The organism is Rhodopirellula islandica (assembly GCF_001027925.1).
Classification (GTDB): Bacteria; Planctomycetota; Planctomycetia; order Pirellulales; family Pirellulaceae; genus Rhodopirellula; species Rhodopirellula islandica.
Window position 1 is genome coordinate 1 of the sequence record NZ_LECT01000024.1, and the last position, 57,671, is coordinate 57,671.

Genomic DNA, 57,671 nt, shown 5'->3' on the forward strand with positions numbered 1-57,671 from the left:
TAGCTCGGGGCGGAAGCCCCGGGACCGTTGGTGCCCCCTCACGATGTCGCCCCGGACGGGGCCGTCGTGGATGATGTGGCTCGGTATCGGCTCGAAATGGCAGGCACGATCTGCCGCTCCGTGACGATTGCGCGGACGTGTTGCCCAATCGAACGATGGGGCGTTGATATGCCGGCGACCTTGCGACCGGTGCTGCCTGTGTCCAAGCGGCCGAACCGCGGAGCGGTGACAGAGGAATCCAAACTGCATGTTGCTGCTTGGTTTGTTTTCTGCCGGCTGTCGTCGCTCCGCGACTGTTTGATTGGGTGCGGCGTCTCGGGACCTTGGGTTGAAACCCAAGGCTGGTCGGCTGCCGTCACTCCGTGACTATTGCGCGAACGAAAGGCCGGATGGCCGGATGGTGCCATCCACCCAGCATGCAGGGAAATTCGCCCCGGAGGGGCCGACATCGGTAGCTCGGGGCGGAAGCCCCGAGACCGTTGGTGCCCCCTCGCCATGTCGCCCCGGACGGGGCCGTCGTGGATGATGTGGCTCGGTATCGGCACGAAATGGCTGGCACGATCTGCCGTCACTCTGTGACGATTGCGCGGACGTGTTGCCCAATCGAACGTTGGGGCGGTGATATGCCGGTGACCTTGCGACCGGTGCTGCCTGTGTCCAAGCGGCCGAACCGCGGAGCGGTGAAATCTGTCAGCCTTGGGTTTCAACCCAAGGTCTGGAGGATGAGAAAGACAAAGCAACAGCCGCGGAGCGGCGGCATCTGTCTTCATGCGATGCGCCAAACCGGCCGGCACTACACCCAAAGGTCGGCGTCGAGGTTTCGGTCGCCGATGGCTTCGGCGAGGTGTTCTTCGCTGATGGTATGGTGAAGGCTACGAATCGAGGCGGCTCATGAGACGTTCGGCGGCTGGTCGATCAACGAAACTCTGCGGGCTAGCCAAGGTCGCTTTCAAGACCGTCCGAGAAAGGTCCTGCTTGCCAACAGCCGCAAAGATCTCCGCCGCAAAGTATCCAATTTCCGCTGACAGGACTCGCGTTTTGACCACCGAGGTCATCACGGCTTCGGCATTTGCGAGGTCATTGTTCTTCAGCAGCGCCCATGCGTAGGAGGAAGCAGCAACTCGGCCGCGACCAGTCTTCACGTTGGTGTTGGACTGGTAGAGCACCTCCGCATGTTTGAGTGCAAGTGGATGCTGGTCGGACTCTTCGCTCGAAAGCAGCGACAGGATCAAACCGTTGGAGGCCTCGAAGTTCGACGGATCCTCACGATGGAGTTGCGAAAAAATGTCGACTGCTGAAACGGAGTCCCTGTCAAATCTGGCTGCCATTCCCTGCAGGTACCGAACGGCAGGCTGGTCTCCGTCGAGTGACACTGCCTGATCGATGGCACGACGCATCAAGTCCTGTTCACCCGCATCCATTGCATAACGCGCGATTTCGACTTGAGCGATGAGGTTCTCGCGGTCGGTTTCCAGTGCTGTTTGCATGGCGTCGGTGGCATCTTGGCGTCGTCCAACGGATTGGTAAAGTTTTCCCATCGCGACATCGACCGGGTCGGCATTCGGCGAGAAAGACCGCAGATTTTGAAGGGTCTCTCGTGCCGTGGATTCCTGACCTAGTTTGAAGAATGCAACTGCTAGTCGTGGCCAAGGCTTGGTATCGCGTGGATCCAGACTGATCCAGTCACGAAGGTTTTCCTTCGCGGAATTCCATTGCGATCGTTTTTCGTAAACCGTTGCCAAACCAGCGTGTGCCTGGATCGCTTGAGCCGTCTTCCGTTGGTCATTGGCGGTGTACTGTTCCGCTGCGGTCAACCCGCGTTGAAACAGCATTTCCGTTTCAGCCAAGCGTCCATCGGCCAGTGCCAATGCGGCTAGCATGTTCCAAGTCTCCGGGTCGTCTGCTTGCGTGACAGCAGCTTTCTCCAACGCAACTTTCGCGACTCCAACCTGCTTGGCTTGGAAAGCAATCTGAGCAAATAGCAATTCTCCAGGAGACAGGTCTGGATGCCTGTTATGAATCTCGATGAACTGTTGCAGGGCCTCTTCATGTTTCCCCTGGGCGAATGCAGCGGCCGCTTTCTGAACATCAGCAGTCGCCGGATGTGCTTGGCGAGCGACGTTGTCCGGCACGAGAGCATCGTCGTTGGCAGCAACGCGAGGCACACTTCCAAGAGCGAGTGAAAGAGCAAGGGTGAGAAGAATCGAGCGATGCATAGCCGGGAACCGGAGGATGATGTTTGGAAGGATCGTCGTGTCAGCTTCCAGCGTGTGAATCACGATTGCAACGTGAATGCCAGGCTAGGAGCCGACCTGACGTTTGGGATGCTGCCGATCACACCGCAAGTGACCGGTCGCTTGGTCTCAGCGCGGTCGAATGGTGATCGGCAGATAGACGTCATTCTCACCACTCGCTTGGTCCGAGAGATCGTTTGGGGAATCGTCACTGGGGGTGCCGGAGCCACTGCGTTCCCTGTCCGGGAACGCACCGCTGAAATCAATGGTGCCAACGTTGCCGGGAATCAGTGCGTCGATCGTTTCTGCAAAATCGCGGTAACGACCGAATTGGTCATAGACCAGTTGTTCTGTCAAAAGCAAACGGTCGGGGACGACGGCTTCTTCTCGGACAATGAAGTCACCCGTCAGGATCTGAAGGATGTAATTATCGGCGTCAAAGTTACCGATCGGATTGCTGAGCAGAATCGGTGAAGCTCCCAACGGAGCGTCACCAGAAGTACCTTCGCTCATCAGCGACGCGCTCGCGATCGTGTCGTCGTTCTTCAATCCCGTGGCAAGGAACTCGTTGCCAGCGAAAACGAAGGTGTCGCCAACGAGCTTGGATTGATCAAACGGGCGAATCTGAAGCGACGCCGGGGTCACCAACAAGCCATCGTCGAGTGAGCCAAACTGAAGGACGTAGTTGCCCGGATCAAATCCGTTGCCCGAACCCGTCACCATCTCCGCCCTGAGGTCGTAGTTCCCGACATCAGCCGTTGCGGCGATTCCGGGTGACGCAAATGAGACCCGACGGATGGTCTCGCCGTTCTTCAAACCAACGGCATTGAACAGCGACTGATCCAACGCTGAGTCGCCGTAAACCTTGGATTGGGCCAGCGGATTGATCGAAAGAGATGCCGGGTTCACCGTCAAGCCACCACTCGCCACCTTGATGACGTAGTTGCTTGGATTGAAGTTTTCACCAGCACCGGCCACCGCGTTGATAACGTAAGGGCTACCGCTCACCGACGCGTTTGCGGCAGCACCGTCACTCGATAGAGCGAGAGAGCCGACGAGGTCACCATTCCTGAGCCCACCGATGACGACAGGATGATCGGCAAATGAGAAGGTGTCCCCGTAGGTCTTGGTGGCTGCTTCAGTTCGGATCAGCAAGTCAGCCGGCAGGATGGTGAATGTACCACTTGCTGTTCCCAGCAATCGATACTTCGGATCCAAGTCGGATGCCATGACGTTGATCGTGTATTCCCCTGCGTCGGAGAGCTGCGTCAGGTTGAAGTCCGTTTCAACACCGATCGTTTGAAGCGTATCGCCTTGCTGAAGGACACCTCGCGTGATGGACAGGCCCGGGTCGACGGGAGTCTGACCATACGTTGAGCTGCCATCATTGGCGGTGAAGAACAAACCAGGGGTCAAATCGATGGAGGCTAGGTAAAAGGCGAAGTTTGCCTGCGGCGTTCCCAAGTATTCAAAGCTCAAGGGATTGCCGTCGGAGCCAGCGATTCCCAAGCTGTTGATCAGGTTTCCATCGGTATCAAAAAGATCGTTTCCAGAGACTCCATTGAGGCTGGATGACGCGTCGACTGCGACGCCAGACTGAAACGGGAGGGCGATTCGCAGCTCTCCATCGACAGCCGTGTTGATCTGTGATTGATTGGTGAGGCGGAATGTCGAAGTGCCAGAATCCGTGTCAAAGTTAAACAGGTTCAACGCGATCAACACGTTCTGACCGCTGATGGTCGATTCAGAGAGTGTGAATTGATAGGCATCGCTACCCGCCTGCCCCATGAGTATTGAGCCTGAGCCACCAGCGACAAGTTCACTGTTGATCAATGTGACAGAGTTTCGTTCCCGGATGGAACGAACGGGATCGATCCCGCCATCATCAAACAAATCCTCTGCACTAATGCCTTCAAATCCAATCTGACCGTTTTCCGTTCGAACCGAAGCATTCTCGACAACGAGTGAGTCTCCCACCGCAATGAAATCATCGAAAAACGGATCACTGGGGAATTGAAACCCACCAAGACCAATGATACCCTCGCCAACGCCGCGGAGCGTTGCGCCGTCCGCGATGCGGTTGCCACCAAACCCACCGAATTGCAATTCCTCGGTTGCAATGAGCTGAGTCCCGGCACCCAGGATTTCAACTCCCAAACCAACCGTATTGCCTGTGCCCCGAACTGTCACACGGTCACCTGAAAGGACCGAGTCGCCATCAATGAGGATTCGATGGCCTTCGAAGAACGCGCTTGGCCTGCTGACCTCAATCCCACTCGATGAGATGAATGATCCTGTGATGTGAATCAGTGGGTCCTTTTCAAAACTTTCTGACTCCTCTAACTCATCGCCAAACAACTCGACGAGTGAATCGTCCCCCGTGGCGACAATGGAAACACCATTCAGTCGCAGCAGTGGGGAACCGGGGTCGGTCTGACTGGACAATGCCGATTGGGAATTGAATTCGAGCGTCAGCGAACCATCGCCGATGTTGATATCGGTTCCTGGCAACACGTTGATGCTGCGGCCGGTTTGAACGGTCAGCTTTCCGACACCCGTTGCGGCGGTCATGATGTCCGAGCGAATCTCAAGGTCGTTGCTGAACTGCAGCGTCAGGTCATTGCCCGCGTTCAAGATCGCGGCGATGTCATCCGGATCGATGAAGGTGGTTTCCGCAGGGAAGTCAGCGAATGCCAAGTCGCCGCTCAAACCTGCAATGGATGGACCGCCGAAAGAGATCAGCGAGACTTTGCCGATCCCTGGTTTTGCATTCTCGCCAAAACTTGCTCCGGGGGAACCAATCGCAAGAAGATTTCCGTCGCTGGTCAATGCCACTGAGCTGCCCAACGCATCGCCCGACTGCACCGCGATGAAACCGCCGGCGATCGCAGTCCCGTTTCCGATGATCGTATTGATCGTGGGGCTCGCATTGATATTGGCCGGATTCAAGTCAAATAGAAAGACTCGTCCACCGGTATTTGGAAGGTCATCGCGATCACCAGTCAAACTGGGGGCGCCAACAGCCAGGCTGCTGCCATCCGCATTGAACCCAACTGATTCGCCAAAGCGATCGAAGTCGAGCAGTGACAGGGTTTCAGATCCGCCTAGTGATGAGCCATCCTGTATTTCCTGCGCCAATGTCGGCGAAGCACTCAGGTCCGATGGGTTCAGGCCAAAGATGAACACGGACCCACTTTGGCTTTCGGAATCGCCTGCCGCTGGGTCTCCAACCGCCAAACGGTTCGACGCTCGGTTGATCGCAACAGCGGTCCCGAATGACGACTTTGCGTCGTTGGAAAAGTCCTCCGGAATGTTTAGGTCCAGTGACAAAGTCCCGCCACCGGCTAATGGAGAGCCATCTTCAATCGTTTGAAGTCGTGTCGGATTCTCATCGAGGCGATTGACGTCCAAGGAAATCAGATGCACTTTTCCCTGGGCTCCAACCACCAATACGTCTCCTGCTGCGTTCAAGGAAACGCTTTGTCCAAAGGAATCACGCGACTGAAAATCGAATCCCTCAATCCCGACAAATCCGCTACTCGAATTCACGCCCCTTGTGAGTGTGTTCTCCAAATTGGGCGCGTTGCTCAATTCATTGGGATCGATTCCGAATAGGAAGACGGCCCCGTCACCAAAGTTGAAATCGTCGTGGCCAATCGCAAGAATGTCTCCGGCGGAATTCAGCGCGAGACCACTTCCGAAACCACGCCGATTCAGCTCTAGAATCCGGCCGTCGCTCAAATCGGTGCCGTCCCTGATCACGCTTGCAAGCAGCGGCGTGGTGCTCAAACTCGAGTCCACTTCAAACAAGTGGACACGGTCCTGGGCCTCGATGGCGATCAGATCACCGGCACCGTTGAAGGCCAATGCTTGGCCAAAACCGTCTTCCGCACTGAGGGCGAAATCTTCGTAGCTCAGCGTGCTTCCTTCACCGATGGTTTGCGACAATTCTACCGGACCGCCCAGGCCGCTATCAAAGCTGAACACATTGATGCGACTTTCATCCGGGTCACCCACGACCAGCCGATCACCTGTTCCGTTGAGAGCTACGGTTGCCCCAAACTCGCTAAAACCGACCGTAAGGTCATCACCGTTGGTGAGCGAGGTTCCGTTTCCGATGATTTGTTTCAGACCTGCGGGTGACGATAAATCGAGGTCGTCCAGTTCGAAGAGGAAAACCCTGTTCTCGGAGCCATTGTCTGTTTGCCCGACAGCCAACCGTGTGCCGGAATCATCCATCGCAGTTGCGGCACCGAAATCCGAAAAATTTTCGAGGACGAGTAGACTTCCATCTTCGAGAATCGAATCACGCCTGAGTTGCTGCGGCTGACTAGGGGCCGCACCCCAATCATTCGGGTTGAGTTCGAACAGACGAACTGCTCCACCACTGTTATTGATTTCACCAACCGCCAAGCGATCACCGACTGAATTCAACGCCACCGAATTTCCTAGCCCAAAGACGGAGGACGCCAAGTTCAATGTCCCACCTTCGGCGAGCGGGGATCCGTGTTGCAACGTACTCGCAAGCGTTGTCATGCCGGTGAAGTTTGCGCCACCGAATTCAAACAGGAACACCATCTCTTCAGCACTCGCCCCCGCCGCCAAACGCATTCCATCGCCGGTCAGCGCGACCGACTGGCCAAAGCCGCTGTTGTCGCCAAGTGTCAACTCAGTACCACCTGCGAGCGACACCTCATTGCGAAGCACCTTGGACAAGCTTGGTATCCGGGAAAGTTCAGCGTTGGTGAGATCAAACAGGTAGATCGCACCCGAATTGCTATCAGCATTGGAGACGCCATCGTCGCCGCGAGCCCCGACGGCCAGCAGATCTCCCGCGTCGTTGAGCGCCAGCGACGAACCGAAGCGGTCTTCGGCATCGAGCATCAGCATCTCGTCACCAGCGGGAGTCGCGACCACGATCCGATCTTCGATCACTCCGACTAGTGTCGGAGCGGCTACTGCATCGTCGATCTCAAACAGGAACACCTCTTGTGAGTATTCGCCCACGTTGCCCACCACCAAACGGCTCCCGTCAGAGTTCATCGCGACTGAACGACCAAATGCCTCCATGAAACCCGGTAAAGTCTTCACCTGACCGTCGGCCGCGATCAAATTGGACAGAATCGGGCCTGCGGGGTCTTCATTCAGGTCGAACAGGAACACACTGCCAGAGGAGTCCCGGTTGCCGAGCGGGCCGTCGAAGTTCGGCGAGCCGACCGCCAGCCAGCCGCCATCTCCTGTCAGCGCAACATCACTGCCGAAGTCGTTGAAGCCGAATTGCAAAGTGTCGCCGTCACCGAGAACGGTACCGCTCTCGAGAACCTGTTGCAGTCCCGGAGCGGCAGCCAAGTTCGTCGCATCGAGTTCAAAGATAAAAGCAGACGGCGAAAACGTCGACGAATCACCGACTGCCAACAAAGTTCCGGACTGATTGAAATCAACACCACTGCCGAAGTTCGATCCGAAATCTTCGCCCACGTCGAGGGAAGATCCATCGGCGAGCGTGATTCCAGTTTCGATCGTCTGTGCCAGCACTGCGGGCGAAGCCAAAGACGTTGAGCCGAGATTGTACAGCAGGACGCGTCCATCGTTGCTCGTATCACCCGCCCCACCAACACCAACCGCCAACCGATTGCCAATCCCATTGAGCGACACTCCTGATCCGAAGCTGGGGGCACCTTCGAACGAGTTGGCCGCAACCGGATCGTTCAATGTTTGGGCCAAGTCCGCCGGACTTGCCAAATCCGAAGGATCGATATCAAACAGATAAACCAGGGGAGCCAACGAGCTCGGTGCGCCCACGACAAGCCGATCGCCTGCGTCATTCAAATCGACACTGCTACCGAATGCGTCACGCCCCAAACGAAGAGCGTCGTCAAAATCAGTGAAAATGATCTCATCGAGCAAGTTGGGGTTGTTCGACTCGACCAAGTCAAGGATTCCGCCGCCGGCGAGTGGAGAATCGTCTTGAATGACCTGTCTGAGTGTGGGTGTGGAGGAAGGATTGTCAGCATCCAGTTGAAACAGGAATACCGCGCCGGAGTTATCCGTAATCATGAGTGGACTCGCGTTGAACGCATCGACTCCTGAGGCTCCGACTGCCAAGACGTTTCCATTGCCGTCCAGAGCAACTCCACTGCCAAACTTGTCGCCCGCATCGAGCGTCAAAATCGTTCCCCCGCCGACGCTCGATCCGTCGCGAATGATTTGTTGTAGCACCGGCGGTATTCGTAAGCTGTTCGTATCAAGTTCGAACAAGTAAACGGCACCGGAAGATTCTTTGGCAACGTTGCCTCCGGCGTCGCCGGTCGCTCCGACAGCCAAAAGCGATCCGCTGTTAATGAAGTCGATGGAACTTCCTAAACGGTCGAAGGAATCAATCAACTGAGCATCATTCGACAACGAAAATTCGATGAGATTCAAACCCGAGGGAGCCGAATCAACGATCACACCGTTTTTGGGGTCCAGCAGAACGCTGCCGCCGCCTGTCTGAATCTCATCCGTCGTTTGATAAACCAGGTTCCCGGCTGAAGACAATTCGACGAATCCGCCAGCGGAATTTCCCGCGACATCGACGCCACCATGGAACTGAGTGCGGTCGTTGCTCCACACGATCGCGGTGCCACCTTCGCCATTTTCGCCGCGTGCGATGAGTTGCGTTCCAGGACTGACCAGAGTCTCTGACGAATTCGCGAGCTCATCAACCACCAGATCTTTGCCACCCTGGAATTCACCGCCCACGCGAATTTGACCGCCATCGGTTTGCCCCGATGCGTCCAAGGTTGCTCCCAGCAATGACGTCTTGAAATCGCTAGCGACATCAATGTTTCCCCCGTCGCCGCTGGTACCTACGGCGCTGATCGTTGCCGATGAAACGATTCGCCCTGGACCATCGATCGTGACTTCGCCTCCGCTAGCCCCAGCGACGTTGATGTTGCCTGCTGTCGTGGCCGTGTACCCAGACTCCGTCGTGATCGTGACGCTGCCTCCAACACCTGACGTCGCTGACGCATCGATCGTGGCATATTGATCGACGACACCGGAATCAATCTGGACGCTGCCGCCCGACGTCGTTCCTGATGCATCAATGGTTCCCTGAATCAACGCGTCACTGGACTGAACGATGACATCGCCGCCCACGTCACCCGAAGCGTCGATCGTGCCGATCGTGTTGAATTGTCCGGTGTTCACCGCCACATTGTGACCGCCAATCAGACCGCTGTTGATCACGCGACCGCCTGGATTGGTCAGGTACACGTCGCCGCCGCTCATCACGGCGCCGGTTGCCCGCAACGTGCCGCTGTTCTTGATCAACCCAGCTGTTTCGCTGTACCCGTTTTGCAGCGTCGCCATGTCGGCTTCGACATGGGTGACCCCGTTGGCGTAGGTCACAGTTTGTCCACTGCCGACAGTGATCGAGCCACCCGCGCTGGTAATGGTGCCGTTGTTGTTGAACTGATTGCCAATGAAGTGCGCACCGCCCGCACCCGTGTTGATCGTTCCGTTGTTGACGATGCTCGCGGTGGATGACCCGCGAAATGACATCGGTCCGCCATCCATGAATTGGCGGTTGGTCGTGTCAAAGGTCGACGCTGTGAATCCATTCGTGTTGATCACGCCCGTGTTGCCGACGACAACCCCACTCGGGTTCACCAGGAACACATTGCCATTGCTGTTCAGCTGTCCCGCAATCACCGAGGGGATTCCAGGAGTGGTCACCCGGTTCAGGATCGCTGAGCTGGCGCTGGGCAGATTGAAATTGGCCGTGTTGCCCTGGCCAACGGAAAATGAATTCCAATTCACGACGGCGCGATCCGTCGATGCGTTGACGTTCAGCGTATTCCCAACGCTGTTGATTGTCGCAGCACCCGCCACGACATTTCCGCCGGTCGGATTTTGAGCAATCGCGATTCCGGTCGAGGAGGTCGCCCATCCCAACAGAGCCAGGATTTGAAGGCGTTTCAGGTGTCGGCGGCGTCTTCGGCGAATCACAGACGACGTTGAACGGCGGTTTATGTTCACAGCAATCAAACTCATTGGAGCAAAGCGTGCGAGTCTTCGTTTCTGGTGATCGTCGCGACGAGTGGGCGAACTTGCGCCATCGGATGATTCCGAACCCCCTCACCTGGATAGGGGGATGATCGTTGCCTCTTTGTCGCCTGTCAAACGAAAACTGCTCCGGTGATGTTGATTTTTCCGGTGAGTCTGCTTGTGTCGCTCCTGCGGAATTTGGTGGGAAAGCTTGCAATGCGGAAAATTTGTTTCGTCATGCTGCCAGTTTTCAAAGATTCAATTTGCATCTTTAAAAAAACGTGTGCGGGCGGCGGGATGCCGATTCCCCCCACTGGTGAAGCACTGCGACTTCACTTTGGTCGAAAGGCTTGGACACTCACTGTCAAGGATTGGCGAACATGCCCATTAGCACCTCCACCAGTTGGCCACTCGCCTTCTTGGTCTCGCTTTGTTTCGTCGGCCTTGCCCAGGCGCAAAATTACGAACGCTACCAACCGCTCGCAATCTCACCACGGCCACTTCCGACCGACGCAGTTCAATCGGAACCGCTTCAACCGGTGGAGGGCAGTGACAAGGTTCTGGTGGATTCGCTCAACGGGATCATCTTCCTCGATGGCAACGACAAACTGGAACCAGAGGACGCTCATGCTGGCCAACTTGGCATTCAATTTCGTTTTGATGACCCAACATCGTTGGTGCACGGAAATGCAGTGCAGTCCATCGTCAATCGCTATCTGGGCGGACCGGTCACGCTGCGAAACTTGAATCAGTTGTCCCGCGACATCATTCTGCATTACCGTCGCTGCGGCCAACCCGTTGTGGACGTTGCGATCCCCGAGCAGAAGATCACTGCGGGCGTGGTCCAAATCGTCGTCATCGAGCCTCGGATCGGCAAAGTGACGGTCGAGGATGGCTGCTATTTCGAAGCCGAGGACTTGTGCCAGTGGGTCAACTGCACGCGTCGTGGCGACAAAATCTACGAGCACAAGCTCAACAACGATCTGTTCTGGTTGAATCAAAACCCTTTCTACCGCGTTTCAGTCGACATGGAGCCTGGTAAGACCGAGGAGACGACCGACGTCATCTTTCGTGTTGATGACGTGTTGCCAATTCGCGCCTACCTTGGCTACGAGGACACGGGTGTCCGCTCGCTGGGACTCGAACGACTCTACGCTGGCTTCATTTACGGCAATGCGTTTGGCCGCGGAGGCATCCTCAGCTACCAATACACCGCTGATTCCGATTTCAATCGCCTGCACGCACACAGCGTCTCTTATAGCGAGGCGATCAATCGCTGTTACAGTTGGAACACCTACGGCAGTTGGGCCGGTGTCGAACCGTCGATCGCTCCTTTTAACCAAGACGGCGAATCGTGGCAGTTGGGCCTCGGGCTGACTCGGCACCTCGTCCGCAACGCACGACAGGACACAAGCTTGACGCTGGGGGCTGATTTCAAACAAACAAACAACAACCTGGAATTCGGCGGCCAACAGGTTCAAGACAGCGGGGCGGACTTGCTGGAGCTGCGAGGTACCTTTCGTCATTTTTGGCGAGGATGCTGTGAACAATATGGCTTGATCGTCAGCGATACGTTTGTCGGTCCCGGAGGTGGATTCACCAGCGATAACAATCAGGCCGCCTTCAATTCCATTCGTGCCGGCACATCACCCGACTACATCTACACGCGTTTGAGAGCCGAACGGTACGACAACGTCGGCAAAAAGTGGGCCTTGTTGTCACGTTTCACAGGGCAATTGACGAGCGAGCGACTGCTGTTCAGTGAGACACTGGGTTACGGTGGATTCGATTCAATCCGCGGTTACGACATGCGGACTTTCAATGCCGATTCGGGCTGGTTCACCAACTTTGAATTTGGTCCGCGAACTCATCACTGGGGTTGCAAGCAGTCTCCCAATCGCATTCGCATGTTTGGATTCTGTGATATCGGGGAAGGCTTCACACGCAATGCTGTTGCCGGTGAGGTCTCCGACCAATTCCTTGCCAGTGTGGGGCTCGGAACTCGCGTCAGCCTGGGCTACGACACATCGCTACGATTCTCTTATGGTCATGGGCTGGAAAAAGTTCCCGGTGCAGCCACTCGAGATCGTCTGCATATCGGATTCGTACAACAGTTCGGTCCGCGGCCATGAAATCCCTCGGGCACGCGGCCGGACGCAAGCTCGCTCTGCCGTCGGGTATACGCCGCCTCCAAGGAGAATTGCCGGCGGCTCATCTGGGCGCTGTAACGAATCGGGCTGCCTTCAAATCGTTCGGCTTGCACATCCCGAGCACGCATGACGGACTCACGCATCATCGCGCTGGTCCCGCTCGACGCGTCATGCGATGACAACTCTTCAAACGGTACCGCGGGAACCTCGATGTGAATGTCCACCCGGTCCAACAGTGGCCCGGAGATCTTCCCCATGGGCGTGGGATGGTGCCATCCACCCACCATGCAGGGAACTTCGCCCCGGAGGGGCCGACATCGGTAGCTCGGGGCGGAAGCCCCGGGACCGTTGGTGCCCCCTCACGATGTCGCCCCGGACGGGGCCGTCGTGGATGATGTGGCTCGGTATCGGCAGGAAATGGCTGGCACGATCTGCCGCTCCGTGACGATTGCGCGGACGTGTTGCCCAACCGAACGACGGGGCGGTGAAATGCCGGTGACCTTGCGGCCGGTGCTGCCTGTGTCCAAGCGGCCGAACCGCGAAGCGGTGACAGAGGAATGCAAACTGGATGTTGTTGCTTGGTTTGTTTTCTGCCGTCTGTCGTCGCTCCGCGACTGGTTGATTGGGTGCGGCGTCTCGGGACCTTGGGTTGAAACCCAAGGCTGGTCGGCTGCCGTCACTCTGTGACTTTTGCGCGGACGTGTTGCCCAACCGAACGATAGGGCGGTGATATGCCGGTGACCTTGCGGCCGGTGCTATCTGTGTCCATGCGGCCGAACCGCGGAGCGGTGAAATCTGTCAGCCTTGGGTTTCAACCCAAGGTCTGGACGACGGAAAAGACAAAGCAACAGCCGCGGAGCGGCGGCATCTGTCTTCACGTGAATCGCCATACCGGTCCGGCGCTACACCCAGAGGTCGGCGTCAAGGTTTCGGTAGCCGATGGCTTCGGCGAGGTGTTCTTCGCTGATCGCGGGTTCGCCAGCCAAGTCGGCGATCGTTCTGGCAACTCGCAAGATTTTGTCGTGGGCTCGGGCGGACAGACCCAGTGATTCCACGCCGGCTTTGAGCAACGTTTTGCTGGCGGCGCTCAGCTCACAATGCTGCCGTGTTTGCCGGCTGCTCATTTGGGCGTTGTATCGAATCGGGCTGCCTTCGAATCGTTCAGCTTGCACATCCCGAGCACGCATGACGGATTCACGCATCATCGCGCTGGTCTCGCTCGACGCATCGCGAGCCGTCAATTCCTCAAAGGGAACCGCCGGAACCTCGATGTGAATGTCGACCCGATCGAGCAGCGGACCCGAAATCTTCCCCATGTACCGTTCAATTTGGGGCGGTGTGCAATTGCAGCTTCGTCGAGGATCCGAGCGATACCCACACGGGCACGGATTCGCGGCTGCGATGAGCATGAAGTCAGCGGGAAAGGTGGTCGACCGGAGGGCTCGTGAGATGGTCACGACACCGTCTTCGAGCGGTTGTCGCATGACTTCGAGGGTCTTGCGATTGAACTCCGGCAGCTCGTCCAAGAACAGGATCCCGTTGTGGGCCTTGCTGATTTCACCCGGTGCCGGTGGGCTGCCTCCGCCGACCAAACCGGCGTCGCTGATCGTGTGGTGAGGGCTGCGGAAGGGACGGCGAGCCAGCAAGGGTTGTTTGGAAGGCAATTGCCCCACGGCGCTGTAAATGCGAGTGGTTTCGATCGATTCGGCGGGCACCAGCGGAGGCAGGATGGTTGGCATGCGTTTGGCCAACATGGTTTTCCCGCTTCCCGGAGGACCGATCATCAGTAAATTATGGCGGCCGGCCGCGGCGATCGTCATCGCTCGCTTGGCAGACTCTTGGCCTCGGACGTCGGCGAAGTCGACTTCGTATTCGCTGAAGGCTTCAAAGATTTCTTCGACGCCGCTGGGCACAGGCGGCACATCGATCTCGCCGGCAAAGAACGCAACGCACTGGGACAGACTGTCGACGGCGATGACTTCGAGGTCTTCGACCACCGCGGCTTCGGCAGCCGATTCGGTGGGCACGACCAAACCCTTCAGTGATTTGTCCTTGGCGGCCTCGATCGCGATCGACAGGGCGCCTTTGACCGGGCGGGTGATGCCTTCGAGGGCCAGTTCCCCGACCACGGCGTAGTCTTCCAAGCGATCGAGCACCAATTGACCGCTGCCCGCCAGGACACCTAGGGCAACCGGCAGATCGAACGAGGGTGCTTGTTTGGGCAGGTCACCGGGAGCCAGGTTGATGACCACGCGATCTTGCGGGCGGATGAAACCACTGTTGACGATCGCTCGTTCGACGCGGTGCGTGGATTCTTTGACGGCTGCTTCCGGCAAACCCACCAAGATCGTCTTGGGCATCGCGGCTGGAGAGATGTCGACTTCGACATCAACAGGCATCGCTTCGATGCCGAGCAGCGTGAATGTTTTGAGCCGTGCCAGCATCGATTGTGTGCCCTTGCGGAAACCATGATCCAGGTACCGATGATGACGGCGGCGCCCGCACAAAGCAACCAGGGACGCGATTCTCGCCGTGTTTCAATGCTTGGAGGCGACGCAGCCGTCTTAGCGTTGGTTGGCGGCGTCTGCTGCTTCACGGGCCGCGGTGATGGCTGGCAGCAGCAAACCGACCAGCAATCCAAAGGTCAACAAACCGAACACGATTCCAAGGATGAGTTTGAGCTTGGCGGACTGAAAACGTTTGGGAAGACTTCCCGTGGGAGCATTCGGTTCGGTGAGGAATGGGTGTTGTTGGGCAAGGGAACGCCACTGGAAAAGACGGAACAAATACCAGGGGAAGATGATGACCAAACCGATGCCACTGCAGAAAAAGCACAGCACAATCGCCAGCCAAAATTGCCGGGCGTCCTTGATGATCGCTTCCACCTTTTTGACAACGTCAGGTGGGAGGCCTCCCGTTCCAGGGCTGAACGAGGTTTCGGACACGTTGCCGGCAGCGTAAGGATTTTCTGACATCGATGAGAGAATCGTTTGAGAGCGAGAGCGGATGGAATGAAAATGTCGAGCGCAATGCGGGCGGAGGCAGGCTCATGGGAATTCGCTCAATGGGACCAACAAAAAGTAGGAGTGTAAAAAGCAGTCTCGAGCACCCCGTTCATTTTCGGCGATCAACAAGGCCTTCATCTCAACCGGGATTGTACGCGTTCGCTTGCCCGTCACTTGCAAGTAAGTCTGTTGTTGTGCTTGGATCCAGTCTCGAAATTCAGCCTCCGTGGGATCCAGCTGTTCTGGGACATTCCCCTTCTTGAGATACGCCAATTCACCCATTTCATGCTTGACCGAATCAAGGAATTCTTTGGCACTGATTTCAAACGCACCATCGTCCGATTCAAGTGACTTCCAAGCATCGCGGCTTTCAATCGCCCCCGTCAAATGCAAGTGGTACCGCGTCGCTCCAACGGCTTGGAAAGAGATTGTTTCCTTGCTGCTGACGTTCAACGTGATTTTGCGTTGTGTCGGTTGGATCTGCAGGTCAGGAGTGGGCAGTGAGTCTTCGATGAGACGGCGATCGAGATAAAACAGTCGGTTGCCCGAAGCCACGTAGATCTTCGAGGACGTCAGGGCCATCGATCGCGTGACCGGCTGCCTGAGTTGGTGGACGTACACAGAGCGGGGCCCATCCAAGTCGATCCGCGTCGTGGGATTGGACGAGTCATGCGGGAAGAACTCAAGCAAACGCCCAGCCCGATAGACACCCCTGGAAGTGGCATGGAGTGGTTGGTCCGCTGGCCAGTCCTTGAGACTTTCGGGGCGAAGAAGGACGGAATGTTGGGAGCTGTTTTCGCCGACCAAGAGAGACTCGCCCGCGATCCTCGTTCTTCCCGCCAATTGATTGAGCGGCGTCCAGGTTGTCTTGGGGGTTTCCACCAAGGCGGTTTTTCGTTTGGGGTCGCCCGACCACAATGTTCCGTCCCAAATGATCCCGTCCTCGAGCGTGTTGGCAAGGCAGGCGAGTGGATCGCAAAGTGCTGGTTCGATCTCGGTCAGGTCGGAGGCTTTGAGCCGAACCAAAAATCGAAGCGCGAGGCGCTGATTGGCGTCGTCTCGAGTCATGAGGGGCTGCCCGGCTGCCAAGAACTTTCCACCGACAACCTGCAGCGAATCAATCTCGTTGGCGAACTGCACCTCGGCGGTCGCGTTGGTTTCACCGATTTCGAATCTTTGGATTCGCGTTGTCTTCTGACCTGCTTCCTCGGATGCGGTTGCGACAAACAAACTGGTCGCGTTGAACGTGGCTCGTTGGACAGGTTGCGAAAAACCCAGTTCGAACGGGGCCGCATCGTCGCCCTGCCACAGCGAGACTCGCCATCTGCTTTCACCGGGGGTGCGTCCCCACATGACAAGACGCTCACTGTCCGGTCTCGCATGCAACTGAATCGCCTCCATCTGATCGATGGTCTTCGTTGGCAGGCTGGTGTGGACGATTGTGTGAACTGTTTCCAGACCCGCAGAGGTGTTGGCTGACCACTTCATGCGTTTGAATCCGGTGTCTGCAATCGCTGGCGTGAAGGTTGTGTCGGCAGCGACGCGGTGGACTTGATCCAGGACAGAAGCACCCTCGAGTTCCACACTTTCCAATTCACCTTCGTACTGAATTGGGAGGGACATAGGCACTCCGACTTGTGCTTCGATCAGCTCGGGGGCTCGTTTGAGTTCTGGACGAGGCACCTTGTTCAAGTCAAAGATCAAAAGATCTCGTTGAGAGACAATCAGGACGCGTTGGTCGTCTGTGTCGGCAAAGACATAGCACGTTCGGCGTTGGGGAAGATCCGGGTCGGGCTGGAGGGGGTGGACGGGGCGTTCGGGGGCATCGGACGCAGGCAAGGCGGCAGGTTCGGTTGGCGTTGCGATCAGCTCGGGCGGGGGCACATATTGGTTTCGCTGGCCACCGTAGTTCGAGCGGCGATCCTCCTGGATGGATCTCATGGTGGACTCCGCCCGGAAGGGGCGTGCTGCTTCCATCTTTTCGGAGATCAACCTATGCCCTTCGATGGATTGCAAGCCCACGCTCATCTCGTCCACGAACACGGCAACGTTCTCACCGCACCACCAAACATTTTCCAGATGCGAGGGAGCCTGTTTCGCCTCCATCAACGGGGTCGGGAAGGTCTCCAACAGGGCGGGCGATTCCCAAAAGGATTTTGACAACGGGTCCCCATTGACCGCCGCGGTCAGTGAAAGCTGTCGCTGAAGATTGGAGGCTGACGCGGCATCCTCTGGGAACTTCGCGGTGGTGGCCGATTGGCGAGTCTCAGTGCCGTGGTGATACCGCCAGCGAGGAAAGTTCTGCAGGAACGCGAGCCGAGTTGTTGAAAGTCCCGCATCCGGAGCTGGAACCGTTTCAACTTCCTCGGTTTCCAGGTGAACGCGGTAATGGCTGAGGTATTTTCGAACGTGGAGCAGATTGGGATCATCCGGTACGAACGCCAGTTCTTTCCATCGTGGCGAGTTTCGTTCAGCTTGCTCGGTGAGGGGTTCCCAAGCAATCGACAGTTGCTTGGATCTACGCAGATCGGAATCGGATTCGAAGACCGCATCGTCCCGCCAAAACACAACCTTGGCCGGATCCGCGGCATTGACCGCGACGCGTCGAGCCTGCCCCCAGTCCAGTTGCGCGAAACTGGGGCCGACGTCTCCTTGGAGGATGGATTCCATCTCGAAGGCCAGGATCCCGGTGGGATGGCCTGTCACATAGAGTTGATTGGATGACTCGTGATAGCTCGCGTCGGTGACTTCGAAATCGAATTGAAAGCGTGTGGCCGCAGGATGAGACGAGAGGGCCGGCGTCAGTCGGGACTCGAAGAGCGTCGCTCGTTCCAAGTGGGTGCGGACGAATTTGGCCTCCTCGGGGAAGGACCCCATGGGTATTTCAATTGGCCGGTTCGTGATCTTGGCCTTCATTCGCAGCCATGGGATCGCATTCGAGACCCCACTCAAGACATTGAAATGATCAGCGTTTTTTTGGGTCCGAAGGGTCACCTCGGTTCCCTGCTTCTCGAGTTGAGAGACAAATTGTTGGCTGGATGCGAGTGGAATCACATCATCCTCGGTGCCATGAAGGATCAGGGTTGGGACATTGATCTTGGCAACGTGAGCGGATGGCAAAAACTGCCGGATTGCCTGAGGGAAACGGCTTGGCATGCCAGCCAGTTCCGTCGTCAGCGATTGCAGATCGGCCGCGCTGATCGTCGTCGCGGGAGCAAACGTGACGCAACCTTTGATTCGCGAGTCGAATGCCGTGAGCATCAGAGCGTTTCGGCCGGCGGAACTGTGCCCGACTGCAAAGAGTTGGTCGGCGTCGATTCCCGGTATCTTCTGCAGGGCGTACTCGATTGCATTCAGTCCATTGACCAAGCCAGCATGAGAGGATTCATGGAGCAAGAACGCATCGCGCAGCTCGCCAATCGTCTCGGCATTCTCCTTCAGTTCGCCATCCGTTTCATAAGCGACAACTGCGAAGCCAGCGTAGACGTAAGGAATTGCTTCCGGCAAATCGCCCGGCGACAATTTCTTTCCCGTGAAATTGGTCGCACCCGCCGCCGCAAGGAAGATGCAAGGGATCTTCTCGCTGGGCAATTTGTCCGGCAAGTAGATCATCAGCCGATCGTTGTTGCCCGGCTCCGAATCAGGAATCCCCAAGTCGACCTCATAGGCCAGTGCACCGGGATAGGATTGGGAGTCGCCCAGCTCAGGCAATGATTGACCAAGCGATGCCACGGGGGCGAGTTCTTGGACGCCTCTTTGGTTTGCGATCGAGGTGATCCCACCGCGACCACACCCCGTCACAAGAATCGGCAAGGTGCAGCAGAGTGCCGCGCAAAGTAGCGAACGGAAACAGATGCGAATGCTTGTTGGTGGGCTCTCGCGTAAAATCTCAATGTTCTGACTCGCCATCACTGAATCCTGTCAGGAGAACACTGCGTTCGTGTGCAGCGTGAGTTGTTCGGGCGAGACTCGCCGCGACAAAACCCGGGCCCGTGAGTATAGCCGGACGGTGACCTGAGTGGCGTTCACGCCGGATTCAATTGGACGTTCCTGTTGGTCGCCAACCGCGACGGAATGCTTCGAACGCGTCGCGAACGGCGGCGGGAGCTTGCCGACGGTTGCCGCTGTCTTGCAGTCCACGCAAGCCATCTTGTTGGCCAGAGGCGGATTGCGAACGCATGGATTGCGGGGCACGCATGCCCAAACTTCGCAGGGCTTCTTCCACGTCGGATCGGTCCAAGTTGGGATCCGTGCCCGGTTGGTCAATCGGTTTGACGTTTTGCCAACGCTCACGGAAACGTTGCAAGTCTTCCGGCGTCCACTTCAAACGGTCGAGCAAGTTCGGGTCCGGGTCTTGCCGAGTTTCGTCGAGGTAATCGAGCGCCATGTCGGTCGCGCGTTTGGTGTACTCCAGATCGGCCGGGTCAGCGGGAGGCAACTCGGTGTTGGATTCACCGTCGCCGTGGAGGTTTCCGCTGGCCGTGGAATTCCCATTGAAGTTGGAGGAATCGCCAGCTTGCGATCCCGCCGTTTCAGACCCGGCTGTTTCGGACCCGCCGGGGGACGCTTCGGAGTTGCCAGGGTTGGATGAGTCTTGGTCACCGCCTGATTCGTTGGGGGCACCTTGTTCATTCGGGGCGCCTTGTTCATTCGAGGCACCTTGTTCCGAGCCATCGCCAGATTTCGAGTCATCGCCAGCGGAGGAGTCTTGGTTGCCAGGATCTGGGGAGGCCGATTCGGAGGAGCCAGTCTCGGATGGTTCACCCGAGGCGTCGCCATCGTCGGAGGAGGGTGAACCGTCTTGAGGTTGCCCGGGATCGCCTGCTTGCTCTCCAGGCTGTCCCGTTTGCGAGTCGGACGATTCTGAACCTGGGTCTCCCGACTCGGTCCCAGGTTCTCCCGATTCGGTCCCTGGCGCTTCTTCTCCTGCCGCATCATCGCCTGACGGCGAGCCTTCTGACGAAGGGTCCTGCGACGGAGAACCTTCCCCGGCCTGGTCGTTTTCGGATTTGTTGTCACCGGAAGCATTGTCGCCGGACGGATCGCCACTGGATTGGTCGGAACCGTTCTGCTTCGACCCCGGTTCGTTGGACCCATTCGCGTTGGAGTCGTTGGATTGTGACTCGGAGTCGGGGCCCTCTTGGTTTTCGCCTGGCTGTTGTTCACCGGGGGATTGCTGACCAGCGTTTCCAGCTTGTTGCTGGTTCTCTTGTTGTTCTTTCAGGTACTCGTTGATGCGTTCGAAAGCTTCCGCGTCATCTTGCGGCGCGGATTGAGGCGAGCGGGAACCACCGGGCTCCTGCGAGCCTTCTGCGGTTCCAGCCGCGTCACTGGATCCGTCTTGGTCGCGACCTGATTCAGACGATCCCGATGAGTCTTGCTGACCAGCGTCACCGTTTGGCTGGCCGTTGCCTTCCTGGTTTGGGGGTTGCTGACCGGGGGCTTGGTTGCCTGGCGGTGAACCTTCGGCTGGTTGTTGGGCGTCGCCGGACTCACCGGCACCTGGTTCGTCTCCGCTCGATTGGTTCGGGTCTTCCGACATCGCATTGGGATCGCTCGAACCTTCGCCTGCGTTGCCAGTCGATGCGTCACCGGGTTCGGAACCGTCGCTGCTGCCCGGGTTGGCGTTGTTGTTCCCGCTGTTGGAATCGGATTCTGACGGATCGTTGGGGTCGGAGTCGCCGTCCGAAGATTCGCCATCCGCAGAGTTGCTGCCTGAGGAGTTACCGTCGGACTCGCCGCTGTTTTCGTTTTCGCCGGTTGGTTCCGAGTCGGATTCGCCGGAACCGCTTTGGCCTTCACCGCCCTGGCCACCTTGTTCGGATGGTCCACTCTCGCCGCTTCCACCGCCGCCTCCCGATTGACCTTCTTCGCCCGGTCCGGAGCCATCGGGCGAGCCGCCATCGTCAGGGGTTTGCCCGTCGTTGTCGTCTTGTTCTTCCGGGGTCTGGGGTTCGGGGGTACGTCCAGCGACAATTTGCAGACGTACCGGTTCGGTGCGTGTGACGCCAGGCTGGATGCTGGGGTTGTTTGCATCGCGTCGATTGTCGGTGGCAATCGCAACGACTTCCACTTCGTCACCGACCATCAAACGTGACGAGCGTGCTCCACGGCGGCCAACGCTGGCCAGGATCATTCGCGAGGGGCGGAAGCGATACTCAGCGATTTGGTTGCCCTTCGCACCGGCCTCGTTCTTCCACAGCGAAGCACGAGCGATCACATCGATGCCGCGCCGGATTTCGATTTCGATTTCAGACAACCCAAAGTCCACATCCGCTGCGTGGATCTCGAACAGTTGTTGAGCGTCCAGCGGAACGGGTTTGGGCGATTGGCGGGGCACCACGATGGTGATCTCCGGTGGCAGATCACGAATCACTTCGATCGGATAGATGATCGGGTCGGAGTTGGATTGTTCGGCTTGGTCCCAAACGCGAATGCGGTAGCTGGTCAGTTCCACGGCACGGGTGGCCACTTCGCCACTGCGCAGATCAAAAGGCAACTCCAGCGACGAGCCATCATCGCTCAGTGTCATCTCGCGAACGCCCGCGGTGGCCCGGGTCTCTTGGCCCATGGGTTTGGGATTGAACTCGACCACGGCGCGAGCGACCGGGCGATTGACTCGGGCTCGCAAGATCACACGCGTTCCATCGACGCCTCGAATCGAACCGCTGCGACGAATGCGGGTGGTTTCTCCGGTGTACGCCGGTGGTTGGTATTGGACCTCGGTGACGCTGACGACGGGCGTGTCACGAATGGTCCACTCAAACGGTCCGGCCACCGCATCCCCAGCCACAATCTCATAGCGCTGGACCCCGGTGGCTTGATGCGAAACGCGGATCGATGCGGTGTGAGCGACGGTCGATCGGGTGGCCGTTGCTTCGTCGACTTGCATCTTGGTGGCGCGGCCTTCAGAGGCTTCGTCGCCAGACGTGCTGTTGGATTCGTCCGGGTTCAACCAGCGGAACTCGACCGTTTCATTGTCACGCAGGCCACGAACGTTGGCAGCAACCTCCACCGTTCGTCCGGCCAGGATCTCTGCGTCGCCTGGTTGAACGTCTGTGATTTGGACCCGGTTGGCTGGCCGGATGTCGGCTGCGGGAGCCATCAGTCGCGCGGCCGATTGCAACGCGTTCTTGGGGGAGGCGATCGCATAGATCACCAACACGGACAGCAACGCGATTGTTGCGATCCACCAACGCAGCAGCCCGGTGGCTTCCTCGGGCAAGGCATCGATCGAGCGTAGCTTCGCGGCGGTGGTCGCGCCGATGGACTGGACGACGCGCTTGGAAAGCTGGCCTTTGGAGGCTGAGCCGCCCGCGGAATCTTGGGCCGTCAGGGTGATGTAGCTGGAAAGAGCGTGCCCCAGTTCGGGATGGTCTCGTTCGAGAGCCCGGGCGGCGTAGTCGGCTCGAACCGACGATCGCAGCACGGGCCAGACTGAACGCACGGCGTGGACGACGGCGGCGACGATCGCGATCGCAGCGATCACCAACCGGCCGATCGTTCCGGGCGACCAAATCCATTGGTCCATCACGATCCAGGCCAGCATCGCGGCCATGCCCACCAAAACACCGCGAAGGATTTGACGTGTCAGTTCGGCTCGCCAGAGCGCGGACCGAGCCGCATCGATTCGCGACTGAATCAAGGCATCGTACGCCGGTTTCGCTGCCCCCGAAGCCGCCCGAGATGGAGGGTCGGGCGAGGGCGTTCGCGAATCAGAGGTGCGGGGGGACGAAACGACGGACACGCGGTCTATCCAAAAAGGAATCAATCAAACGTCGCAAGCTGCCGATGGCGACGAGAACGCAGGCACTCGAAACACTCTCATTCTATTTGATCGGCGATCCGAGCATCTTGGAACCATCGATCTCCCTCGACAAAACATTTGCTCGGTTGAAAGGTGTATGTTATTTGCGGCGAAGAAAGTTCGGCTTCTCAGCCTTGATTGGGTGAGTCCAAACGCTCCATTCGGGGTGGCTTTGTTCGTTTGCAACGATTTCGCGGGCATCTGCCTGAATACACCGGGCTGTTTTGTTCGAGATTTGTTTTCGGTGAACGATCATTGTGAACATATTGGGGATGTATCAAAGAAGCGGATCGACCGGGCAGTGCGCTGTTCCAAGATCTTCGATTTGTTGTCGATCACTTTCAGTCGACTTTCCGATCCTGCCGCCTTGGGGCAAGATACAGACGGCGATTCGTGAGATTGACACCGTTTTCAGTCTGGCGCGGCACGGATTTCAACCTCAACCTTTTCCACCTATTCCAAATCGGCCATGAGATACGCTTTTCGGCTCGCAGAACTGCTTGGGCACACACCTGATCGGCGGAAACGCCCCGGTACGATCAAAGCGATCGTCGAGCACACCGGATTGGATCGACACCAGGTGGCTTCGCTGCTGAAGAACGAAGCCAAGTACATCCCGCTGGATGCCCTGTCGCGGTTGTGCGATTACCTGATCGATCAAGGGCACGCGACCGCGGATCAGTTGCCCGGCGCCCTGTTCGCCGTCAACGCAGAAAACTTCTGGGAGCAATTGGCTCGCCGCAGTGACATCGAAATTGTGGTCGGTGTTCGCCAAGGCGAAGGCAGCGTCTCCCCTGAGAACGCGATGGTGGTTGCCAGTGACTCGGTGCTGGTCGGCGAGCTGCTCAACGGAATCTCGACCTTGGGCGGTGTGGCCAAACACATCGGCGAAGGGACCGAGACGAACGCCACGACTTCGGTGCCCATGCCCGACCGGATCCAACAATCGTTGGTTTGGAGCCCCGGCCAAGTCACCTTGGAAGACGCTCGTTCGCGTGCGACGGAGGTTTTCGAAGGCTTCACCGAAGCTCAAGGTGACCGCGGGATGGTTTGCATTGGCAGCGTGAAGAGCAACCCGGTCGTTGAATTGCTGTTCTCCGACGCGTTCGGATGCACACCGTTCGTGACCGAAGACGACGTGGACGACGTTTCGGCACGCAGTTGCCCATTCTTCCTTCGCTATCGTGACAACGACCCGAAACCGGGTGCCGCTTCGGCTGGCATGCGGTTGAGCAAGAACATGGACGCCCCTGAACCGGGCTTCTACTACGAAAAAGACGATGGCACGTGGGAGTACGCGGGCGGACAGGGCAAAGACACCGCCCTGGTGTTCTACCTGTTCCACGAAGCTCTCGGCCGTTTGGACATGGTGCTCAGCGGTTTCTCCGGCCGAGCGACTCGCTTGCTGGCCAAGACCCTGGCGATCCGCGGCGAAGAATTTTGGCCACCCGTCTACCACGAAGCAGGCGTCCAAGTCGGTGCCTTCTTGGTTCAGTACGACGATGCGGAATCCAAACCCAGCCGCGACGATCTGCTCTACAACACCGGCGGGGCTGCCAAAATCATGCCTCTGTCCCGCGAAGCGATCGCACGCCGAATGGCTCGCCGCTAGGGCGAACAGAACCCGTACGATGGACTTCCGAGTCCGTCGTGCTGGCGTCTTCGACGGGCTAGGAAGCCCGTCTTACGGATTTTGACGCCCGTCGAGGGGTGTTCTTCGTCCAAGGAAACGATCGGCCGCGAACCTGAAAGCGGGTGCGGGTGTCTCCGGGGCGACTCGGGCCTTTTTAGCTCACCAGCTTTTTCAACGTGCCGGATGCAGTGTTTCCCGTTGCGTTTGCGTCTGGAAAGACCAAACTAAACCCCCCGTTTCCCTCCCCACTTTGTTTCTCCGTCTCCTGACCACTCATGTTTGATTGCGTTGCACTCGTCGGTGCCACCGGTGCCGTCGGCCGAATCGTTCTGGACCAGCTCCACGCTCGCAAGTTCCCAATGCGGAAACTGCGATTGCTTGCCTCGGCTCGCAGCGCCGGCACCCAGGTTCGTTTCGGCGATGAAATGCTGACGGTGGAACTGATGGAACCGTCCGCCTTCGAAGGCGTCGACCTGGTCATCGCCAGCACCCCAGACGAAGTCTCAGCCGAGTTCACCCCTTGGGCGGTCAAAGCCGGCGCCATTGTGGTCGACGAAAGTGCCTATTGGCGGATGGACCCGACCGTTCCATTGATCGTTCCCGAAGTGAACCCCGAAGCGGTCGATGGTCACCAAGGTGTCATCGCCAGCCCGAACTGCAGTACGACTCAAATGGTCGTTGCACTGGCGCCCCTGCACAAAGCCGTGGGCATCCGCCGGGTCATCGTCAGCACCTATCAGGCGACCAGCGGGGCTGGCTTGGCCGGCAACGTCGAACTGGAATCCAGCACACGCGCCAGCCTCGACGGGCAAGCCCATTCACCGGAAACGTTCCAGCATCCGATCGGGTTCAACCTGATCCCTCAGATCGGATCGGAAAAGCATCTCGGCTACACCAGTGAAGAGATGAAGATGGTGCACGAGACCCAAAAGATTCTCGGTGACGATTCCATTCAGGTCTGCCCAACCGCTGTTCGTGTTCCGGTTGCGATCGGGCACAGTGAATCGATCTTGGTCGAAACCCGTGAGCCGATCACCGCCGAAAAGGCTCGCGAGCTGTGGGAAGCCGCCGACGGAATCACCGTGGTCGATGACCTGAATGCCAAGTCCTATCCCATGCCGCGTGATTGCGACGGCAAGGACGATGTCTTCATCGGCCGAATCCGCCAGGACATCAGTTCCGACAACGGAATCGCGTTTTGGTGTGTCAGCGACAACCTTCGCAAAGGTGCCGCGACCAACGCCGTTCAAATTGCTGAACTGCTGGCCAAGAAACATCAGCCCGCCGCTCGATGATGAACTGAGTCGCTGTGTCAAACCCTTCAGAATGCCGGATGCGATCATGAAACAAGTCGTCACCGTCGTTTCACCGCACCTGGCCGAGAACGTTCTCGCCGCCCTGCGTCGGGCTCCGCTGGAAGGGTTGAGCGTGATGGAGGTCAAAGGCTACGGCCGTCAAAAAAGCTACCTCGATCAGTACCAAGACACCGAGTACTCCGAGGCCTTTGTGCCCAAGGTCGAGATCACGCTCTGGGTCGATGACCTGCGTCTGGAAGAGGTCCTCGACAAGATCGTCGCGGTCACTCGCACCGGCCGCATCGGCGACGGCAAGATCCTGGTGATGCCGGTTGCGTCGTTCATTTGATCGAAGCGACTAGCGATTAAGCAGGTCGGCTGGAATGATCGGGCACAACCCATGTGAGCCGTTTGGGCGTTCGCCCCGGTTGCGCGTGAAAACCGTGGCTAACGCCAACGGCTCACATACCCGATGACACCTGCGTACCTGTTTGGCAACTAGCGACTAGCGGTCTGTCACAGCTAAAAGTGAGGGTTGATCGTAGTGGACGAGGCCACGAGTCCTTGGATTCGACGCCAGTTCAGGACTCGTGGCCTCGTCCACTACCCTAATAACAAGTCCTGACAGACTACTAGCAACTAACGTTGCGCTGCGTTGCACCGGCCGAATTCTGGTGAATCCGGCTGCCGTCAGCACTCTCGCAGGCTCAGGCATCGTTCTTTCGCGACCACGATGTGGTCCAACACCGTGATGCCGATCAGCTTGCCGGCCTCGGTCAATCGCTCTGTCACCGCGTGATCTTCGCGGCTGGGCGTTGGGTCACCCGACGGATGGTTGTGGACCAGCAACACGGCCGCGGCCGCGTCTCGGATCGCCGGCCGGAACACTTCGCGGGGATGCACCAGAGAACTGTCCAGCGTGCCAACGGTGATGCGATGCGTACGAATCGGTTTGTGTTTGGTATCGAGCGTCACGATGTGGAACTCTTCCTGCACCGCATCGCCAGCCAGGTAAGCGAACTTCTGCGCGCAGTACTCGGTCGCTTCGGTGGTGCTGGTGATCTTGACGATTTGCACCGGACGTTCGCGAGCCGCTTCGGTTGCCCGGCGGCCCAGTTCAATCCCGGCCATGATCTGGCAGTAGCTGGCTTTCGTCACTGCTTTGGTGATGTGCCGCAATTCCGAAACGCTTTGTTCGCGAATCGCGTCGAGTTCCTCGTCAAAGTGATTGGCCAGCTTCGTGCCTCCTGTCGTGGCCGATTCACCCACCACACCCACGCGAATCAGAATCGCCAGCAGGTCTGCGTTGGAAAGCGATGCGGCGCCCTCTCGGAGCAAACGTTCTCGTGGTCGTTCTTCTTCCGGTCGCTCTTTGACTTGATCGCCGTGGATCTGATCTTGGATCCAGCGGTCGATCAATTGGATCGGGTCCGTGGAGGCCCAGGTGTAGTGAAGTTCATCGTCGGAATGAACGCGTTCCAGCACACCGGCTCGGACCACTGCATTGATGGTTCGGGTGACAAAGGCGGCCTGGGTTTCCTCCACCAAATCCGGCAATTCGCTCTGGCGAAACTGGGGGTGGTAGGCCAGCGGGTACAGCACGGATTGCAAACGTTGACGTCTGGTTTCGCTCATGGGGCAGCCCTTCGTCCGCGATCATCTAGAAATTCCAACACAGCGAAGATACCCTAAATTCACTCGACGCCTTTTGTTGGGCATCCATTTGACCCGCCCGCGACCTCGGTTTTTATCGCAACATGCCATCCATCTTTTCGAAAATCATCGCCAAAGAGATCCCGGCGGACATCGTCTACGAAGACGACTTGTGCCTGGCGTTTCGTGACATCGCCCCGAAAGCCCCGACGCACATCTTGGTCATCCCCAAGCGCGAGATCGTGTCGCTGGCGGATTTGACGGACGAGGACCAAGAGGTGATGGGCCGCTGCGTGGTGGTCGCATCCAAGGTCGCTGCGGACGAAGGATTGGGCGACGGATATCGCTTGGTCGTCAACACGGGAGCCGATGGCGGGCAAGAAGTCCCGCACGTCCACTTTCACCTGCTCGGCGGCCGCAAAATGACCTGGCCACCAGGCTGAGCCCCGCCCCCGCCCCCGTACGACCACACGCCAACGTAGCCGGATTCGCCAAGAATTCGGATCACACCCGCCGCGTCAGCAAGGCATCTCTGTCGCACGACCAGAGTAGAACATTTGTCTCAAATGTTGCGTCGAGCCCCGCCCCCGTCCGTGCCTCGTTGTTTCCCCTTCACCACGCGATCCCCGGCGCAGAAGGACTGACGCCTCCTTCATCCGTAGCCGGATTCGCCAAGAATTCGGACCCCACCCGCCGCGTCAGCAAGGCATCTCTGTCGCACGATCAGAGTAGAACATTTGTCTCAAATGTTGCGTCGAGCCCCGCCCCCGTCCGTGCCCCGTTGTTTCCCCTTCACCACGCGACCCCCGGCGCAGAAGACTGACGCCTCCTTTATCCGTAACTGGATTCGCCAAGAATTCGGACCGCACCTGTCGCCGCTCCGCGGCTTGGAGGACGCGGGTTTGCAACCGAGACCTCGGGTTGAAAACCCGAGGCTGACAACTGTCACCGCTCCGCGGTTGTTGGCACCCACCGACGCGCACGACCAGTCGCGGAGCGACGACAGCCGAGAGCCTTGGGTTTTCAACCCAAGGTCATCCGCCTGCTGCACACAAGCCCTCAAGTCGCGGAGCGACGACAGTTGGTCGCCGCCGCCAAATGATCCCCGGGGACACTCCCCGTGCGATGGGCTCCCCAGCCGTCCACACCCGATGGAAATCCGCCGCAACCGCAGGCCCCCACTCACCAACTTGACCCTTTTTCGTGCTGCTTTCGAATTTTACCCCCGCTCCCCATTCAATTTGGGTGGAGTTTGCCGGCTGAGGTGCCGATGACGAAGCAAGGCGATTCATTCAAGTCGAATGGATCGTTCGTTTGTCCTCCCACCTGTTCGAGACACGGATCGTCCCGATGAAATCCTCCTGTGCTGTCGTGTTGACGCTGGTCTGTTTGCTGATGTCGACCGGATGTGTCGGTCCCATGTGGAACGCTTGCGGCCCCTGTGGTCCCGGAGTCGGTTGCGACAGCGGCGCCTGCGGTGACTCGTGTGGCGGCTGTGGCTCCTGCGACGGATGCGGCGAACTGTACATCGACCCGTGGATCAACGAACCCGCCGATTGCTACGACCCATGTGATTCGTGCGGCAACTACAACGGCCAATCCTGTGGCAAGTGCCGAGCGGTCTTCTCCGGCATCAAGAGCATCTGGGGATACAAATGCGACGACGGTTGCAGCACCGGATGCGACAGCTGTGCGGGCGGTCGACCCTTTTTCCCGCCTGCTGATCTGGGTGGATGCGATGGCTGTGGCGGATGCGACTCGTGCTCGGGTGGCTGCGATTCCTGTTCGGGCGGGTGCGATTCCTGTTCCGGCGGATCGTATGGTCACTCTTCCGATGGCGTGATCCTGCACGAAGGCGAAACGATCATCAGCGACAGCGGTCACGGGCAAACCTCGACCGTGGCAGCCCGCACCGCGCAAAACCGTCGCAGCTCACCGGCTCGCCAGATCTACCGCACGCGATCCGTCAACGGGCAGCAACCCACGTTGGCTTACTGAGCAGAAGGTTGAAGCAACGGCTCGACCTGGCAAACTCTCCAACCTCGATGGTTGACCTCCGCGATGACCTGAGCATCAGCCTGGTCGGGCACAAACACGCAGACGTCGTTGGCATCCAACGAGTCCAAGTCGACATCGCCGAGTGACCGCCATTCGTTTTCCGCGGTCCAGCCCTGGTCGCGACCTTCGGCTTGATAGCGATAGCGTTCTTCGGCGGGCAAGCCATCTCGAACGGCTGCCGGGCCGTAGACGACCGGTCGCACCCCCATGGCGGTCGCGGCCGATCGCCGAATCGCGATTCCAAACGGTTCGTAGTCCCACCGCGAGACGTGGGACCGAAACGTTCGCCGCCGCAGCAATTCTGGCAGCGGCACGGCGGACAGGCAAACCACACGGTGTTCACTCTTGGACGTCGTCGCTCCTGCAATCAAACGCCGCATCCGCACGATGCGTCGCAGCGAGTCCAGCGATTCTCGCGAGGCCGCCTCGTCGGACCCCAGCAGCATCTCGTCGTAGTACTGAGGCCACGACTGGCCCGGCCAAGGCCCATCGCACCGACGCGTGCAGTGAACCAACCATTCGTCTTGCTCGAGCACGGATGGCATCGGCGACACGGTGGGGGAACTTGGTTCGCGTCGCGGCAAGGGTTCATCGGAAGCAGTGGAGGACGTTCGAGGCAGGAACCTTCCCAGGGCCCCGGCTTCCAACACGCGTTCGGCTGCCTTGGGATCGTCCATGCCGACTCGGACACCAAACGGATCGACTTCCAAGCGACGCAGGACCGCCTGTTCGATCTTGCCTCCGCGACGTAGGTGCAACACATCGACGCGGTCCGCCACCGCGATGATCCACTCATCCCGATGTTGGGCGATCTTATGGAAGGCGATGTTGGGTGGCAGCGAGCCGAGTTGTTCGGGCGAGGCCAGTTGGGAGGCGTCCCAGCGAACCAGCGGCAGGTCGAACGTCTTGGCCGCTTGAGTGACCCAGGGTTCCGCCGCCGACTTCTGGATCGTCACCACGTGTTCGCGGTGCTCGCGAGCGTCCATCATGGAAGCTGCCAGTTGCCGGGCCATTTCGCGGTGTCGGACTGGGCTGTGCCCCAACCGGCTGCAGATGGGGGCCAAGACCGGGTGAGGCCCCCCGTGGAGGATTCGGCAGCAGGCGTCGAAGGTAGGTGGAGTCAGTTGCTGGGCCAGGCCAGGCAGCAGATGCAGCAGCCGTTGCCACCGCCGCTGGGCCCGTTTTTCCGCACCGGGGCCGTTGTCAGGGGCGGGGGAGCGGTCTGGGTTGGGTTGCGAATCAGAACGCATGGCCGAGCCGTGGAAAGCGGAACGGAGCCCTTGGGAGGGCGAGATCGGGAGCGAACGTCTGTCCACGTTAGCAGTTTTGCGGGTCCGGTTAGGCAGGCGGCGTCAAAACGAATCCCCCCGGAATGAAAATCCAGAGAAAACCCGCCTTGAATCGCCGCCGGGCACCAGCTAACATTCGCCCCACACGAGTCGGAAACGACTCGGAATCCCCTGTAGCTCAGTTGGTAGAGCAGGCGGCTGTTAACCGCCTTGTCGCAGGTTCGAGTCCTGCCGGGGGAGCTGAGAGATCAGTCTCCAAGCATTCTGACCCCGTACAACCCAGCGTTGTACGGGGTTTTTTTGTGTCGTCGCTCTCAGGTCCCAGTGATCCCGAGAGGCGTGGGCCGGACCAAGCGGAGCGCTGTTCCGGCAATCCAAAGCGGATCGGGTAAGATGGCTGGCACGATCCGTTTCCATCCGTTTCCCAGCAAGATGAGCTGGAGGAAGCTAAACGCCTTTCGATCGAACTGATGAAGCGGGGCAGCTACCAAGTCGCGTGCAGTGACGAGGGCTTGATGAGTTATGAAATTGAAGACTGCTTGAAACCAGTCATCAAGGCGGTCAAACGTGTCGGTGGTGAATCGGCAAAGCAATGGCTGTCAAAATGATCAGAGCTGATGAAGGAGGCTTCATTTGCGACGCGGAACTAGGAAAGTTGGCGGAGTCGAAATCGTGAAGATTACTTATCCAGCTTGGCTGACCAAGTGTGACCCGGCTGAGATCGGAGAGGCCTACGAGGAGGCTACCGATGATTGCTACGGAGACGAGCAGGCCTCGGGCTTAGTCGACATGGCCATTCAAGAAATCGTTGTACCATTCACCGCAATCGCCCTCGGGAAACGGGTCGAAGTTGTCAATGCTGCTCCTGCTACGAACGCTGCTTGGGGCGTCGATCTGATCGTCAAATCAGGCAAGAAACAGTTTCCAATTTCCGCCTCATCAGTCGAACTCTGTGAACCGTTTCCTGAAGGCCATCTCTATCTCGCTGCGTTGCTAGTTTGGCACTCCAAAATGTGACATGCATCGTAGACAAACGTGAAGTGACTCCGGGTCTCAATAGTCGCTGGCCGGTTTGCCGTTCGCGTAGAGGCGTACCAACCGACAAGGCAATTCCAAATCGCTGTTATCGTAAACCAAGACATGGGGCAAGCATGCAATGGCTCGCTGAAGGTTTGCTTTCGTTCGCTCGAATCGCGATTTTAACTTTTCATCGGGCACGTCATGCCCACCCTGGCTGGTGCGCATCGCTACGCGTCGGATCGATTCACCGACATCATGCACCTGAATAAAGATCAACGCCACGGTGTAGTCCGCTTCAGCGTACCTGGCGAGAGTGTCTACTTTGTCGCCGACGGGATCGGAGAGCACCGTTTCAAAGATAAAACTCTCGCGCTGACTCACGAGCGACGATCGTATTGCTGCTGCCACCTCAGCCGCTTCGTAAGCGCCGATCTCCAGTCCCTCAGCGATGACATCCGCGTTAATGAAACGAAGTCCACAGTCGGAAAGAAAGGATTCAAAGAAGGTTGATTTGCCCGCGCCATTCGAGCCGGCAATGGCGACAACGATGGGCCTTTGGTCAAGGAACGCAAACGGCAGACTCAATGTTCGTTCTCGACTTCCACAAACTGCCGTTCGACAAATCGACCAATCGTTTCCGTGCCGTCGGCTTCAACGCGTCGAAGTAGCTCCTGATTGCCGTGGACAGGCTTGTAATGTGGATAGGGACGCTTCTCCAGATAAGCGTCAACCTGCTTGCGACCTTTGGCGGTATCGACATCAGCAATCGCTTGGGAAAGGGAACGCTCGGAACCGGACCGCTGAAGCAACATCGAACGGTCGCCGCGCAGAAGTGGTTCGATGGATTTTCCCAATCCGGCCCAGAATTCAATCTGTCCGGCGATGCTTCGCTGCGAGAACGGCACAACCGTTCGTGCGTCGTCGACAAGTTCGTCCGATAGTTTCACTGGCTGTCCCATGAATCACCTCTACCTACATGGTAGCATTTTGCTACCGACCAGTCCAGCAATTCCGAAAACCAGAGCGAAGCGGACGCGAAACGTGTCTCTGCTTGTTCGTCAGGCGCCGTGATTTGCGGTGTTTTTGGCCGTTCGACGTGAACCACTCAGGCAACCGAGCCAACCCCGATTTGAGCTGAATTTAGAAAAGCGAAAACTCTCGCGAACCAATCAACGCCCGTCGGTCAAGCATGACCCGCGGGCGTTTCTCGTTTCCGCCCCCTCAGGTCCCAGTGATCCCGCGAGGCGTGGGCCGGAACAAGCGGAGCGCTGTTCCGGCAATCCAAAGCGGATCGTCGTGTGTTGCTGGAACGGCGTCGCGTTGTTCCTTGGTCCGGCCTACTTCAATCGCTGAATGCTGCCATCGGCTGTTCGCAAAACCGGTTGATGTGAAAGCTTGGTTGGCGTCACGGTGCGAAACGCAAATGAACTGAGGTTGTCATTCGATGCGATTGCAGAACTGCGAGACCGCAGGTTTGGATTGCCGATACGAGACGATTCTTACATCGAGACCGTGCGACTTCGTTTTCAAAAACGCTCTTTCGATCGCGCTGATGATCCAGGCGTCGTCATTGCCAAACACGCCTCCGCCGAGCAGCGTGAGGTAGACGACGTTGACGCCGGTGCGTGACGCGTTGATAGCGGCGGCCAGTAGTGTTGCTTCATAGGCGGCGTCGAGGATCAGCTTGGCGAAGTCCGTCCACAACTTGGCACGCTGGCCACCGTAGGCAACCGGCAGCGCGGAGCAATACGCTTGGCTGACGCGATGTTCAGCACCCGGAAGCGTCACGTCGGCTTGCCATTGCAGGCCGATTCGCAACTCGCCGCGAAGTTCGTCCAAGTCCGATTCGCTTGCCGATTGGAGACGATCCGTGATGCGGCGAAGGCCATCGTCGGACGGGAAAAGATAGCCGTTTTGCATTTGCCAAAGCTGGCCGTCTTGGTTGCCGAGTTTGCTTCCCAGATTGGCGGAGCAGTCGATTTGATGGTCGGCGGATTGGCCGATGCGGTCGCCGAACGGTGCAAAGTAGTTGCGATAGATCGTGCCGGCTCCGCACGCGATCGCGCACGCCGGGCCTTGCGTTGGGTCGTTCTCATAGATGCCGACGCCGCGTTCAGGAGTGACCGAAGGGCCGGTCATTTCCAACAGATTGAATTGTGACGCGACTTGGAACAGATCGCCCGCGTTGGCCGAGTCCGCGTGCAACTGGCGAACGTCGCCAACGTGTTCGCGAATCGTCGACGGATGCGTCCGAACGTCAAGTTGCGAAACGGTTTGGCGAAGTTCCGATAACTTCGGTGTTTCCAAACGTCCGAACGCAAATCGTTTTCCGTTGGGGCAAACGATTTGATCGCTTTCGATCGATAATTCTCGGCGAACCTGTTCAGGCGATTCTTCCTCGATTCCGGTAAGCTCTGTCAACCAAGTCATGACGTTTGTTGTTTTTCGAGACTGAATGGACCGCCGCGATGGCACGCAAATTGGATCAGATTCTCGTTGTTGATGTCGAGTCGACGTGTTGGGACGGTGAACCGCCCGAAGGCGAGGAGAGCGAGATCATCGAGATTGGTTTGTGCCTAGTCGATGTTGCCTCTCTGAAGCGAATCGGCAAGCACAGCATTTTGGTGAAGCCAGAGCGGTCGACGATCAGCGAGTTCTGCACTGAACTGACAACGCTGACGCCGGAGATGTTCGCGGATGCTGGTACTTTGGCAGACGCGATCAAGCGTCTTAAGAGAGAGTTCGCATCGAAAGATCGGTTATGGGCGAGTTGGGGCGATTACGACCGGCGACAAATTGAACGGGTGTGCCAGTCGGCCGGCGTTGGCTATCCGTTCGGGCTGACGCATCTGAACGTGAAGACCCTGTTCGCGGTTTCGCTTGGGTTGAATCACGAGGTCGGCTTGGACGGTGCCTACAACAAACTGGGGATGACGATGGAGGGGACGCATCACCGAGGTGATGACGATGCATGGAACATCGCGGATGTCTTATGCCGGCTTCTTTCCAAATCGCGAAAAATCGCGTTGTGAAGACGATCAACGTGCTGTTCGTGTGCAGCAAGAATCAATGGCGAAGTCCGACGGCCGAGGCGATCTATCGACGCGACGATCGGGTGTCCGTTCGATCGCGTGGCACGGCGAAGGCGGCGGTGCAGACGATTCGGGCGAGCGATATCGCTTGGGCGGACGTGATTTTGGTGATGGAAGACAAGCATCGACAACGGATCTTGGCCGCCTTTCCTGGCGAAGCCAAGTTCAAGCCGATGCATGTGCTGGACATTCCGGACGACTACCGGTTCATGGACGACGAGTTGGTGGAGTTGATCCGGTCGGCGGCGGAGCCGATCATTGCGGTTTCACTTCATGAATCAAAGCGTTTCCCGCCGAGGTAAGCAGGTCGGCAGGAGTCCTTTGGCATTTGGGCTGTTTCGGTGAGCGTCGTTGCTTCCACGTATAACCGGGGCTAACGCCCAAACGGCTCACATGGTGATGCCCGATCATGCTTGCCGTCCTGCTTAAACCGACTTCGGATCGAAGTCGGCTAGGTTTGGCGAATCGGTTTTCACGCCTTCCGCCGGAACCTCGACCTTGGCACTCCAGACGATTCCGTTGAGGATCAGTCGTCGCAGGTCTTCGTCACGCCAGTTTTTGTAGTAGTGCGGCATCACGACGCCGAATCCGCGGCCGGTGTCTTCTCTTTCGATGCACCACGCGACGGTTTCTCGTTTGGGCGCTTCGGGTGGCAACATCGATGTCGCCAGCACGGTTGCCTTCGGGGCAAGTTGGTTTCCCTCTGCACCGAAGTAGTTGTTGAAGTAGGGCTCGTCACGAAGGGTGAACTCGTTCCAGCCTCGCGTGACCGGGTGGTCGGTCTCCACAGGAGTGACGGTCGCTTGGGCGAAGACTCGTGCGAACGATTCGTGGTGGGGGCAGGAACGGTTGGCGAAGTAACCGCCCATCCATCGCAACAGCGGGTGGTCGCCATCCGGCGTGACATCCTCCCCCAGCAAGCCCGTCGCATAATGAATGCATGCGATGCCCACGCCTCGCTGCATCATTTCATCCAGGTCGGCAAGGTTCTGCTGCGGGTTGGGAAGGCGGTTGGGCGGGAACAGATCCCCGATGAAAACAACGGTTGATGCGGCATCGCGAAGCGACTTATCGGGCCAGCCTTCGACCACGTCCGCTTGAATCCCAGGCAGATTCTCCATTTGTTCGAGGGCGTGTTTCATCAGCCGACCCCCGGCTGCGACCTCGTGCGTGCCCGGCGGATGGCCGCTGGGGCCGACGATGATCAGCACTCGCGTGGAACTATCAGCCGTGTCATCGGACCATCCATGAGCTGGCGATACCGCAGCACCAGCGGCGACGAGTCCGGAAGTCGTCTGGATGAATTTTCTGCGGGACGAACCTCTCGATTCGTTTGCGGGCTGCAAGTTGGGTTGGTTCGTCATTTCGAAGGGTGCTCCAAGTGATGCGGTTGATCAAAGCGTGATCTCACAGGCTGAACTCGCTGGCTTTGACTGATTGCCCAGCTTACCAAGTGCAGCGCACCTGCCATCGGAGTCGAGGCAGCAAATTCTTGGATGGGAAGTGATTTTCCGATCGTTCCTGAACGATCGAACAGGGGATGTTCATTTGTGTGCAGTCCCGACGGCCTCGCTCACATGGGCGAAACCATCGCGTTTGAGGAGCTCCGCCAAGCCCGTGCAAATGCGTTTCACGACACCGGGGCCTTCGTAGATCATGGAGGTGTAAACCTGAACCAGCGAAGCACCGAGACGGATTTTGTCGTACGCGTCTTGCGGGGTGAAGACACCTCCGGCACCGATGACAATGTATCGATCGCGATCCATCCGGCGGTACAGTTCCGAAATGCAATCGTTGATCAATGCAGTGACGGGGCGGCCCGCCACGGCACCAGGCTTGTCGATCAGATGTTCCGGTGCGACCGAAAGCGGTGGCTTTTTCGAGGGCAGGTTGAAACAGAAGCCACGCACCAAGTCAAAACGTTCGCACTGAGTGAGCAAGCGATCCAGATGACCGGGATCCTTGTTGGGTGCAATCTTGAGAAAGACGGGAGATTGGATCTGCAGCGGAGCCAAACGTTCGAGCAAACGTTTGATATTGCCAGGTTCGGCAAAGAAGCTCTTGCCGCCCTGGGCGTTGGGACAACTGAGATTGAACATCAGGTAATCCGCATGTGGATGAAGTTGCCGCGCGCTGAATTCGTAGTCGCTCAGAATCTGCTCGTCGCAGCACGCGGGTGCGTTTGTTCCATCGTTGGTCTTGACGATGTTGACACCAAGCGGGACGCGACCGCGGTGCGATCTCAGTCGTTCGGCAACGATTTCGGCGCCATCGTTGGGCAGGCCATAGTTCACGATCACGGCGCTGTCCTGTGGTAGCCGAAACAGTCTTGGCTTTGGGTTGCCGTTCGACTCTCTGGCCGACACGGAACCGATCTCAACCAACCCGAATCCCAAGGCGTCCAGCATTCGCAAGGCACGCCCGTTCTTGTCCCACCCGGCCGCGAGTCCGATTGGATTGTCGAATCGGAGCCCGGCGACTTCGGTCTTCAAGATGGGATCGTGAGAATCCAGGCATCGCCGTGCGACGTTGGTTGCCCCGGGCAAGACGCCCATCCATCGGCACCCTTCCACTGCCAAGTGATGGGCTGTTTCCGCGTCGAGTGAAAAGAGCAACGGCCGGAGGAGCGTTTGGTAGAAATTCATCGCGGTCGTTTGAGAGCAAGGAGTTCAGGTGGTCGTCTTGAGCAGGTTTCTCGCACATTGTGCATCAAGGTGCACGCGTGACCCACTGCGCCGCGAAGCAATTGATTGAAGGACTTGACGATGCCTACCATTTACCCTCGGAACCGAAGTTCACGCATGCGTCGGAGGGTCTCGGTTCTCTGCCGGAGGATTCTCTGCATCTTTGTTCCGCCGGCGAGTGCGGTGAATACCGTGGACGTGGGTGGTTTCCAGGGTATTGATCGTGAATGATGGGGGGCCAGTTTACAATCCGCAGGAAAGGGATCTCATGAGAATCGAGTTGCGTTCAGTCTTCTACCCGAAGCCAGTCGATCCGGACGGTTACATTCGCCCGCACGAACTCTCGGTGATCTGTCGGTCAAGCGAGAGCGAGAATGGCGAGGTGGTCGCAGGTCGGTTGGCGGTCGATTACCTGGATATCTCGCGAGCCGAGGACGAGGGGATGAATGTCTGGGAAGTCTGTGATGCGGATTCGCAGGGGTGGCACAATGTCTGCTCGGCAATACTTGAGCCAACCGCTCCATTCGCCGAGTATCGGAAGGAACTGGGGATCGAGCATCCGGTGTTTGGTATGGCTCTCATTCATCGTGCCGCCATCCACTCGTCGATGCGTGATTGGCAGCAAATGATCTTCGACTCTGTGTCCAAGCTGTTCTCGGGAGAAACAGCGACGGTGATGTGGAGAGGGACGACCGACATGACGGATCGAGAACTCGCGAGCCTCGGGTTTCGGATCGTTGCCGGGGAAGACCTGTTGTTTCGTCCCAATGTGCTGAGAAGCGAGTATGAAACGGTGAACGATGACCGAGATCCAAACTTTGAATTGAAGGTCCCCCAAGAAGCCGCGGAGTATGTTCAACAGGAATGGGAAAGCATGGATCAAACAGACTTCGGTATCGATTGAGCTGGGTGGTGGCAGGCACCCGCAGCATGCGTTGCCGGAGCGGCGTCGCGTTGCTCCTTGGTCCGGCCTACTTTTCTGAGCAGGCCAGCAGGAGTCTTTCGGCATTGGAACTGTTTTGGCAAACGTCACTGTTCCCACGTCCAACCGGGGCGAACGCCCGAACGGCTCACATGGTTGTGTCCGATCATTCCTGCCCACCTGCTTAGGCTGGATCGGGGATGATCTTTCCGGTGCGGTCGTCGACTCGGTGCAGTTGGGTGATGTCTCCCATCGCTCCGTCGCTGGTTTTCAATGAGACCAACCAGTAGGGATCGTTGGGCACATTGGCGGCCACCATCGCTTGCAGGATCTCCAGGTCATGCACACCGTTCTCGCTGTAGAGCTTTGCGTAGAACTCCTTTTCCCGGCGGATTCGCTCGCGGTCAAACAGCACCGCCGAACACTTGGTGCCGGGGGGAATGTTGCCCAGGTGCTCGATCACGACCATGATCGCTGCCTTTTGATCCATCTCTCGTTTCGTCAACTTTGGCTCCTCAGTGAGTTTTGAAGGTGCGCCGGGTTGGAAACCCGACGCGTGAGTTTTGAAGTTGCGCTTTTTCGTTGAATGGCCAACGGCCAAGTTCAATCCAAAACGTGTGGGTTGATGTTGGCCGTTGCCCAACAAAACCGACTGCAAAAGTGCAACCTCAAAACTCACGCGCCTGCCAATCCAGTGGTCTGTCACAGCTAAAAGTTAGGGTTGATCGTAGTGGACGAGGCGACGAGTCCTTGGATTTGACGCCAGTTCAGGACTCGTTGCCTCGTCCACTACCCTCAGAATAAGTCGTGACAGAACACTACAGTCGTGGTTTGGGCGGTTGGACCGCGGGTTGCCAGGGGGCGATGCCGTCGAGCTTGGTCTCTCTTGAAAACACTTTGCTGCCGCAGGTGACGTACAGCGTGGACATGTTCTCGCCGGCGAGCACGCAGTTGGAGAGCTTGCCCGACAAACTGGGACGCGAAAGGATCAGATGGACTCGGCCAGGCGGGTCGATGATTTGAATGCCCAATTTGGTGGCGACCAAGAGTGACCCATCCTTGGTCATGGTGACTCCGTCGGCCCCGCCGATCATGTCGTCTTGCGGCGTGTGGACGTAACTGTAGGGCTGGCCGTACAAGAGTTGTCCCGTCGCGGCGTCGATTTTGTAGGACCACACGTAGCGGCCTTCTGCATCGACAACCATCAGAAATCGTCGGTCGGGTGTGACGATCAATCCGTTTGGTTTCTTGGGTCCTTTGCCGGCTTGGATTGGTTTGCCATCACCTCGGGGATTTCCATCGGCGTCGATCGGCAAGTACCAGACCGCTTGTTCGGTGGGACCGGTGAAGTAGATGCCATGTTCCAGCACAACCAAGTCGTTGCAGGAAACGCCCGAGCACAGATCAGTGCGTCGGCCATCGGGATCGATTCGTGTCACGGTCAGGGCTTTGTTTCGTGCGCAGTAGAGACGGCCGGCCGCGTCGTACATCAACGCGCTAACGCCCGGCAGGTCGTCAACAAACTTGGTCGCCTTGTTCGTGTCGGCAGCGATCTTCCAGATTTCGCCTCGTGGCCCATCGATGAAGGACACGTCGCCGTTGGGCGCGACGGCGGGGCCTTCGGTGTATTTGTGGCCTTCACTGACCAGTTTCCACGATTCGCCTTCGATCAAGCGGTCTTTGATTTCAGGATGTTCTGAAACGTTGGTTTCGATGGGACGATCGAAGTCTTTCCACAGCCATTTCATTGCATCGGGAAAGATCGCTGCGCCGTGTTTGCCGTTGTGGCCGCCCTCACCCCAGACGTTTTTGACTTGGTAACCAGCCCACTGCAGCGATGCCAGCATCGTTTGATTCGCGTGCCACCAACTGCCGCCGTAGATGTTCAAGTCATTGCTGCCGTCTTGCAGGAAGACTCGCAGCGGTTTGGGTTCGTGTTTGCGAACCAGGGTCGGGTATTCGTTTCCGCCTCGCAGCCCGACGTAGGTGCCAACGGTGCTGAAGACTCGGCGGAACTGATCACTCCGGTGCCAGGCAACACCGAACGCCGCGATCGCGCCGCTACTGCTGCCACCGAGGGCTCGCAGGTTGGGATCGTCGGTGATCGCATAGGATTTGCGGACTTCGGGGATCAATTCATCGATCAGGAACGAAGCGTAGCGATCGCTCACGGTGTCGTATTCAAAGCTGCGATTGAAACGATCCTGAGCCCCCTCGCCACCGGGAACGACACCGGGGTTCACGCAGACGGCAATCGTGACCGGCATTTCGCCGCGATGAATCAGGTTGTCGAAGACATGGTGCAATCGATACTCGCCCTTTTCGCGGACGTACTTGGCGCCGTCTTGCATGACCATCAACGCGGCCGGGGAGGACTCGTCGTATTGGGCGGGCACGTAAACGAAGTAGTCCCGTTCGGTGCCTGGATAGACCGTGCTGTCGGTGAATCGATGGGCCGTCACCACTCCACGGGGAACGCCTTCCTTCGCCACGGTGTCGGGGTGAACTGGATAGCTCTCTTGGGCCAACGTCACCATCGCAGGCAGCAGGAGCAAGATGAACGAGATTCGTGCACTGGCTCCTGAGAGGAATCTGGCCCCGGCGAGGAATGGGGTGAAGGATCTGGCTGGTCGTGATTGGGCGCAGCGGTGAATTGCGAATGTCATGTCAATTCGTGGATGGGGGGAGAATGTTCTGGGGAGAGTTGGAGGGGGCCACCAAGATAGTCGAGGCGAGGCGGTTTTGCTTCGCGGTGGCAAACGGGGATGCGTCGTGCCATGGGCGATTTCGGACATTTCAGAAGTTTTCTCGGTCATAAACTGGACCGTCTTGTTAAGTAACGGTGTGAGCACTTCTCTGGACGGAGGATGGAATGGACGAAACCGCACGACAGGCAACTCGGCAATGGACACTGGCACAGCCCGCTGTTTCGGCGTTTGTGACGTCGATGGTTCGTGATTTCCGTGATCGCGATGATGTGCTGCAGGAAGTCGCCGTCGCTGTGATCGAGTCGTATGACTCCTATGATCCTGAGCTTCCGTTCGTGCCTTGGGCGATTGGTGTCGCTCGGAATCAGTTGAGTTTGTACATGCGAAACCGGCGGAAAGACCGTTTGGTGTTCGACGACGATGCGATCGCTTGCTTGGCGATCGCGGTTCCAACCGTGGCTCAACAAGAATCAGCGAAACTGGATTTCGTCACGGAATGCCTGGGCGGTTTGGAGAACCGTGCTCGTCACCTGTTCGAGTTGCGATATCAGAAAGACATGAAGCCCGCGGCCATTGCCGAACGAGTGGACATGTCAGCGAATTCCGTCGCCAAGGCGCTCCAACGAATTCGAGATCGCGTGAGAGCATGTGTTGAACGCAAGAGTCTGGAGGCGATGTCATGAGCCTTGCCATCGGAAATTTGATTGACGGCTACCTGGACGAATCGCTGTCGCAGGAACAATTTCAGCAACTGAATCAGTGGATCAAGTCCGACCCGCTGCACGCCCAGCGATTCGCCTCGGCGATGTTGCTGCATGATCGGCTTCGCAATGAATTCACGACGAAGGAATTCACGACGAACGAGTTCATGGCTGAGCATTCCATGAGCGGGCAATCGACAGCCGGGCAATCCACGGTCAATGATCCACGGCCCGAGCAAGCAGACGAGCGGCCCAACGTGGTCACTCCAACCAGTCACTCTAGAAACGTTTGGGGGCGATCCGCGATTGCATTGGCGACGACCGCGTGCCTGGTGTTGATCAGCGTGGCTTTGCTTTGGAATGGCTTGGGGACCACTTCGGCATCCGCAGCGGTGATGGAACTCAATCGCATCATCGCGGCCAACCGCCTGTCATTGGATCGGACGTTCTTGATTTCGGTAGAAGAGAGCGCGACTCAAAAAGATCTAAGACGCGATTCGCCGGAGCATCGACGCCCGCTGAAGCCTTCTTTGGACAACGCGATTTTGGATGTTCGAGGTTCGGATCAGTTCGTGTTGAAGCGGGAAGTGGAGCCAGGTGTCTACTTCGTCACGGGCAGCAATGGCGCGACCAGTTGGGCGGTTCGTCCGGACGGACCGGTTCGCCTGAGCAACGACCTGACGCGATTCCATCGAGACCTTCCCGGACACGAACGATCGCTACCGATCAACAACATCGAAGACGGTTTGGACGCTTTGCACACAGCCTATGAGTTGAAATTGTTGTCGGTAGAAGGCCAAACAAACGAGGTCCACGAACAGGACGTCGAAGCCAACACGGCGACCAGCCGGCGGATGGTGGCGATCAAGAAGCGAGGCTTCCTAGGGCCGGAACGAGTTGAAATTCTTTACACCGCATCCAGTGGCCAAATTCGTGAGATGCGATTTGTCGACATGCCCTACGGACGGAACATCGTCACGTTGAAGATGACACTGATGGAGGAACAGACGTTTGCTGCGGACCATTTTGATCATGAATCCCATCACGACCCGAAACGCATTGTGGAGTTTGAATAGATGAACAGGAAACGAATTCTAAAACCCGCCTTGGGCTTGGCCGCACTCGTTTGCGTGACCGCCGTCACCAGTTTCGTTTGGATGCAGGCGGGCTACAGCCAGGGAGAGAGTCGCGGCAAGGTTGGCAAGCCGCGAATCAGTGACACGGTGCAGGCGAACATGTACGCCGACAACTGGTTCATCATGTACATCAATGGCGAGCTTGTCGCGGTCGACTCCATCCAGTTCATGCCGCACAACGTCATCTCCGTTGACATCCTTCCGGACTACCCGATGACGATTGCTGTGATGGCCAAGGACAATGCCGACGCCAAAACGGGAATGGAGTATGCCAACACGAGCATTGGCGACGGCGGGTTCATCTTGAAGTTTGGCGATGGCACGGTGACCAACGCCGACTGGAAAGCCAAGGCCTTTTCTCGAGGCCCCATCGATCGAGACACCAAGAACCCGCGGGTTGAAAACACTCCCATCCCGGAAGACTGGTACGCGGTCGATTTTGATGATGAATCGTGGGACCAAGCGACGGAGTACACGCAGGCGCAGATCGATCCGAAGGAACCGTTCTTCGAGCACGACTTTGAGGGCGCGCGTTTCATTTGGACGGAAGATGTCGAGATCGACAACACCGTCATTTTTCGACATGTCGTGACCACACCGCCGGACGGGAAAGCTCGCCCTGACTTTTCCAATTTGAACGACATCGTTCCGAGTGGGCCTCGTCGAAGACCTCGTTGACCCCTTCCGAACCATCCTTGAAATGAATGCCATGCTCATGTACTCACGATCACTCATCTCCGCGATTGCGAGCCTGCTTTGTCTGATGGCGACCGCCCACGTCGCCGCCCACGAAGGCGGGCATCACGGGCATTCACACTCGTCCGCTCAATCAAGAACTTGGTCGATCGCATCAAATGGATCGTACCTGCACGGGTCGTTTGTTTCAGCGAGGGATGGCGAGGTTCAAATCCGCCGTGAGGATGGAGCACTCACGGACATCGCGATCGAACGTCTGGTTGCTGCAGACCAAGCCTGGGTTCGGGACCGAATGGAAGAGATTCAAACTCTCAATCGGCAGCACGCGATTCGGCTCGTGGCGGTGAACCAACCGGTGCAAGCTAGCTCAGAGAATGCTGCGACGAACGAGACGATGCCAGCGATCGGGGCGCACTTCCAGCCCTTTGAGAAGTTGTTGCAGCTTCGCTGGGACAAGGACTTTCTCTATGTCGGTTCCAATGGGTTGCCGGAACATCCAATGATGATTGGCATTCGTTCGTGGCAGCAACAGGTGCCGATCCCGCAGAAGTACCTCGGGAACAATGCGTGGCAGATTCCGTTGCATCCGGTTCCCGCAAAGAATCCGATGTCGACCAAGAACGATTTTCTGCGTGGTGCGATTGCTCTGGCCGTCAACGGCGTGCCGATCTTCAACCCGCTGAACAATCGTGGTGATGATGCCTACTTGTTTGGCGAGCTGGATGAATACGGTGGTCATTGCGGTCGCGGGGATGATTACCACTACCATATCGCTCCGGTTCATCTGGAGGAAACAACAGGAAAAGGCCAGCCGATTGGCTATGCTTTGGACGGTTATCCGATCCTTGGTTATCAGGATGCGAAGGCGAGTGATTTTGCACCGCTCGATGATCTCGGCGGGCACAAGGATGCCTCCGGCAACTACCACTATCATGCCCAGCCAACCTACCCGTATTTGAATGGTGGCTTTTACGGGGAAGTGACCCAGCGTGGCGGTCAGGTGGATCCGCAACCGCGTGCCGAACCGATTCGTCCTGATCTGCGACCGCTGCGTGGTGCCGTGATCACGGGATTCAGCAAGACGGGCAATCGTTTTGAGTTGGTGTACGACGTGGAAGGCCGACAGGGATCGGTGACCTATGTCGTCAAAGACAATAGCACGGTCGACTTCACGTTCCAGGAACCATCGGGTGAAACGCGAAGCGAAACCTATCGCAGTCGCATGGGCAAACCGTTTCTTCCGCAAGCCGACAGTTCAGGAACAGAAGGCGGTCCCGACGCCGATCAAACGTCTCGATTGAAAGTCACCAGCCCGGCGTTTGCTGCTGGCAACGAATTGCCGCTCGAGTTCACCGGCGATGGCGCGGGTGAGTCACCACCAATTGCTTGGTCGAAAGGGCCAGAAGGGACTCAGTGTTATGCGCTCAATCTTTGGCACACGCCCGGTCCTGGCGACATGAAGTCGTATTGGCTGGTCTACGACATCCCCGCGGACGTCACCAGCCTGCCGCAAAATGCGAGTGGAATTGGGACCGTGGGGATCAACGACAAAGGCCACGCGGGATACGACCCGATGAAATCGAAGGGACCGGGTGTGAAGCAGTACCACCTGACGGTCTATGCCTTGTCCGAAAAACCGACGTTTTCAACCGACCAAGTGACACGAGCGGATTTGCTGGAAAGCATTTCGGACATCACGTTGGCACAAGGCACATTGGATTTTCAGTACACGCGATCACGAAGCGGATCATCAATGATCCTGATCGGCTCGGCGATTGTCGCCGCGGTCGCTGGAGCCTGGTTGGGTCTGAAGAAATTCACAGCCCCGAGAGTTGCCTGTTGAAATCGAACTGCAGGTCGGGATGGACTTTTTCGATCGCCTTGTCGATTTTCTTGAGCTGTGTCTCGTACATGTTTTGGCTGACGCGGCAACCACCGAAGCTGATTCGTTTTTCCTTGATTCGCTGGCAGAAGTGAATCCGGACTTGCAGTTCGGTTTCTTTGTCGCCGGAGAACCGCAGTGACTTGTCCATCCAGCGGACGACTTTGCGAAGCGTCTTTTTGTGGATCTTGCCGGAGACGCTGAGGTGCTGGTCAATCTCGTCGCACAATTCATCTGCGTACGCTGGTTCATCGTCCGCTTTCATCAGCAAGTACGTCAGCAGTTCTTTGCTCTCGACCTTGAACTTGGCCAATCGGACACAAACGTCGAGCAACTCATCCTCATCCAGCTTGGCGAGTTCTTTCTTGAGTTGGCTGATCGTGGCGGCTTTCATGGCGTCTCAAAGAGTGGCTGGAGATCCCGAGCGGAACGTTTTGGAGCGGTGTTGTCTTGGAAAACCGACGCGTGAGCGAGGAAAGTTCCTGGTGTCCCGACACGCAACGGGCTGTCGATTGAGTCAGCCGTTGGGGCGTTGGCCTCGGTTCCACCACAGAACCGGGGCCAACGCCCAAACGGCTCACATGAGGAACCGAAAGTTGAATCAATCAACAAGCCGTCATGCTTCGGGTTACCAAAAAACGCAATCGCTACTTCAAAAGCTGAAAGGGACGGTCGCGATATCTTAGCGGCCCGGCGGCGGGTGGGAATTCCCACTCATCGGTGGCGTTCTCCTGGTGCGACTGCTCCAAAAAGCGGAAGATAGAAATCGCTGCGATGACTATTCTGTAGCCGACTGTTTTGGGCAGCAATGCTTTGCCTGGCCTCCAAGGGAAAACGATTTGTGAATCGAATCATCATTTTCGGAATGCTGCTGTTGTTCAGCATTGGATCCCCTGCGGGGGCACAGGACGACCGAGCGGTATTGCAGGCCTTGATGTTCGAGTCGCCTGAGAAGCTCGCCGCGGACGCTGTGTCAGGCGGGGACGCCGCACGTGGCGCGGTGGTGTTCTTCACCCCCACGATGTCGTGCGCCAATTGTCATTCCGTCAATGATTCGGCGGAGAAGGCACAAGCCGACGTGGGGCCAAATCTCGCCTCGCCAAATCCAGACCTGTCGAATTCCAGAATCGTCGATGCGATTCTTCATCCGTCAAGGAGCATCGCAAAGGGTTTTGAGACGGTCCAAGTTCTGACCGTCGATGGAAAAGTGCTGACCGGTGTTCTCGTGGCTCAGTCCGATCAGTCGGTCCAATTGCGCGATCCATCGACAGGCAAAACGGTCGAAGTCAGCGCGGATGACATCGAAGACGTCGCAACGAGCGAATTGTCAGTCATGCCCGAAGGTGTCGCGGGACAAATCGGCAGCCGTCAAGCGTTTTTGGATTTGGTGCGGTACCTGATCGAAATTCGCGATGGTGGTGCGGCGCGGGCCAGCGAGTTGCAGCCGGAGGTCATGCCAATGGCCGAGCCATTGCCGGAATACGAATCGCACATCGACCATGCCGGCATTCTCGCTTCGCTGGATCAACAAGCGATGAAGCGTGGCGAAGCGATCTACAACCGGACCTGCGTGAATTGTCATGGCACGGTTGATGCCCCAGGTTCATTGCCGACGTCGTTGCGATTTGCGTCGGGGAAATTCAAGAATGGATTCGACCCTCACAGCATGTACCAAACCATCACCAAAGGGTTTGGTTTGATGCTGCCGCAGCGAAACTTGGTGCCGCAGCAGAAGTACGACGTGATTCACTACATCCGTCATGCGTACCTGAAGGATCGCAACCCAACTCAGTTTGCTCGGGTGAACGAAGAGTACCTGGCGAGTCTGCCCAAGGGCGACACACGCGGTCCAGAGCCATCGCTGATCGAGTCGTGGCGGGAAATGGACTACGGCCCCAACTTGATGGCGACGGTTGAGATCGGCGACGACGCGAAAAATTTTGCCTACAAAGGGCACGCCATTCGTCTCGACCAAGGTCGGGGCGGGATCACGCGAGGAGAACATCGCGTCGTTTATGAGCACGACACGATGCGAGTGGCCGCTGCTTGGTTGGGCGATGAGTTCATTGATTACAACGGGATCAACTTCAACGGTGTCCATCGGAGACACCCGCGCATCGTCGGCGAGGTGGTGTTTGAAAACGCAAACGGTCCTGGGTGGGCGAACCCTGACAACGATTCCTTCGACGAGGTCCGCGAACCGGGACGAGACGGTCGCTTCTATGGCCCGTTGCCGAGCGACTGGATCGACTACCAAGGAACCTACGTCAATGGGATGGAGACGATCTTGCACTACCGCGTTGGTGGAATCGACGTTCATGAGCGGCCGACGCTGGAGCAACTGGGTGAGAAAGCCATTTTTCAACGCTCGCTTTCCGTGGATGCCAATGAGCATCGGTTGACGATGCGGGTGGCTGATCGTGAAGAGGGCGAAGTGTTGCTGGACGCGGACCACACAAAGGCCGTTTGGTCGAGCTCCGAGGATGGTTCTGAGGCGTTGGTATTCGCCGTCACGGGGGATGTCAGCCAACTGGAGTGGCAATTCGCCGACGGTCAAATTCGACTGGCATTGATGCCAAACGCGAATGCAAGAGACTTCACGGTTCATGCCGTTCGGTGCGAGAACAAAACAGACGCAGAACAAATCATTGGCGAACTCATCGAAGGAATCGATCCCGCCGCTCGCTCGGCAAAGGAATGGGCGGCGTCCACCAGCGAGAATACGAAACGCTGGCCCGAAATCGTCACCACGAAGATCACAACCGCGGACGATGGCGGACCTTTCGCGGTCGATACGATTCAGTACCCGGTGAACAATCCATGGTTCTGCCGGATGCGATTGACCGGTGTCGATTTCTTGGACGATGGTGAATCCGCCGTGCTGAGTGACTGGGACGGGAACGTCTGGAAGGTCACCGGATTGCATCAACCGGAGGTGACCTGGCAACGGATCGCATCAGGGTTGTTTCAACCGCTCGGGATCAAAATTCGCGACGGCGAGATCTTCGTGACCTGTCGCGACCAGCTTTGCCGCCTGCATGATTTCAACGGCGACGGTGAAACGGACTACTACGAGAGTTTCAACCACGATCATTACGTCACCGACCACTTCCATGAATTCGCGATGGGATTGCAATGCGATGACGATGGGAACTTTTACTATGCCAAGTCGGCTTGCCACGCGTTGCCCGCGATTGTTCCGCATCATGGGACGTTGCTGAAGGTTTCTGCGGACGGATCGTCGACCGAGATTCTCGCGAATGGTTTTCGTGCCGCCAACGGCGTTTGCCGCAACGACGATGGCACCTTTTTCGTCACGGACCAAGAGGGACATTGGAACCCGAAGAACCGAATCAACTGGGTTCGTCCGGGCCGGTTCTATGGCAACATGCTGGGGTATCACGACGTGACCGATCCAAGCGACTCCGCGATGGAGCCGCCGATGTGTTGGATCACCAATTCGTTCGACCGTTCGCCGGCGGAGTTGCTGTGGGTGACCAGTGACAAGTGGGGGCCGCTGAAAGGTTCTCTGCTGAACATGTCCTACGGCTACGGCAAACTGTATGTTGCCCCGCATGAAATCATTGGCGATCAGAGGCAGGGTGGGATGTGTGAATTGCCACTACCGCAATTCCCCACCGGGATCATGCGTGGACGATTCCATCCCGGAGATGGTGACTTGTACGTGACCGGCATGTACTCGTGGGCGGGAACCCAGCAAGCCGATGGTGGTTTTTACCGGGTTCGCTACACCGGTAAACCGATCCACGTGCCGGTGAGTCTGAACTGTCGCGGGACGACAGTGCGAATCGGTTTGAGCGACGAGGTTGATCCTGAGTCGGTCTCGCCTGAAAGTTTTTCGATCAGTCGTTGGAACATCAAGCGATCGAAGAACTACGGTTCCGAGCACTTTGATACGCAAACCATCGAGATCGCCTCGGCCCGCTGGGATCCTGAGCAACGCGAGATCGTGCTGGAGCTTCCCGAGTTGAAGCCGACGTGGTGCATGGAGATTCAGATGGATTTGCGAGGTGTGGACGGAGAGCCGATTCATCGCGTGATCCACAACACGATCCACGAACTGAATTGAAGCGGGGGAAGGGATCACTTGGAAAGCAAGGCTGCAAAGTCACCAGTGACTCCGGCGAAATGTCCGCTTCCCATTTGGCGCGGTCGACGGTGGGGAGAGGCCGATTGACCCACTCTCGCGCTTCCACCAGCATCTCATTCAAAGCACTTTCGTTGGTTGCTTGGTTTTTCTATGCGAACAACGACTGAAAGGTCAACCAACGTGCGGTCAAGAGCGTGAGCACTAAGCAGCACCACCAGGTTGCTTTGCGGGCCAGCGGCTGCAGTCGGAGGTAGAACAGCAGAGAAATGGAGATGCTTGTGACCAAGATTTTGAACGCCACCAGAGTGTACGGGTCTTCGATCAGTCGGCCGCCGACTGGGTTCAGCTCTCGCATCGTCCCGGATTGATGGGCGATCAAAGTCCAGACGAGATCAATGCCGGACATCAGACCGATGATCACCAGCGAGATGACGAATCTCTTGCTGGCGGATGGTGTGTCGGTTGGTTCTGCGGATGAGGAGAAGAGCTGGGATGCTTCTGCCATCAGATGTCCCACGGCAAAGACGACGAGGACCAATGCCAACATGGTCATCGGGTAGTTGAGCCATGCCATCCATTGGTTGGCCGCATGGACCGCGGCGCTTTGGGCTTCCAGTTGGTTGACTTCCGCAACGACGCCTTCGGCTCGATCCAAAAAATTCCCGCTGGGTTCAAAGTGGGTGACCAGATTTTCCCATCGTTCGGTGAAACCTAAACTGACCGTTTGGTCGGGGATTTCAGCTTGTTGGGTTTCGCCGTTCGAGTTGGCAATCAAGCCTTCGAGCAATTCGTGACCGCTCTGTTCTGGCCAAAGCTCCCAAGGTTGCTGTCCTTGGTCGAGGACATGAATGGCTCCCAGTTCCAGTGTTTGCAGGCTTCGGACGAAATGACGAACGGATTGGTTTTTTCCGGTGGGAGATTCGTTTTCGGCGGGGTTTCTGTTCAGTCTTGGCCCGCCACCGTTTCCTCGGCGTCCTCCAGGTCCGCGCCCGATTCCTGCCCCACGACCCTCTCCGGGACGCTGCTGACTCAAATGTGAGAGATCAAAGTAATGGGTGCTGTACGGGGTCCCATTGATCACGACGGATTGTTCATCGGCGGAGATGTCGATCAGGTACGGCGGATCCAGATACACACCATCGATCAACAAGAAGCCTTGATCGGCTTCAAACGGAATGGGGGTAACTGGGCCTCTCCTTCCAGGTTGCGCAAACACATTGGACGAGAAGCAGGCGATGAAGACGATTGCGTAGAGGAGGCGAAAAAAGGTCATTTTGAATGGGGAGCAATCGAAAACGAGCAAAGTTCATCTTGTTCATGGTGCCGTTGGATGAACGCGCGATCGAACAATGCATCGCCAGCAGCGATGCGAGAAAAGATGAAGGGGATGTGCTGACCGTGTCAGTGAACCCCGATGGCGGGCTGAAGTTGCGTTGTTACACAAACAAAATTCGTTTTCAATCACCGGGCATTTGACTGGGTGATGTCCGTCCGTCGTTGATATTGGGTTCCTTGGGGGGCATAATGTCGGATCTAGTTCGTCTCTGCCGAATTAGCCCCGCCTAGAAAAACCTGCCTCGCAATTCCCACCTCGACGATCGGTATTGAGCCATGCGCCTCTGGTTGGCTTCACGATGCCCGTATCGCTTTGCATTCGTCGGCTGTCTGCTCGTTCTCATGTGCGGATCGACATGCGCTGCGAAGTCTCCCTTTTTTGAGACCGAGATTCGACCGATCTTGCGCGAGTTTTGCTTCGATTGCCATGGCGCGGTCGAAGAGCTCGAAGGCGGACTGGACTTGCGGTTGGTGCACCGGATGGTTTCCGGTGGCGATTCGGGAGAAGCGGTGGTCCCGGGAGATCCTGAGGCTAGTTTGTTGTTGCAGCTCGTCCGTGAGGGCGAGATGCCGCCTGGCGAAGCACATGTCTCGGACGAAAAGATTGCTGTTCTAGAGGCTTGGATTGGGGCGGGTGCGAAGACACTGCGTGAGGAACCCAAGCATCTGGATCCCGGGATTCCAATCACCGAAGAAGAGCGGAATTACTGGGCCTATCAACCGATCGCGGACGTGCCCGTTCCGACCGACGTTCGCGACCAACGCATCCGTTCGCCGATCGATGCGTTGATCGCCGCCGAGATGCCTGCTGGTTTGACCTTCTCTGACGAAGCTGATCGATCCACGTTGGTGCAGCGTGTTTACAACGACTTGCTTGGTCTGCCACCGACGATCGAGCAAATCGAACCTTGGCTTCAGAGTGCAGACCCGCTGTGGTTTGAAAACTTGGTGGAGCAGTTGTTGCGGTCACCTCACTATGGCGAGCGTTGGGGCCGGCATTGGCTGGATGCGGCAGGGTACGCCGATAGCGACGGCTACACCGTGGCCGACAGCAACCGGCAGTGGGCATGGCGCTACCGTGATTACGTCACCAACGCCTTCAACGACGACAAACCTTTCGACGAGTTCATTCATGAACAGATTGCGGGCGACGAACTGGCTGGCCCCAAGCAGGGCGATTGGACGCCGCGTCAGGTGGAACTGCTGACCGCCACCGGGTTCTTACGAATGGCAGCCGACGGAACGGGCAGCGGCGACAACAGTCCTGAAGCTCGCAACAAAGTCATCGCGGACACGTTGCAGATCGTCTGCTCGACGTTGCTGGGGTCGAGCGTTCACTGCGCCCAGTGTCACGATCACCGCTACGATCCGATTTCACACGCGGATTACTTTGCGTTGCGAGCCGTCTTCGAGCCCGTGTTGGATTGGCAGGCGTGGAAGCCGCCCGCAGGAAGGTTGGTTTCGCTGGCCACCGAACAAGATCGCGCGGCGGCAGCCAAAATGGAAAGCGAAGTCAGTCGCGTCGCTGCTGAGCGTGCCAGCCAGCAAGCCGTGTTCATTCAAGAGGTGTTCGAGCAAGAACTGCTGAAGTTCGAGGAACCACTTCGTTCCCAGTTGAGGGCAGCTTATGAAACGTCCAAGGACAAACGCGATGCAGAGCAGAACAAGCTGCTGGCCAATCATCCGAGCATCAACATCACGGCGGGGGTTCTGTATCAGTACCGTCCGGAAGCCGCTGCCAAATTGAAGGAGTACGATGCGAAGATCGCTGACTTGCGAGCTCAAAAGCCTGTCGAACAGTTCGTTCAGGCGTTTGTCGAACCTGCGGACCATGTCCCCGTCAGCCATTTGTTTCATCGCGGTGATTTCAACCAGCCCAAACAGGTGATTGAACCGGCTGCCTTGACCGTTGCTTCCACCGAAGGGGAACAGGTGAAGTTTCCAGTCAATGATCCCGAGCTGCCGACGACGGGGCGGCGGTTGGCGTTCGCAAAATGGTTGACGGATGAAAGCAACCCGTTGACCGCGCGAGCCATCGTGAATCGGATGTGGATGCACCACTTCGGGAGTGGGATTGTCGCGACACCGGGCGAATTTGGGCTCTTGGGCGACAAGCCCACTCACCCTGAGTTGCTCGATTGGTTGGCCAGTGATTTCGTCGAGCACGGTTGGAGCTTGAAGCGTTTGCACCGTCAGATCTTGACCTCGATGACATGGCGTCAGAGTTCGCGGCGTCATTCGCAGGGCGAGACGATGGATGCGGAGAATCGTTTCTATTGGCGAAAGTCACTGCAGCGTGTCGACGCCGAAATCCTGCGAGATTCAATGCTGGCGGTTTCTGGCAGTCTGGATCTGACCCTTCATGGACCGCCGGTGGAGGTTGCGGAAGATGAAACCGGCCAAGTTCGCGTCGACGTGAACCAACCGCGACGCAGCGTTTACGCGCGAGTCCGACGGAGCCAACCGGTTGGCATGCTGCAAACGTTTGATGCACCAGTGATGGGCGTCAACTGCGACGCGCGTTCCGTGACGACTGTTGCGCCCCAGTCGTTGATGATGCTGAACGGGGCCTTTGTGCTCGAGCAGGCGGCCCTTGTCGCGGACCGGGCGATCGAGCGAGCTGCCGAAACAGCCTTGATCGGTGATCCAGTTCTCGCATCGTGGGCGCCAGAATTGCCGCCACTCGCTTGGCGTTACGGATCCGGCCGAGTGGACGAGGAGGCCGGCATGGTCCAGGACTTTGTTGACTTGCCTCATTTCACGGGAACGTCGTGGCAGGGCGGTCCAACGGTTCCGGACGCTGTATTTGGATGGTCCATTCTGAACGCGGGTGGTGGGCACCCTGGCGACCCCGCCCATCCAGCGATCCGCCGCTGGACAGCGCCTGCCGCCGGGCAGCTTCACATCGCGGGAACACTGCAGCATGGCAGTGCCAATGGAGACGGTGTGCGTTCGCGAATCTTTTCTTCGAGTGGTTGGAAGGGGGACTGGCAGAGTAAGAATCGAAAGGTCGAAACCCCGGTGGCTGCGTTTGCGGTTCAGTCGGGAGAAACGATCGATTTTGTCACCGACTGCATCGCCAATGAAACATCTGATTCGTTCACTTGGTCGCTGGAATTGACGTTCACGCCGATCGATGCGACGTCTGTCATTCATGACTCGGTGGCTGGTTTCCAGGGACCTGAATCGGACCTCCAGTTGTTGCCGGCCCAAATCAATGCCGCATGGGAGATCGTTTTGTCGCGACCTGCCAGCGAAGCGGAACTGGAAATGTCGCTGCGTTTTGCCAGCGATCAATTGGTCCTGATGTCCCATGATCTCCAAGGCACGCCGCCGGGGCGATCACGAGGCGAGCAAGTCCTGGTCAATCTCTGCCAGATGCTGCTCAATTCCAACGAATTTCTTTACATCGAATGACTCCGGAGCGTTTGACCATGGATTCCCCTTCTGTCCCCGGTACCCGCCGCCAACTCCTGCAACAAACCGGGATGGGCGTGGGGGCGTTGGCGTTGCAATGGATGCTGCATCAAGAGTCCGCGTCGGCGAAGCCCCCGGTCCTCAAAGCGGTGCCGCCCAGCGATCTGTTGCCACGCAAGCCGCACTTTGAGCCGCGTGCCAAGGCAATGATTTCGTTGTTCCAACATGGCGGTCCCTCGCACATGGACTTGACCGATCCGAAGCCGGAACTGACGAAATACGACGGGACCGATTACACGGGCGACATTCAGTTTTCGTTCGTCAATGAAGCGAGCAAGAAACTGCTTGGCAGCCCCTTTCAATTTCAAAAGCACGGCCAGTGTGGAATGGAGTTGTCCGAGTTGTTGCCACACACGGCGGGCATCGTCGATGACCTTTGCCTGATTCGCAGCATGCATACCGGAGCGAACGGCCACGAGGTTTCGATCCGATACTTTCATGGCGGGATCCCAGCGGTGCTGGGGCGGCCAACGCTGGGTTCATGGTTGACGTACGCGTTGGGCAGCGAGTCACAGGACTTGCCCGCGTTCATGGTCTTGGCGGATCCCGGCGGGCCACCGGTCGATGGCGCAAGCAACTGGAGCAACGGGTTCATGCCCTCCATGTTTCAGGGAACCGTGCTGCGGCCCAAGGAACCGCGGATTTTCAACCTGCAACCACCACCCCATCTCGCTGGAAAGTTCCAGCGACAGAACCTGGACTTCTTGCAAGAGCTGAACCAAACGCATTTGCAGTCTCACCCAGGCGAATCGGATCTGGAAGCTCGCATCGCCAGCTATGAACTGGCGGCCCGCATGCAAACCGCGGCCACAGATGCCTTGGACATTTCGCAAGAAACCGCCGCGACGCACACCATGTACGGCCTGGACCGGCCAGAGACTCGCGAATATGGCACACGTTGTTTGTTGGCTCGACGGTTGGTCGAACGCGGTGTTCGGTTTGTGCAACTGTTCCACAACAATCAACCCTGGGACAATCACAGCAGCATCAAAACGGGTTTGACGTCCATCTGTCAAAAGACGGACCAACCCACGGCGGCCCTGGTCGCTGATCTTCGCCAGCGAGGCATGTTGGATTCAACCTTGGTTCATTGGGGCGGGGAGATCGGTCGGCTGCCGGTGACACAAGAGCATGGCTCGCCCGAGAAAGCGGGACGCGATCACAATGGTCAGGGATTCAGCATTTGGCTGGCCGGGGGCGGCGTTCGCGGCGGGATGACCTACGGCAAGACCGATGACTTTGGGCATCATGTCGTTGAAAACAAAGTCACGCCCAACGACTTCCAAGCCACCGTGATGCATCTGTTCGGTTTGAACCACGAGGAGGTCGTCTACCCCCACGGCAACCAAGAACAAATCATCACGGCACATCGCCCCACGCAAGTCGTGCATGACGTGATCGTATAGGAGTTCGCTCGACTTCGCTCGTCGCGAACGGGTCTCCAGTCCAGCCTCGGTGTCGACATGAGTTCGACGTTGGCGGGAGACGCATTTCATGTCGCGATAGACGGTCCAGGTTCAAAGCGAATGACGAATTGTCTGGTCATCCGACCCGCACAGAGGTCATTGTGATGGATCCTAGAAACGCCTTGTCATTGAAGATCTTGGCATCTTCTTGGGGCCCCTGCAAAGCCAGCGTGTAAAGCAGTGGGTAGTAGTGGTCCGGGGTCGGGATCGCTCGCGCCGCAGACTTGCTCAGCGATTGGTAGTCACACAGTTTCGCATGATCGCGATTGAGAATCAGGCCGTTGGTGATCTCGTTCATTTCCATCGCCCAATCGAATCCTTGATCGATTCTTTGAGCGTCCATCCACCTCAAGTTGTGGACGATGTTGCCGCTGCCGATGATCAGCACACCACGGCGGCGAAGACGGTTGAGTTGTTTGCCTAATTGATAGTGCCACTCGCCGGGTTTCGCGATGTCGATGCTGACTTGCACCACGGGAATGTCCGCCTTCGGAAAGACGGGTTTCAGCACAGACCAAGTGCCGTGGTCGAATCCCCAACCTTGGTCCAAACCGATGGAGGCTCCCTGGACCGTCTCACGAACCAGTCCCGCCAACTCGGGATCACCCGGGGCTGCGTACTGTGCGGCTGAGAGTTCCGGAGGGAAGCCACCGAAATCGTGAATCGTTTTTGGGCGATCCATCGCGGTGACCCAAGTGCCATGGGTGAGCCAGTGAGCGGAAACGCAGAGGATCGCAGTTGGCTTGGGCACATCGGCCATCTCCGCTTTCCAGCCGCGCGTGAACTCGTTGTCTTCCAACGCATTCATCGGGCTTCCGTGGCCGATGAAGAACGCGGGCATCACGTGGCCGTCTTCGGGCAACGTCTCTGCCATTGCTCGCAGCGACGTTCCGATCGTTTCCATTCCACTTGCCATTGCCATCCTATTCCTTCCGTCCTTGCACCATGTCTCCAAACCGATCGGGGACTCTCCAATCGAGTGGGTGGCAGTGTCTTGGGTCAGTTCTCGGTTTCGAGCGGCAGGGTTCCGCCAACAATTGGCAAGCTCAATTGGGTTTGCTGCAGATCAATCGTGAGCTTCGTGCCCGGCGTGGGATGCAGTGTGTAATCGCGATCGCTGGAAAAAATCATCAGCCCGATTTGCTGCCCTTTGGCGATCACCTGGTCATCGGGTTGCAGGTCGAATTCGATGTCATAGAACTGGCCCGGGACCAGCGGTTTGCTCTCACGCATGGATTCGATGTTCTGTGGATCGGCCCAGCCGCGAGTGATGATGTTGTCGGTGA

Annotated in this window: 40 protein-coding genes and 1 tRNA gene (1 of these 41 running past the window's edge); 22 read left to right on the forward strand and 19 right to left on the reverse strand. The window is 57.7% G+C overall.

From position 1 onward, the window contains the following. Positions 1–872: 872 nt before the first annotated feature. Positions 873–2,279, reverse strand: coding sequence for a tetratricopeptide repeat protein (locus RISK_RS11950; RefSeq protein ID WP_053061165.1), 1,407 nt, complete (start codon positions 2,277–2,279; stop codon positions 873–875). An 84-nt stretch (positions 2,280–2,363) separates the two neighbouring features. Then, positions 2,364–10,226: a two-partner secretion domain-containing protein gene (locus RISK_RS11955; protein ID WP_160311437.1), complete on the reverse strand. Its 7,863-nt coding sequence runs from the start codon at positions 10,224–10,226 to the stop codon at positions 2,364–2,366. Between the two features lie 419 nt (positions 10,227–10,645). On the opposite strand from RISK_RS11955, the gene RISK_RS11960 reads away from it, so the two are divergent. Then, entirely contained in the window at positions 10,646–12,397 is a 1,752-nt protein-coding gene (locus tag RISK_RS11960) for a ShlB/FhaC/HecB family hemolysin secretion/activation protein (protein ID WP_047814547.1), read from the forward strand. A 369-nt stretch (positions 12,398–12,766) separates the two neighbouring features. After that, on the forward strand, positions 12,767–13,102 hold the full coding sequence (locus RISK_RS11965; RefSeq protein ID WP_150122569.1) for a hypothetical protein: 336 nt from the start codon (positions 12,767–12,769) through the stop codon (positions 13,100–13,102). Between the two features lie 215 nt (positions 13,103–13,317). Here RISK_RS11965 and RISK_RS11970 read toward each other — a convergent pair whose 3' ends face one another. The 4 genes from RISK_RS11970 to RISK_RS11985 form a co-directional block, all read right to left on the reverse strand. Continuing rightward, a complete protein-coding gene (locus RISK_RS11970; protein ID WP_047814549.1) occupies positions 13,318–14,859 on the reverse strand; it encodes a YifB family Mg chelatase-like AAA ATPase in 1,542 nt (513 codons plus the stop codon). 120 nt (positions 14,860–14,979) lie between these two features. Next, the gene (locus RISK_RS11975) at positions 14,980–15,390 is read right to left on the reverse strand and encodes a hypothetical protein (protein WP_236696234.1); all 411 of its coding nucleotides are present in this window, start codon (positions 15,388–15,390) and stop codon (positions 14,980–14,982) included. A 72-nt stretch (positions 15,391–15,462) separates the two neighbouring features. Then, positions 15,463–19,329: an alpha/beta hydrolase family protein gene (locus RISK_RS11980; RefSeq protein WP_083434935.1), complete on the reverse strand. Its 3,867-nt coding sequence runs from the start codon at positions 19,327–19,329 to the stop codon at positions 15,463–15,465. Positions 19,330–19,456: 127 nt separating this feature from the next. Beyond that, on the reverse strand, positions 19,457–23,065 hold the full coding sequence (locus tag RISK_RS11985; protein WP_047814587.1) for a circumsporozoite protein- membrane associated protein: 3,609 nt from the start codon (positions 23,063–23,065) through the stop codon (positions 19,457–19,459). A 259-nt stretch (positions 23,066–23,324) separates the two neighbouring features. Between RISK_RS11985 and RISK_RS32215 the strand changes: the two genes are divergently transcribed. The 4 genes from RISK_RS32215 to RISK_RS12005 all read left to right on the forward strand — a co-directional run bounded on the left by RISK_RS32215 (position 23,325) and on the right by RISK_RS12005 (position 26,504). Continuing rightward, positions 23,325–23,624, forward strand: coding sequence for a hypothetical protein (locus RISK_RS32215; RefSeq protein ID WP_047814552.1), 300 nt, complete (start codon positions 23,325–23,327; stop codon positions 23,622–23,624). A 72-nt stretch (positions 23,625–23,696) separates the two neighbouring features. Beyond that, positions 23,697–24,839 (forward strand): helix-turn-helix domain-containing protein, encoded by a 1,143-nt coding sequence (locus tag RISK_RS11995; protein WP_047814553.1) that lies wholly within the window; start codon positions 23,697–23,699, stop codon positions 24,837–24,839. A gap of 296 nt (positions 24,840–25,135) precedes the next feature. Further along, complete coding sequence (locus tag RISK_RS12000) at positions 25,136–26,155, forward strand: aspartate-semialdehyde dehydrogenase (RefSeq protein WP_047814554.1); 1,020 nt, start codon at positions 25,136–25,138, stop codon at positions 26,153–26,155. 31 nt (positions 26,156–26,186) lie between these two features. Next, positions 26,187–26,504: a P-II family nitrogen regulator gene (locus tag RISK_RS12005; protein ID WP_007327966.1), complete on the forward strand. Its 318-nt coding sequence runs from the start codon at positions 26,187–26,189 to the stop codon at positions 26,502–26,504. A gap of 341 nt (positions 26,505–26,845) precedes the next feature. Here RISK_RS12005 and radC read toward each other — a convergent pair whose 3' ends face one another. Next, the gene (radC, locus tag RISK_RS12010; RefSeq protein WP_047814555.1) at positions 26,846–27,790 is read right to left on the reverse strand and encodes a RadC family protein; all 945 of its coding nucleotides are present in this window, start codon (positions 27,788–27,790) and stop codon (positions 26,846–26,848) included. Positions 27,791–27,912: 122 nt separating this feature from the next. On the opposite strand from radC, the gene RISK_RS12015 reads away from it, so the two are divergent. Together RISK_RS12015 and RISK_RS12020 are read left to right on the forward strand one after the other, a co-directional pair. After that, the gene (locus tag RISK_RS12015) at positions 27,913–28,251 is read left to right on the forward strand and encodes a histidine triad nucleotide-binding protein (protein WP_047814556.1); all 339 of its coding nucleotides are present in this window, start codon (positions 27,913–27,915) and stop codon (positions 28,249–28,251) included. 907 nt (positions 28,252–29,158) lie between these two features. Further along, positions 29,159–29,806, forward strand: a complete 648-nt coding sequence (locus RISK_RS12020) for a hypothetical protein (RefSeq protein WP_047814557.1) — start codon at positions 29,159–29,161, stop codon at positions 29,804–29,806. On the opposite strand, the gene RISK_RS12025 is transcribed toward RISK_RS12020, so the two are convergent. Beyond that, a complete protein-coding gene (locus tag RISK_RS12025) occupies positions 29,800–31,182 on the reverse strand; it encodes a hypothetical protein (protein ID WP_047814558.1) in 1,383 nt (460 codons plus the stop codon). The genes RISK_RS12020 and RISK_RS12025 overlap by 7 nt on opposite strands. Before the next feature lie 140 nt (positions 31,183–31,322). Between RISK_RS12025 and RISK_RS12030 the strand changes: the two genes are divergently transcribed. The 3 genes from RISK_RS12030 (at position 31,323) to RISK_RS12035 (ending at position 32,172) form a co-directional block, all read left to right on the forward strand. Then, a tRNA-Asn gene (locus RISK_RS12030) sits at positions 31,323–31,395 on the forward strand. 230 nt (positions 31,396–31,625) lie between these two features. After that, positions 31,626–31,763, forward strand: a complete 138-nt coding sequence (locus RISK_RS32220) for a hypothetical protein (protein WP_160311438.1) — start codon at positions 31,626–31,628, stop codon at positions 31,761–31,763. Between the two features lie 181 nt (positions 31,764–31,944). Continuing rightward, a complete protein-coding gene (locus RISK_RS12035) occupies positions 31,945–32,172 on the forward strand; it encodes a hypothetical protein (RefSeq protein WP_047814559.1) in 228 nt (75 codons plus the stop codon). Between the two features lie 36 nt (positions 32,173–32,208). Here RISK_RS12035 and RISK_RS12040 read toward each other — a convergent pair whose 3' ends face one another. The 3 genes from RISK_RS12040 to RISK_RS12055 form a co-directional block, all read right to left on the reverse strand. Next, on the reverse strand, positions 32,209–32,760 hold the full coding sequence (locus RISK_RS12040) for a zeta toxin family protein (protein WP_053061167.1): 552 nt from the start codon (positions 32,758–32,760) through the stop codon (positions 32,209–32,211). Further along, the gene (locus RISK_RS12045) at positions 32,757–33,134 is read right to left on the reverse strand and encodes a TA system antitoxin ParD family protein (protein WP_047814560.1); all 378 of its coding nucleotides are present in this window, start codon (positions 33,132–33,134) and stop codon (positions 32,757–32,759) included. The genes RISK_RS12040 and RISK_RS12045 overlap by 4 nt, the downstream gene beginning before the upstream one ends. Before the next feature lie 478 nt (positions 33,135–33,612). After that, positions 33,613–34,605, reverse strand: a complete 993-nt coding sequence (locus RISK_RS12055) for a hypothetical protein (RefSeq protein WP_047814562.1) — start codon at positions 34,603–34,605, stop codon at positions 33,613–33,615. Between the two features lie 38 nt (positions 34,606–34,643). On the opposite strand from RISK_RS12055, the gene RISK_RS12060 reads away from it, so the two are divergent. Further along, positions 34,644–35,207, forward strand: coding sequence for a 3'-5' exonuclease (locus RISK_RS12060; RefSeq protein WP_047814589.1), 564 nt, complete (start codon positions 34,644–34,646; stop codon positions 35,205–35,207). After that, positions 35,204–35,569 carry a low molecular weight protein tyrosine phosphatase family protein gene (locus RISK_RS12065; protein WP_047814563.1) on the forward strand — a complete coding sequence of 122 codons (366 nt, stop codon included), beginning with the start codon at positions 35,204–35,206 and terminating at the stop codon, positions 35,567–35,569. Before RISK_RS12060 ends, RISK_RS12065 begins: the two co-directional genes overlap by 4 nt. A 123-nt stretch (positions 35,570–35,692) precedes the next feature. Here the strand turns inward: RISK_RS12065 and RISK_RS12070 are convergent, their stop codons facing one another. Further along, positions 35,693–36,631: a ThuA domain-containing protein gene (locus RISK_RS12070; protein WP_047814564.1), complete on the reverse strand. Its 939-nt coding sequence runs from the start codon at positions 36,629–36,631 to the stop codon at positions 35,693–35,695. A gap of 180 nt (positions 36,632–36,811) precedes the next feature. Beyond that, entirely contained in the window at positions 36,812–37,912 is a 1,101-nt protein-coding gene (locus tag RISK_RS12075; RefSeq protein WP_047814565.1) for a quinone-dependent dihydroorotate dehydrogenase, read from the reverse strand. Positions 37,913–38,219: 307 nt separating this feature from the next. Here RISK_RS12075 and RISK_RS12080 point away from each other — a divergent pair, with 307 nt between their 5' ends. After that, positions 38,220–38,855: a hypothetical protein gene (locus RISK_RS12080; protein ID WP_236696237.1), complete on the forward strand. Its 636-nt coding sequence runs from the start codon at positions 38,220–38,222 to the stop codon at positions 38,853–38,855. Between the two features lie 202 nt (positions 38,856–39,057). Here the strand turns inward: RISK_RS12080 and RISK_RS12090 are convergent, their stop codons facing one another. Together RISK_RS12090 and RISK_RS12095 are read right to left on the reverse strand one after the other, a co-directional pair. Next, complete coding sequence (locus tag RISK_RS12090; protein ID WP_047814590.1) at positions 39,058–39,363, reverse strand: hypothetical protein; 306 nt, start codon at positions 39,361–39,363, stop codon at positions 39,058–39,060. 328 nt (positions 39,364–39,691) lie between these two features. Further along, entirely contained in the window at positions 39,692–41,428 is a 1,737-nt protein-coding gene (locus tag RISK_RS12095; protein WP_236696238.1) for an SMP-30/gluconolactonase/LRE family protein, read from the reverse strand. A 317-nt stretch (positions 41,429–41,745) separates the two neighbouring features. Between RISK_RS12095 and RISK_RS12100 the strand changes: the two genes are divergently transcribed. The 4 genes from RISK_RS12100 to RISK_RS12115 are packed head-to-tail and all read left to right on the forward strand — an operon-like array spanning position 41,746 to position 45,957. Then, complete coding sequence (locus tag RISK_RS12100; protein WP_047814569.1) at positions 41,746–42,264, forward strand: sigma-70 family RNA polymerase sigma factor; 519 nt, start codon at positions 41,746–41,748, stop codon at positions 42,262–42,264. Further along, complete coding sequence (locus tag RISK_RS12105) at positions 42,261–43,358, forward strand: hypothetical protein (protein ID WP_047814570.1); 1,098 nt, start codon at positions 42,261–42,263, stop codon at positions 43,356–43,358. Before RISK_RS12100 ends, RISK_RS12105 begins: the two co-directional genes overlap by 4 nt. Continuing rightward, the gene (locus tag RISK_RS12110) at positions 43,359–44,096 is read left to right on the forward strand and encodes a hypothetical protein (protein WP_047814571.1); all 738 of its coding nucleotides are present in this window, start codon (positions 43,359–43,361) and stop codon (positions 44,094–44,096) included. A 22-nt stretch (positions 44,097–44,118) separates the two neighbouring features. Then, the gene (locus RISK_RS12115) at positions 44,119–45,957 is read left to right on the forward strand and encodes a YHYH protein (RefSeq protein ID WP_236696239.1); all 1,839 of its coding nucleotides are present in this window, start codon (positions 44,119–44,121) and stop codon (positions 45,955–45,957) included. Here RISK_RS12115 and RISK_RS12120 read toward each other — a convergent pair. After that, the gene (locus tag RISK_RS12120) at positions 45,932–46,390 is read right to left on the reverse strand and encodes a hypothetical protein (protein ID WP_047814572.1); all 459 of its coding nucleotides are present in this window, start codon (positions 46,388–46,390) and stop codon (positions 45,932–45,934) included. The genes RISK_RS12115 and RISK_RS12120 overlap by 26 nt on opposite strands. A 447-nt stretch (positions 46,391–46,837) precedes the next feature. On the opposite strand from RISK_RS12120, the gene RISK_RS12130 reads away from it, so the two are divergent. Further along, entirely contained in the window at positions 46,838–50,086 is a 3,249-nt protein-coding gene (locus RISK_RS12130) for a DUF6797 domain-containing protein (protein ID WP_236696240.1), read from the forward strand. Between the two features lie 169 nt (positions 50,087–50,255). On the opposite strand, the gene RISK_RS12140 is transcribed toward RISK_RS12130, so the two are convergent. Continuing rightward, positions 50,256–51,380 (reverse strand): DUF5658 family protein, encoded by a 1,125-nt coding sequence (locus RISK_RS12140; protein WP_053061168.1) that lies wholly within the window; start codon positions 51,378–51,380, stop codon positions 50,256–50,258. Between the two features lie 5 nt (positions 51,381–51,385). Here RISK_RS12140 and RISK_RS12145 point away from each other — a divergent pair, with 5 nt between their 5' ends. The 3 genes from RISK_RS12145 to RISK_RS12155 all read left to right on the forward strand — a co-directional run bounded on the left by RISK_RS12145 (position 51,386) and on the right by RISK_RS12155 (position 56,325). Then, entirely contained in the window at positions 51,386–51,583 is a 198-nt protein-coding gene (locus RISK_RS12145) for a hypothetical protein (RefSeq protein WP_047814576.1), read from the forward strand. Between the two features lie 261 nt (positions 51,584–51,844). Continuing rightward, a complete protein-coding gene (locus RISK_RS12150) occupies positions 51,845–54,859 on the forward strand; it encodes a PSD1 and planctomycete cytochrome C domain-containing protein (RefSeq protein WP_160311440.1) in 3,015 nt (1,004 codons plus the stop codon). A 17-nt stretch (positions 54,860–54,876) separates the two neighbouring features. Further along, positions 54,877–56,325 carry a DUF1501 domain-containing protein gene (locus tag RISK_RS12155; RefSeq protein ID WP_047814594.1) on the forward strand — a complete coding sequence of 483 codons (1,449 nt, stop codon included), beginning with the start codon at positions 54,877–54,879 and terminating at the stop codon, positions 56,323–56,325. A gap of 136 nt (positions 56,326–56,461) precedes the next feature. Here the strand turns inward: RISK_RS12155 and ygiD are convergent, their stop codons facing one another. Together ygiD and RISK_RS12165 are read right to left on the reverse strand one after the other, a co-directional pair. Beyond that, on the reverse strand, positions 56,462–57,307 hold the full coding sequence (ygiD, locus tag RISK_RS12160; RefSeq protein WP_047814577.1) for a 4,5-DOPA-extradiol-dioxygenase: 846 nt from the start codon (positions 57,305–57,307) through the stop codon (positions 56,462–56,464). A gap of 77 nt (positions 57,308–57,384) precedes the next feature. Further along, positions 57,385–57,671: the 3' portion of a Xaa-Pro dipeptidyl-peptidase gene (locus RISK_RS12165; RefSeq protein WP_236696241.1), read on the reverse strand. It continues 1,594 nt past the right edge of the window; 287 of the gene's 1,881 nt are visible here — the last part of the coding sequence; its start codon lies beyond the right edge, outside the window; it ends in the stop codon at positions 57,385–57,387.

Bases quoted from the DNA above. Each gene is read 5' to 3' on its own strand.
- RISK_RS11995 (WP_047814553.1), top strand. From the start codon at position 23,697: ATGAGATACGCTTTTCGGCTCGCAGAACTGCTTGGGCACACACCTGAT.
- RISK_RS12020 (WP_047814557.1), top strand. From the start codon at position 29,159: ATGAAATCCTCCTGTGCTGTCGTGTTGACGCTGGTCTGTTTGCTGATG.
- RISK_RS12145 (WP_047814576.1), top strand. From the start codon at position 51,386: ATGGGGAGCAATCGAAAACGAGCAAAGTTCATCTTGTTCATGGTGCCG.
- RISK_RS11975 (WP_236696234.1), bottom strand. From the start codon at position 15,390: ATGTCAGAAAATCCTTACGCTGCCGGCAACGTGTCCGAAACCTCGTTC.
- RISK_RS12090 (WP_047814590.1), bottom strand. From the start codon at position 39,363: ATGGATCAAAAGGCAGCGATCATGGTCGTGATCGAGCACCTGGGCAAC.
- RISK_RS12140 (WP_053061168.1), bottom strand. From the start codon at position 51,380: ATGACCTTTTTTCGCCTCCTCTACGCAATCGTCTTCATCGCCTGCTTC.
- RISK_RS12120 (WP_047814572.1), bottom strand. From the start codon at position 46,390: ATGAAAGCCGCCACGATCAGCCAACTCAAGAAAGAACTCGCCAAGCTG.
- RISK_RS32215 (WP_047814552.1), top strand. From the start codon at position 23,325: ATGTTATTTGCGGCGAAGAAAGTTCGGCTTCTCAGCCTTGATTGGGTG.
- RISK_RS12115 (WP_236696239.1), top strand. From the start codon at position 44,119: ATGAATGCCATGCTCATGTACTCACGATCACTCATCTCCGCGATTGCG.
- RISK_RS11980 (WP_083434935.1), bottom strand. From the start codon at position 19,329: ATGGCGAGTCAGAACATTGAGATTTTACGCGAGAGCCCACCAACAAGC.
- RISK_RS12080 (WP_236696237.1), top strand. From the start codon at position 38,220: ATGAGAATCGAGTTGCGTTCAGTCTTCTACCCGAAGCCAGTCGATCCG.
- RISK_RS12015 (WP_047814556.1), top strand. From the start codon at position 27,913: ATGCCATCCATCTTTTCGAAAATCATCGCCAAAGAGATCCCGGCGGAC.
- RISK_RS12105 (WP_047814570.1), top strand. From the start codon at position 42,261: ATGAGCCTTGCCATCGGAAATTTGATTGACGGCTACCTGGACGAATCG.
- RISK_RS12070 (WP_047814564.1), bottom strand. From the start codon at position 36,631: ATGACGAACCAACCCAACTTGCAGCCCGCAAACGAATCGAGAGGTTCG.
- RISK_RS12060 (WP_047814589.1), top strand. From the start codon at position 34,644: ATGGCACGCAAATTGGATCAGATTCTCGTTGTTGATGTCGAGTCGACG.
- RISK_RS12045 (WP_047814560.1), bottom strand. From the start codon at position 33,134: ATGGGACAGCCAGTGAAACTATCGGACGAACTTGTCGACGACGCACGA.
- radC (WP_047814555.1), bottom strand. From the start codon at position 27,790: ATGAGCGAAACCAGACGTCAACGTTTGCAATCCGTGCTGTACCCGCTG.
- RISK_RS12035 (WP_047814559.1), top strand. From the start codon at position 31,945: ATGGCCATTCAAGAAATCGTTGTACCATTCACCGCAATCGCCCTCGGG.
- RISK_RS11960 (WP_047814547.1), top strand. From the start codon at position 10,646: ATGCCCATTAGCACCTCCACCAGTTGGCCACTCGCCTTCTTGGTCTCG.
- RISK_RS12110 (WP_047814571.1), top strand. From the start codon at position 43,359: ATGAACAGGAAACGAATTCTAAAACCCGCCTTGGGCTTGGCCGCACTC.
- RISK_RS12000 (WP_047814554.1), top strand. From the start codon at position 25,136: ATGTTTGATTGCGTTGCACTCGTCGGTGCCACCGGTGCCGTCGGCCGA.
- RISK_RS12100 (WP_047814569.1), top strand. From the start codon at position 41,746: ATGGACGAAACCGCACGACAGGCAACTCGGCAATGGACACTGGCACAG.
- RISK_RS12075 (WP_047814565.1), bottom strand. From the start codon at position 37,912: ATGAATTTCTACCAAACGCTCCTCCGGCCGTTGCTCTTTTCACTCGAC.
- RISK_RS11970 (WP_047814549.1), bottom strand. From the start codon at position 14,859: ATGCTGGCACGGCTCAAAACATTCACGCTGCTCGGCATCGAAGCGATG.
- RISK_RS32220 (WP_160311438.1), top strand. From the start codon at position 31,626: ATGAAGCGGGGCAGCTACCAAGTCGCGTGCAGTGACGAGGGCTTGATG.
- ygiD (WP_047814577.1), bottom strand. From the start codon at position 57,307: ATGGCAATGGCAAGTGGAATGGAAACGATCGGAACGTCGCTGCGAGCA.
- RISK_RS12055 (WP_047814562.1), bottom strand. From the start codon at position 34,605: ATGACTTGGTTGACAGAGCTTACCGGAATCGAGGAAGAATCGCCTGAA.
- RISK_RS12005 (WP_007327966.1), top strand. From the start codon at position 26,187: ATGCCGGATGCGATCATGAAACAAGTCGTCACCGTCGTTTCACCGCAC.
- RISK_RS12155 (WP_047814594.1), top strand. From the start codon at position 54,877: ATGGATTCCCCTTCTGTCCCCGGTACCCGCCGCCAACTCCTGCAACAA.